This window comes from Paenibacillus foliorum (genome assembly GCF_013141765.1).
Taxonomy (GTDB): Bacteria; Bacillota; Bacilli; order Paenibacillales; family NBRC-103111; genus Paenibacillus_S; species Paenibacillus_S foliorum.
In genome coordinates this window covers 1-48,385 of the sequence record NZ_WHOD01000051.1, presented here as the reverse complement: position 1 = coordinate 48,385, position 48,385 = coordinate 1, and the positions used below count along the sequence as shown (strand labels likewise).

Here is a 48,385-nt window from a genome sequence, read left to right as displayed (position 1 = left end):
CCCAAATTTAAAGAGGCTCGGTAGCTCAGTCGGTAGAGCAGAGGACTGAAAATCCTCGTGTCGGCGGTTCGATTCCGTTCCGAGCCACCATTTTCACAATATGCCGTTGTAGCTCAACTGGTAGAGCAACTGACTTGTAATCAGTAGGTTGGGGGTTCAAGTCCTCTCGACGGCACCATGCTTTTGTTTAACTTAATATGGAGGCTTAGTGAAGTGGCTAAACACGGCAGACTGTAAATCTGCTCTCATCGAGTTCGGTGGTTCGAATCCATCAGCCTCCACCATATTTTTCCTAGGGGCATAGTTTAAAGGTAGAACAAAGGTCTCCAAAACCTTTGGTGTGGGTTCAATTCCTGCTGCCCCTGCCATTATTCAAACCGTGGCGGTCGTGGCGAAGGGGTTAACGCACTGGTCTGTGGCTCCAGCATTCGTGGGTTCAAGTCCCATCGATCGCCCCATTATTCTTTATGTAATGGGGATTAGCCAAGCGGTAAGGCAACGGACTTTGACTCCGTCATGCCTAGGTTCGAATCCTAGATCCCCAGTTATTACAATTATGCGGAAGTGGCTCAGCGGTAGAGCATCGCCTTGCCAAGGCGAGGGTCGCGGGTTCGATTCCCGTCTTCCGCTCCATAAATTACGGCGCCATAGCCAAGCGGTAAGGCAGAGCTCTGCAAAAGCTCTATCCCCAGTTCGATTCTGGGTGGTGCCTCCATTTTTATCTCACTCGCCGGAGTGGCGGAATCGGCAGACGCACAGGACTTAAAATCCTGCGGTAGGTGACTACCGTACCAGTTCAAGTCTGGTCTTCGGCACCAAGTTTTATTTCATAAATTGCGCCCTTAGCTCAGCTGGATAGAGCGTTTGACTACGAATCAAAAGGCCGGGAGTTCGAATCTCTCAGGGCGCGCCATTTATGCTTTAAGAAACACAATAATAAGCCGGTGTGGCGGAATGGCAGACGCGCGCGACTCAAAATCGCGAGGGAAACCGTGGGGGTTCGAGTCCCTTCACCGGCATCAAACAAAAAAGCTGTTTTTACAGAAGGAATTCTGTGAAGACAGTTTTTTTTTGCTTTTGAAAAAGTGGCTGATAAATCCGCTTTGTACGGAGAAACTTTTAAAAACCACTATCATACAAGGCAAGGGAAGCTTGTAGTCTTGATATAACAGCAAGCTGAAGTTCGTGAGGTTCTTCTACCTTTAAGTAAGGACTATAACTTAAGATGATGTCACAGGCCGATTCAATAGTATGGAAGTCTACAGCTGCGACTAACCATCCTGAATTAGCTGTAGGGGAGGTTGATTTTACCTTTACATATCTCGCTTGATGGAGTCGTGGCAGGAGCTGCTCTTGAATTTTGATTACAGCAGGATAGTAAGGTAATGTGGTTCGAAATGCTTGAGTGGATTGCTCCCAATAGGCGGCAAGCTGGAAGTCATTAGGACGCGTAAAAGAATCGTCTGTAAGCTGTGCTCTATGAATTCGAGATATCCGGTAGGAACGCATCTCGCCATTGGTAAGAGCGACTAAATACCAGATGGTTGCTTTTGCAACGAGTCCTAATGGATCAACTAGTCTTTCTGAGATTGTTGTATCCTTTGGATAATCGATAATAAGTTTCTTTTCGTTCCATATTGCTTCTTGAATAATACCTAGATAAGGAAACGCTTCTTGAGATTGATGCCAGCCAGCGCCATCCACGTGGATACGATCTCTCATAAACTCCGCATCCCGCTGTAAAGCAGGAGGCAATGAGGCGAATAGCTTAAGAAATGCATTGTCAAAATTGTTCTGTAATCCTAAATCGTTCATAATACCTGATGGATTCATAAGAAGTAAAGACTGTATTTCTTCTATTTTCAGGCCTGTTAGATTCGTACGGTAGCCTTCAGATAAACTCCAACCCCCAAGAGCTCCTCTAAATGCAAAAACAGGTATTCCTGCTGCGCTGAGAGCCTCCATATCTCTAGCAATCGTGCGTTCAGACACTTCAACCTTTTCAGCTAGCTGGCGGGTAGTCATTTTTCCATGATGCTGTAGGCATAATAAGAGAGTTAGCAGACGTTCTGCACGCATCTTGTCGTTCTCCTTCTTTGCAGGCTGGTTATTCTTTTAGTCTACCATATAAATAAGACAGTGGATGACATATATGCCTCTGTATAATTAAAATTGAAATGAGCACATAGCTACTACTAAGGAGAGATATCAACATCATGGGATCTTTAGTCGGAAAAGTTGCCGTTGTTGCAGGTGGAACAAGAGGTGCAGGTAGAGGGATTGCGATAATGTTAGGTGAAGCAGGCGCAACCGTATATGTGACAGGAAGAAGTGTAAGAGGTAATCCATCCAGTATGGGAAGAGGGGAAACTATTGAAGAAACCGCAGAGATGGTGACGGCACGAGGGGGAAAAGGTATTCCTGTTCGTGTGGATCATACAGTTGAGGATGAGGTGAAGCATTTTTTTGAACGCGTAAAGCAAGAACAAGACGGAAACCTGGATCTGCTAGTTAACGATATATGGGGTGGAGATTCGTTAACAGAGTGGGGGCAAACCTTCTGGGAGCATTCCTTGTCCGACGGACTTCTGATCCAGCAGCAGGCCGTTCAATCGCATATGATCACAAGTTATTATGGAGCCCCCTTGATGGTAGAGAAGAAAAAAGGATTGATTATTGAGATAACCGATGGCTTCGATTATCGGTACCGTGGAAATTTGTATTACAGCCTTGCCAAAATATCAGTGATACATCTTGCTGCGGCCATGTCTGAGGAGCTTCGGCCTTATAATGTTACTGCGCTCTCTTTGAGTCCCGGTTTTCTCCGATCAGAGGCCATGCTGGATTATTTTGGGGTAACAGAAGCTAACTGGCAGGATGCAGCGAAGAAAGATCCTCATTTTATAATGTCGGAGACTCCATTTTATATTGGTAAGGCAGTTGCTGCTTTGGCAGCTGATCCAGCAATAGGCAATAAAAACGGAATGATTACGACCACTTGGGGCTTATCGGACGAATATGGATTTAATGACGTGGATGGGAGACGTCCTCACTGGGGAAGGTATGCTGAGGAGCAAGGGTTTTATAAATAATTAAAATGGATAATAGCGCAGGATTCCCTAAGGGAAAACCTGCGCTATTTATTTTCTTATAGCCGAGCGTAGTATTGATTCAAAGTATTTAAGATTTCATCGCAATAGGCTTTTTCTTCTTGGGTATTGTCTTCAGATTCGTCGTCATTTTTTTGAATTTGTTCAAATCGCTGCACTAAGGCATCGGTAACGAATTCAGCGCTTACTCCATAATGCTTAACTATGGAAAATACGCCATCTAAATTATTGTGGTTGTCAATGATTTCTGTTAGATGACTCATAAAAGCGGGATCCTCCTCACGATGATTGATGGACAAGATTTAGTTTGAGCGATTTGGAACTATTTTATGTAACTGCTAAAGCTGCTTGGACACATGTAACAAATCTGGCAATGTAACCAGTTGATAGCCTTTGGATCGTAAGGACTCAATAATGGTGGGAAGTGCGTTAACGGTTCCTGATAAGTCTTGATTAGGACCGCCCCCGGAATGCTGAAGGATGATGGCTCCGGCTTTGGCATTTGTTAAAATATTAGTGGTTACTTGCTGCTGGCTCAACTGTTTCCAATCCAAAGAATCAACATTCCAGTTAACAACAGTCAAATGATGCTCGGAGGCCCACAGCAATTGGTTCTCTGAGATTTCTCCATAGGGAGGGCGAAGCAGTCTTGGAGTGTAACCGATTATGTTTTTTAGTATTTTTTGCGTTTTATTAATTTGAGAATGGAACTGATCATCTGAGAGCTTGGTAAGTAGTGAGTGATTGTAAGTGTGATTGCCAATAATATGGCCCTCTTTGACCATTCTTTTGACAATATCAGGATGCTTCTCGGCAAGACGACCTACGATAAAAAAAGTCGCTTTGACGTTATACTTTTTCAAAACATCTAATACCTGCGGAGTAAATTGTGTATCCGGTGCATCATCAAAGGTTAGCGCTATTTTTTTGGTATCTGAGGAGCCTTTGAGTAGAAGGAGGTCCGGATATTTTTTGATCAATTGAGATAAAGTTAGGCGCTTTCCACGGTTGTTTTGCTGGGAGTTGGCCGTATGAGCAGGTTTTTCTCGTTTGACGGATTGCTTCGCTTGAGGTGCAGGCGGTTGTACTGGTTCAGGCTGGGGTGCAGCTTGTTCGGGTTGAGCTTGAGCTCTCGATTGGTCATTATCAACAGGAGGGGTCCCAGGAATAGGCCATTCTGGAAATCGGACTAATGGAGGCGGGGCAGTTGACTTAGACTCGGTGGTTTCGAGAGTTGAATCGGAATTTTCCACCTGTAGGGAAGGTGTCTGATTGTGGAGTTGCTGCTGTTTCAATGGTGTCTGTGGTTGGTTAGAGCAGCCCATGAGGGCAAACCCTAGCATAATAAGCGAAAAAAATGCATGTAAACAGGAAAATGGTTTCATAAAAACGACTCCTCTTCTCACGATAGATGCTATTAGTCTTCGTGTACGGAGACGAGATTATCCGTTAAATCCGGAATTGGGTTTAGCTAATAGTTACTTAACATTTAAAGCCGAATTTCCTTAATACATTTGTTATATAATGAAATAGTATACATACAAGATACATCAGGTCGTTTTTCCCAATTCGTAGATCTATTTTGTTTGAAAGGAAGAGCTTTGTGGAATTAAAGAAAAAGGGTTGGAGTTCGTGGGAAGATGAGTTTATAAAGAAATATTATCCTTCAGGGGATATAGAAGAGATCCTTATGCACCTCCCGAATCGAAGTATTAAAACGATTAAAGATCGGGCATATAGACTAGAAGTTAAAAGGGAACGAGGAATAAAAAAAAGTATCGGGATGATCTCAATTTCTAAAGGAGAGGAATCTTCTCCCGTCATGGTGAGCTTCTACAAATACCTGCATTTGGTTAAAACTAAAGTAAATGAAACAGGCGCTAAGCCGGATATGGATCAGTTATTGAGGGCTTTTCGGGACGCGTATTGTAATTCTTGAAATTTAAAAGGTAAATTACCATCCCCATGATGACGTCAATGATGATAGTAGCCGACGGTTATCATGGGGATGCTTAAATTATAGATAGATGTACAATGAATGCTTAGGAAGTCCAATTTCGGGAACTGAAAAGATTGGACAAAATCCGATGAAAGCAGATCGAAGCCAAAAGCCTACAGATCACTTAGTAAAGGTTTGTTAGGAAGGTAATGAATCGTGCGTATGAAACGAACTGTTTTTGTTTTCGCTCTCATGACAATGGAATGTGTCTCTGCACGCTGATTTCCTAAATATTGAACCCCACCTAAAAATTCACCAGGTGTTATTCCTGTGGCTGCAAAAAATACATCTTGAGTACCTATCATATCTTCCATTGTTAGCAGTTTTAAGGGGTCGGTTAATCCCATTTGACGGCATCGTTCAAGCTCTTCTTCATTAGACGGCATCAGACGTCCAAGTAATTCGCCACCTAAGCAGCGCAAAGCTGCAGCGGCTAACACACCTTCCGGCGCTCCTCCTGATCCTACATATAGGTCAATACCTGATTCCGATAAAGCGGGGGCCATGGCTCCAGCTACATCTCCATCGCTTAGTAGTTTAATACGCACGCCTACACGTCGGAGTGTCTGGATATGCTCTTGATGACGTTCCCGATCTAGAATCATGACGGTTAAATTGCTTAAAGGCTTATCCAGATGCTGGGCAGCTTTCTGTAAAGTCACTTCGAGAGGGTCATCAAGCTGCAGTTTTCCAGTCAAGGCGGGACCTACAGCAAGCTTGGCCATATACATATCAGGGGCATGAAGGAGGCAGCCTTTATTCGCCATAGCGATGACGGCTAATGCGTTATTCAAACCCTTAGCAACGAGATCTGTACCCTCCAACGGGTCTACAGCAATGTCTACCTCCGGTCCTTGACCATTACCAACCTGTTCTCCGATATAAAGCATTGGAGCCTCATCCATCTCTCCTTCACCTATAACGACAGTACCTTGAACCGATACGGAATCAAACATAGTACGCATAGCTGTTGTTGCGGCTCCATCGGCTTGATTTTTATCTCCACGTCCCATCCATTGGGCTGCAGACAAAGCGGCTAATTCGGTGACTCTAACAAGCTCTAATGCTAATTCTCTTTCCATGATAAGTCCTCCCTGACCATTAATTAAAATATAAGTTACACATCATTTAAACTATAGTATAATTATTTCATATAAAGAGCGCAACAAATAGGGATTAAAGAAGGTATATTTGTGTATTTTTTAGATATATAGTGCCTCATATATCAATGTAACCTATTATTTATACAAATAAAACACTTTTTTTGATACAATATAGGTTATGAGTACAAATAAGTTAAGATTTGTGACAGGGAGGTTTCGGTCATCGAACTGACAACTCGTCAATTGCATATTGTAGAACTGGTTAAATTGCATGCGCCGATCACCGGAGAGCAGATTGCCGAGATGCTTGGTTTAAGTAGACCAACGCTGCGATCAGACCTCGCTTTGCTGGTTATGCTCGGATATGTGGATGCAAAGCCAAAGGTGGGATATACACCAGGCTCGGAAATATCATCGGGAAGTCAGGCATCCCGCAGACTTAAGGCGTTAAAAGTGAAAGAAGTTCAATCCATGCCAGTCATTGTCAAGGAAACATCTTCGGTTCATGATGCCGTTGTGTCCCTTTTTATGGAAGACGTAGGAAGTTTAATTGTAGTCGATGAAGAAAGCTGTTTGTCTGGTGTCATTTCCAGAAAAGATTTGCTGAAATTTACACTCGGTAACACTGCAGCAGCGGCAATGCCTGTCAGTATGGTTATGACACGGGAACCGAATGTGATTCATGTTGAGTCCGAGGAATTGGTTATAGATGCAGCCCGTAAAATGATGCACCATCAGGTAGATAGCTTGCCGGTTGTTATTCGTTCTCAAAGTGAGTCCAGTCCAGGCCGCAGCCGTTGGGAAGTAGTAGGGCGCGTGAGTAAGACGACAATGACACAAATATTGTTAGAGTTAGCTACAGAACCTTAAACACGGCAGCGTTTTTTTGCGAAATTAACAACCATGAAAGAAGGAGCATGAACGGATGAAAGATCAGCATTATGAGATTACCATTTGCTCAGATTCCGTAGGGGAAACTGCCGAGGCGGTTGTAAAAGCTACGATCCGGCAATTTGACGCACATCAGGTGAAAACAAAGCGTATCGGTCATATTAAGCACGAAGATGAAATTCGAACAATCATGGAATCAGCTGCGAGTCGTGGCGGCTTTGTTGCTTATACGCTTGTTCAGCCGGAGCTTCGCGAAATGATGCGTGAGGAAGCAATTCGTTTGGGAGTTCGGGCTGTGGACATCATGGGGCCTATGATGCAGGCATTTATCGACACATTCAATGATTCGCCTAAGCGTAAGCCTGGTCTGCAGCATGAGATGGATGAGGATTATTTTAAACGTGTTGAAGCCATTGAATTTGCGGTCAAGTGTGATGATGGACGTGATACTAGTGCATTGCTGAAAGCTGAAATTGTCCTGATTGGAGTATCTAGGACATCGAAGACTCCGCTTAGTATTTTTTTGGCCCATAAAGGGTTAAAAGTAACGAATCTGCCGCTTGTGCCTGAAGTGAAGCCGCCAAAGGAGCTTTTCTTGCTAGCGGGCTCGCGAATTGTCGGTCTTACTATGGATCCGGACAAGCTATTAAAAATTAGAACGGAACGGTTGAAGGCAGTTGGTTTACCGTTCGGTGCTAAGTATGCGGCTATGGAAAGGATTATGGAGGAACTGGACTACGCGCAAAAGCTGATGAATCAGGTGGGCTGTCCTGTTATTAATGTGACTGATAAAGCGATTGAGGAAACTGCTGGTATCATTATGGGTTATTTGTGACCCTTTCTTATATATAAGATAGAGCATGGGCTGCCGATAGGACGCCTCGTGCTTTTTTTTATAATATCAGAATTTATAAGTTTTCAGCGGAGTTGAGTAATTCTGATATTGCAAAACTTTTTTTGTGATAAGAAGATTTGAATGCAACCAAAGGGCTTGATTTATACGTATACTTAATAAAAGAGGGAACGAACACGGGTGAGAGTTAAAGGATAGAGACGTTTGTGTAATTAGAAGAACAAATAGGGTAGAGGCGGTGTGAGGATGGATTCATGGAGAGGCTGGCTGAAGGAATCGTACGGTAAAAAGCTATCTAAGCTGCATGCATGGAATGCTTGGATTATAGTTCTCCTTACAGTAACGGGAATTATCCTCTATATCCCTTCAATTCGGGGAGATTTGGGAGCGTTTCGTGTCATTATGAAGCAAGCGCATATTGTCATTGGTTTCGTGTCAATTCTGCTTATAGCTCTGTATGTACCACTAATACCCAAGCACTGGAAGCAAATTAGAAATAAGCTTAGCCAACGATGGAATTTGATCATTGTACTGGGACTGCTGGTTGGTTGGAGTATAACGGGGCTTATTTTATGGCAATTTCGCAGCCTTCCTCCCATTTGGAGCAACATATCGCTGATACTGCACGATTTGTTTACGTGGATTGGTATTCCTTATGCTGTATATCATTCGATCTCTCGCAGCAGGTGGTTGAAAGCCATGCGTTCTCAAGAGAAAAAGGCAGCAGCAGCTCAAGCGTCTGCGGAATTGGAAAAGCGGATTGCAGCAGCATCAGGGACCGAAGCTGAAGGGAAGATGGCTCCTCAAGCTTTTGTAGAGTACTTGAAAAAATCCCCTATTTCACGAGCAAATTTTCTGCGATTGATTGCTGGACTTGTGCTAGTATTTGGAGTGGGACCCGCATTTTACCGTTGGATGAAATCGGTCTCGGATACAGGCGGTGATGAGCTGGAGAAGCTGGTTGGAAATGATGGCAACCATATGGTTCCAGCACCTATAGCGCTTGCAGAATCTAATCCTCCTATTGGCGGTGGGGGTAAGGGTGAGTTTAGGATTTATACGGTAACTGATATTCCGTCATTTTCGAGCGAGAACTGGCAGTTCGTTATATCCGGTTTGGTTGATAAGCCGGTTTCGTGGAGCTGGGAGGAGCTATTGAAGCTGCCTCGTAAGGTCCAGGTAAGTGATTTTCACTGTGTAACTGGGTGGTCGGTTTATAGCTTGACCTGGGAAGGCATTCCGTTATCGGAGCTGCTCAAAATAGCCGGTGTAAAGAGCAAGGCTCGGTATGCGAAAATGTATTCCGGTGATAAGGTGTATACGGATTGCTTATCTTTGGAGCAGGCGCGGCTGGAGGATGTCATGGTTGCAGTGTTGATGGATGGCAAACCGCTTCCCCAGCAATTGGGTGGTCCGGTAAGGCTGGTCGTTCCGAAGATGTACGCTTATAAATCAGTTAAATGGTTGCAAGCGATAGAGTTAATAGAAGAAGAGCATATGGGTTATTGGGAAGTTCGAGGCTACGATAACGATGCGTGGGTTCCAGGGAAACGGCTTACTTAGCAGGGGGTGTCATATTGATAAATCTGCGAAATTATTGGAAGTGCAGCATTCAGCGTGCTACAGATGGCGATAACCCAAAGAAAGGACGATAAATTTTGAATTTGATTTCACTCAATATCAGTATGCCAGTTACGATAGATTACAAAGGAAAGCTTCTGGAGACCGGAATTTTTAAAGAGCCTGTAAACAGAAGTTTGATGTTGTCATTCTCTCAACTGGAAGGCGATGGGCAGGGAGATATGATCAACCACGGCGGAGAGGATAAAGCGGTCTGTGTGTATTGTGAAGAGCATTATTCGTATTGGGAAGATAAGCTGCAGCGCAAGCTTTCCTACGGAGCGTTTGGCGAAAACTTTACAGTTACTGGGCTATTGGAGTCGGATATCCATATTGGGGATATATTTGCGGTTGGGGAAGCGGTTGTTCAAGTCAGTCAGCCACGGCAGCCATGTTTTAAGCTGGGATGGAAGCACAAGATGCCGGAGCTACCAGAGCAAGTGCAGGATACTGGCTTTACCGGCTACTATTTCCGTGTACTGAAGGAAGGGACCGTTTCAGCAGGAGATGATATTCGGTTGATTGAGCGTCATGCTTTGGCGATTACCGCTGCGGAAGCTAATAGACTGAAGTATCATGATAAAACAGATCTAGCAGGCATTCACACCTTACTTGCTGTAGAAGCTTTGGCGGATAGCTGGAGAAAGTCGTTCGAGAAACGATTAAAGAGCGAGTAAAAGGCGTTAACGACGAATGGAGGTAACTTGGTGGATTATAGGGGGGGCCCGCCGATCACTGGTGTAATATTAGCCGGCGGTAGCAATCGGAGAATGGGCGGTAAGATGAAGGCATTGCTAAGCATAAATGGGGAGTTGTTCATAGAACGACAGTTGGCTGTGCTGAGCACAATTTGCAATGAAATTCTTATTATCACTAATGAACCCGCTATGTTTGAACAACAGCTATCATGGTCTCAGGCAAATGTGCGTATTATCCGCGATCATCAGCCAGGGAATGGGCCACTGGCGGGGGTGCAAGCGGCAATGGCAGCCGCCTATTATGATGAACTATGGGTGGTTGCATGCGATATGCCATTCATTTCCTCCGTCGCCGCTGAGATGCTGCTGAAGCTGAGGCGAAGCCGTGGCGAAGAAGGTTATGATGCTGCGATACCTCAGCTTAAGAGCAGACTACAGCCACTTCATGCTATCTACCATAGAAGATGTCAAAGTGCAATTGATGAACTACTGGCTGCAGAGCAGTACAGGGTGATGGGACTGTTGGAGCGTTTGGAATATATTAAGGCTGAGGATTCATTTTTCATGGAAAAGGGCGTACCATTGAACTTCGCTGAAAATGTGAATACTCCCGAGGAGTTCAATAGATTGGAGCGATCGTAAGTTTCGATTTGAAGAAAATTAATTTCTCTGAATTTTGAACAGAACATCTTCAAAATTTTATGTGAGGAATGTTGACATGCACCTATTTTTTTTCAGTGAAGTATGAAATAATAGAGAGATCTCAATGTGTGATTGCTGCAAAACAAACTAGAAGCGATTGAACAGGGAATCGGAGGTGTCGGTTATGTCAGCCATATTAACGGATCGATACGGAAGAGTTCATGATTATTTGAGGATATCCGTCACAGATCGCTGCAACCTGCGCTGTGTTTACTGCATGCCTGAAGAAGGTATGGAGTTCGAGCCTGAGGAGAACATGCTAAGCTTCGATGAGATCTATGAAGTAGTGCGAGTATTAGCAGGGCTTGGAGTTCGTAAGCTGCGTATTACCGGCGGTGAGCCACTCGTGAGAAAAAACTTGGAACAATTGATAGGTCGATTATCCTCCATTCCGGGTATTGAAGATATAGCTTTGACAACGAACGGAATATATTTTGCTGGGCGTGCTGAAAAGCTGCGTGCAGCCGGATTGACTCGGATTAATATTAGCTTGGATTCCCTGCGTGCTGACCGCTTCTCACTCATCACGCGAGGCGGAGACATTAAACGGGTTCTGGATAGTATAGAAGCAGCATATCGTGTCGGGTTAGATCCGATCAAGCTTAATGTGGTGCTGATGAAGGGCGTTAATGATGATGAGATCGATGATTTCTTACAAATGACTATTGACCGTAAGGTTCAGGTGCGGTTTATCGAATATATGCCAATCGGTCATGATGATGCTAGTTGGAAAAGCAAATATGTGCCATTAAGTACGGTAATGGACCGTTGTGTGGAGCGCAGCTGGTCGGTGAATCCATCAGGAGAGGTTTATGGCAACGGCCCATCGAAAAATTTCCGGATTGAAGGAGCACTTGGCTCATTTGGGCTGATTCATCCTGTCAGTGACCACTTTTGCCAAACCTGTAATCGCCTTCGATTGACAGCGGATGGGAACATTAAGCCGTGTCTTTATTGGTCGGATGAGTTTAATGTGAGGACTTATATCGGCAATGATCAGGCATTGGCCGATTTGTTTCTTAAAGCGCTGGACGTTAAACCAGAGAGCCATGAAATGGCCAAAGCATTGCTCAGTGAGCAGCAAAGCCATATGCCCACACTGCGGAGAATGTCACAGATCGGGGGATAAAGCAACGTGTCGGGTTATAGATTTCAGCGTAAGCTGGTTAAGGTAGAGGACGCGCAACAAGCGGTCCTTCATCATGTGCGTCTCCAAGAGCCAGAGGAAGTACCGCTTGAGGAAAGCTTTGGGCGAAGGTTAGCGGAGCCGGTATGCTCAAGTCATCCAGTTCCTCATTTTCGCCGTTCTGGAGTCGATGGCTATGCAATTCATGCAGAGGACAGCCATCTAGCATCGCCTGATCATGCAGTTACTTTGGAGGTAACCGAAACGATACCATGCGGGGTGATTCCTGCCATGCAGGTGGAGCGGGGACAAGCAGCGCGTATTATGACGGGAGCAGTTGTTCCAGCTGCTGCTAACGCTGTCATTATGTTGGAAATGACCGAAGCTTCAGCTAGGGAAGTATGTATTCGCAAGCGTATGGATAAGGGAGAGAATATTACTCCCATAGGTCATGAGATGCAGGAAAATGAACTGCTGCTGCAGTCGGGCCGGTTGATAGGCCCGGGAGAAGCTGCGCTGCTTGCTACCTTTGGATATGAGAGGGTGCGGGTGTTTCGAAAGCCGCGGGTTGCCATATTTTCCACCGGGTCGGAGCTGTTAGAGGTCGGACGACCACTGGAGAATGGGAAAATTCGCAACAGCAACAGCTATATGTTGGCCTGTCAGGTTCAAGAGGCTGGTGGTATTCCGCTCATAATGCCGGTGTTGCCGGATGAGCCTGAGTATGTAGAGGCAGCGCTGCTGAATATAATGGAGCAGGTAGACTTCATCATAACCACAGGCGGTGTTTCTGTCGGTGATAAGGATGTGTTGGTAGATCTGTTTGAGCGATGGGATGGCCGGCTGCTGTTTAACAAAGTGGCTATGCGGCCTGGCAGTCCTACTTCTGTCGGCATATGGAGGAATAAGCTGCTATTCGCCTTATCAGGCAATCCAGGGGCTAGTTATGTCGGGTTTGAGCTGTTCGTCCGTCCTTATATGCGGGCTCTACTCGGTTACTCAGCTATGATCCATAAGGAAATTAGCGGGTGTCTGCAGACGGATTATTCCAAAGGCTCCGCTTATCCTCGCTATGTAAGAGGTAAGGTTTCTATAAACGATGGTAAGGTTTTCGTAAAGCCTGCCGGTAAAGATAAATCGAGTGTCATGGTATCAATAAAGGATGCTGACTGCCTTATCTGCATTCCAGCAGGGGGCAGAGGAGCAGCTGAGGGAGAATCGGTTCGCGTTATTTTACTGAAGGAGCCGGAGCATTAAAGTGAGAAATGGAAAAACCCCCCGTTAAGCGAATACGCTTGACCGGGGGTTTTTGTTAGTTGAACAGGATACCAATTAGATGAAAGCACGAGAAACGATAACTAACAAGATAAATAATACAAGGATCACACCTGTAGATGTATGGAATCCGCCAACACAGCTCATTGTAAATCCCCCTTTCAGAAGGCATATCATACTATATGTGGAGAGGGTTAAAGCTGATTGGACTTATGCCTGTAGAGGGGTTAAACGGGCGGATGGCTGACTTGTTGATCGAAATAGCCGGGCTGCGGGCTTCAGTAAGTTTCTCCGATCGCTGTTGTCCATTTGTTGTTTTCATTAGTATGAAACCAAGGTAACAACAAATGGACAAAGGCGACCACTCCGTTTCTCCGAAACTCACTGAGCCCTTCGCCCGGCTGATCGATCAGCGGACTAAGACCAAGACCACTCCCCTTTAAGTGTGGGGAGTAGAGGGATGCGAGGCTCTAAATCGAGCCTCGACATTTAAGAGCAGGGGCTAGATCCAAGAGAGAACCACAAGAAAACCAAAAGAGAAAATTAAAAGAGTTTAATTAATAAGTGGAGCCGCCGTGAAGGAAACGGAGCTCCCACTGTGTGCCGGCTATGGAGTCGACACGGACACCGCCGGATTCTTGTGAGTACGTGTGAAGCATTTTACCATCCCCTAAATAGATGCCTACATGGGTGACGGTTTCTGTGGATTTGTTGATCCCGCTGTAGCTGGACGCTGAGTAACCTTTATAAGACATAAAGAACAGCAGATCACCCTTCTTTAATTTATTCCAATCGGAGCTAGTCTTGCCTACAGCTTTTACATAAGCGGATTGGCTTCGGGAGTCTCCAGGAAGCAGCTGTCCGATGCCATCCAAATAGGATTGCCGAACAAAGTCGGAGCAATCGAAGGTTGAGGTGTCACTGCGGCTGGAGCCGAATTCATAAGGCGTGCCCAAATATTTCATCCCTGCATCAATGGCCTTTTGAGCGGCAACAGTCGGATTCATTTGCTTATAGGGCTCCACGTAAGTAGTTGTAATGTATTTACTGCTAGTGCTGACGAACCCGGAGACGCCATTTTTGTCTTGAATGTTGTACCAGTATTCATTGGGCTTATCGAGTACAAGCACCTCTTCACCTTTCGGCAGATAACGGATTCGGCCTGCATTCGTATCAGGTCCTGTTCGGAAGGAAACGGAGCTGACGATTGTTGCATTAGGAGGTGACGGGAACAAGTCTTCTATTGGCTCTTCTATCACTCCATAGGTGGTGGCGATATATTGGGAGCCTGTGCTGACATAGCCGATCACATTATTTTTGTCACCAACTTTGTACCAGTAGCTGTTTACTTTTTCAAGTACCCAGACGGGTTCGCCCTTCTGTAGAAAACGGATGCGAGATGCATCGGTTGAAGGTCCTGTACGAAAGGAAACCGAGCTTAGAATTTCTCCATTTGGTTCTGGGGTTACGTTTACGGTTGTCAATTGTATGTAGGTGGGAGATGATGAGACATAGCCTACGGTTCCTTTGGAATCTCTTACTTGCAGCCAATTACTGCTCGGAGTGCTGACAATATCAAGCAGCTCACCTGGCTGTAAGTAGCGTATGCGTGCTCCTGATGTTGAGGGCTCAGCGCGGAAGTTAACGGATTGGACAATCTTAACTTTTTGTACGTCGACCGTATAGGCCAAAGCATGATAGGGAACGGTGGATAGAGTAATAGCAGAGCAGATAAGCAGGGCAAGCAGCTTCTTTTTCATAGGGTATTTCCTCCAAATCTAGGATGTATGCACGCTGTCTGAATAAGGTATAAAAACTTTCCTTTAATCTCACAATCTACCTCTTGTTCTGATCATAACATAGCTATTTTTAGAATTTTATAAGCAATTTTTTACAAATCCCAGATGCTAAGTTTGTTTTCTAGGTATTTTGGATTATATCCCTACTTTTGGTGGTATCACCATTGCTTACGAATCATGGAATTTTCCGTTAAACTGGGTTACAATGGCACCAGCGAAGATAGATCCGGTCATGAAACTAAGAGAAAAAACATGTGAGCTTTCTAACCTAAATGTATGTCCCCTTCGAGGCTCTAGTATTTTACAAATGGTAACGGTTTAGACTTGTGAAACGCGAGCCCTTGGTTTTGGATGTCTGAGCGGGAACCTATTTGTTATCAATCTAATCCGCAAGCGCCCGCTTTTGGCGAAGTTAGAACTGCAGGGAGCATACAGAAAGGAGATCCTTCATGAATGAAGTTTTATCTGATCAACAAGTAATGGCACTTATTCAGGCCCGAGATGAAGAAGCTTTAAAAAAGCTTTATAACGAGTACGAAAGGTCTGTATATGTTTTTGCTTACCGGATGGTCGGAGATGCTAGGATGGCAGAGGAAATTGTACTGGAATTATTTTTGAGAATTTGGAATGCGAACGAGCGATTTGATTGTAATGAGGGTAAGCTGACCAGTTGGATGCACATGCTGACACGTAATATATCTATTGATTTGCTGAGGAAGAAAAGATGCCGAACCCCGCTTACGGAGGATCCAGAGCTATGCCAAAATGTCGCGGCAGAGAAGGTTAATACGGAAGCGGGGTTTGCAGGGATCGGTGAGCAGATAAAAACAGCTGTAGAAGGATTAAACAAGGACCACAAGCAGGTTGTAGAGTGGATATATTATCAAGGCTATACACAGCATGAGGTCGCAGAACGGCATTCCATGCTGCTCGGAACGGTGAAAGCAAGGACGAGATTTGCAGTGAGGCAGCTCCAGCAGCGGTTGCGTAATGTGGGGAGGAGAGAGATTGGCGATGAGTAGCAGACCTGATGAAACGATGTGTGAGTGGCTGGAAATGCATGCCTTGGGTGGGTTGGAAGAGCATGAGAAGGTAGCGTTTGAGTATCATTTGACCCAATGTGCATTATGCCGCAATCAATTGATTGAGCTCAAGCAGGTTGTTGACTTACTGCCAATGGCTTCCGATCCTACTCCGATCCCGGAGGGGATGCGTGACAGAGTGCTTGGATCTTTATTAGGCGTAGGTGCTGTTAAAAAGCTGGGGGCTATGTCAGAGTTTGGTGTGGAAAACGAGTTGCCAGGCAGATTCGCTTCACCAGGTAGGAAGGTTGATCAAAGCGACAGGAATGCTGTGAAAAAGGCTTCAAACTCGACTGAGCTCAGCAGGCGTGCCGTACAAACCGAGCGATCTGCTCGTAGATCTGCTTACTGGCGTTGGGGGTGTGCAGGACTTGCGATTGTGATTATTGGCTTGGGGGTGTATGCCTATCAGCTTAATGAACGGGTGGGAAAGCTGCGGATGGAGCTGCACGATGCGCATGAGGAGCTTACTAGAACGGAATCAGAACTGTCCAAAGCAGCATCGGATTTAATTGCAATTAATAAACCGGCTGAAGCGTTAAAGGTGAACCAGATTGTGAGTCTGAATTCTACAGCGGAGGACTTGGTTTCTAAAGGTAAGGCGATTATGGCTATGGATGCCAAAGGAACGCATATGATCGTACAAGCTGAGGATCTGCCGCAACTCAAGCAGGAAGAAGCTTTTCAGGTGTGGTTAATAAAAGACAATCAGCCTATAAATGCGGGTACGTTCTACTCACAGAATGGAATAGGGGCTATTTACTGTACCTTCGAACCTAAGGATTATGATTCAGTAGCCGTTACACTTGAGCCGGATGCGCATGGTGAAAAGCCTAGAGGTACAATAGTGCTGACTGCCGGCTTGAAAAAATAATACTTACATATTGCTGTTGAATAAACACCAAAATTAACATACGTGAAGCTTCTGAATTTGATGTAAAATAGTGGGAGTGAGTTGTAGCTTATCCAAGTGTACAGCATGAGGAGAATTCGAAGGAAAATGACACTTTGTTTACTGCTATCCAATCATAATCACATAATGATGTCGGAGGGGAAACTATGAAAGAGCTCAATATTCAACGTATTCCAACAGAAAAACTATCTGACAGTCTTGCATTATCTCAATTTGCATTCCAGTATGAGCTTTCATTAGAAAAGCAGGAGGAAAGACGGTTACAATATAAAGAAACAGAAAATTGGGGCGCTTACGTTGATGGCAAGCTGGCTGCTCGTCTCACGATTCTCGACCTGCATACATGGTTGTACGGCAAGCGATGGGCAATGGGTGGGATTGCCGGTGTTGCTACTTGGCCGGAATACCGTCGAGGCGGGCTAGTATCAGGATTGCTGCAAAACGCACTGCATGTGATGAAAGAACAGGGACAGACGCTATCATTCTTGCATCCCTTTCAGTTCGCATTTTACCGTAGATTCGGTTGGGAAACTTATACGGAAACAAAGAAATATGAGATTCCTACAGCTCTTCTGCCCAAGCTGCCTCCACAACCGGGACATGTAGTTCGGGTTGGTGAGGATATTGAACTTTTAAACAGTATTTATAGCGAGTATGCATCGCAATACAATGGAACCCTTGATCGAGATGAGGTATGGTGGAAACAGCGTATTTTTGCCAATAGGAAAGGCTCTGCGGCTGTTTATTACGATACTGAGGGCAGGGCTAGCGGTTATGTTCACTATCAAGTGAAGGATAGTGTGTGTCAAATTCATGAGTTAGTTTCGTTAAATTGGGAAGCGACGAAAGGATTATGGCGTTTTATCGCCGATCATGATTCCATGATTGATAAGGTGACTTTAAAGGCACCAAGTGATGATAAGCTGCCATTTGTTCTAGATAATCCACGAATTAAGCAGGAGATTATTCCTTATTTTATGGCGCGTATTGTAGATGTAAAGCGATTTATGGAGCAGTTTCCTTTCGAGAAAGATGGAGCAGGGAACGGGGGTCGTTTGACATTGCGTGTGACCGATGCTCATGCAAGCTGGAACAATGGTTTGTTTGTCATTGAGGTAGCTGCTGATGGGAACGCCCGTGTTGAAGCTGCGGAGCTGCTAGCCAAAGATTCTAACGATGAGGCTGCTTGTGACCTAGCTTGTGATATTTCTACATTGACAGCCATGTTTATGGGCTACCAGCGTCCTTCCTTTATGAATCAGATTGAGCGGTTGAAAGGTAAAGAAGGGGCCAATTACTTGGAGGCACTTATTCCAGAGCGTGCAACTTATTTGCCTGATTTTTTCTAGGTAATAAAATGATTCCAAAATTCTCTTTCCGAGCTTTTGTATAGATTAGAGCTACCCTCACTGCTGATAAAGCAGATGGGGGTTTTTCTTTTTTATAGCTATTCCCTTCATATTATGACGATTTGAAACCAAGTTCATGCATTACCGCCGACGCTGCTGAGGGACTTGGGTGGTTCCGAAATGAAGAGTAGCCTTAGGTCGCATTTGTTCCCCGACTTTGGTCTAGGTGCAAAAACCGCCGCAGGTCCGTTTTGAAAAAGTCTCAAAAACCCTAGAATAAGAACATAAGCAAACGACATTACAACGAAAGGCGGTGAATACATAAATGAAAATGAATCGGCATATCGGCTTGGCGCTGCTACTCATTTTGTTAGGCGCATTGATACTGTTAAATAAATTTGGCGTCCATACCGGACACTTGATGGGTTATTTATTCCCGGTTGCTATGATCGGCCTTGGTTGGTTGGGATTGAAGAATGGTAAATCCTTTATCGGATTCATCTTAATAGCAATTGGTGGTTTGACCCTGATGGTTAAATTATCTGGCTTGATCGCGATTGTCTTAGCAATTGGGTTGATCATCTACGGATTTTCGCTACTTAAGAAAAAGTCAAACGTTTATTAATTTGAAAGTTACATGGTGAAAGAATATGGGCAAGAGTGTTAGAGGAAATTGGAGAAAAGGTGGTTAGAGCATGAGCTTAGGTAAGAGGTTTAGGGATATTACAGTAGCAAGCTTCAATGAGATGCTGGAGCAATCGGAAGATCCGGTTCGTTTGATAGATAAATACTTAGGAGCCCAAGCGGATCAAATCCGCGAATCAGAGCGGCTGTTGCAGCAATGCCTGTCACATGCAGCGACGCTGAGACAGACCTACATCTCCGCAACACAGCTCAAAGAGCGCCGCGAGCAGCAAGCGTTAGTTGCGTTAAAGGCTGGCGAGGAAGAGATGGCTCGCATCGCACTTCATGAGAAGCTGCAGCAGGAAGAACGCAGCGCCCAGTATAAGACGCTGTACGAGCAGAGCAAGCTTGGCATTGTCGAGCTTGAGCAGCAAGTGCAGCAGCTGAAGGCCGACTTCGATGAAGTCGCATCGAAGCGCAGCTACTACATTGCGCGGCTCGAAAGCTTGCGGCTGCAGCAGCGCATGAACGAGCGGATGCGCGGTATGGGCGGTGGTCCCGGCGGTACTCCGCCGCGGATGTTCGACCGACTCGAGGAGCGGGTCGCTGACATGGAGCTATCGGCACGCACTCTGCGTGAAGTCCGTTCGTATGGTAAAGAAGCTGTAGTATCGGCAGGTAATGCCGCTGCGCAGATTCTGGATCATGAGATGGCAAAGCTTAAATCAAAACTAGAACAGGAAGGCTGGATGCGATAATGAAGAAGTTATACCGTTCACGCAGTGACCGTATGATAACCGGCCTAAGTGGCGGATTGGCCGAGGTATTTGGCATCGATTCAACATGGATTCGCTTGCTGCTTGTAATCTCGGCATTCTTCTCCGGAGGCGTTGTTATCCCTCTTTACTTCTTAGCAGTAATTGTTATTCCTAAAGAGCCTTTTACAGGTGGGCCCTTTGGTCCGGGCTACGGCTTCGAAGGAGGCCACGGGCAAGGCGCATGGAATGGTGATGGAGCTTGGCAGCAATGGGGAAAACAATGGGGCGGCAAAAAGCGTCACTGCGGCTCGCAAAAATACCAATACGGTGATCGCCGCGAATATGAGGCTCAGTATAATCCCTTCGAAGGACAGCAAAGACAAGGGCAAGGACAAGCAGATACCGACTTTGACGATAAAATGAAAGATATAGAGAAAAAAGCTATGTGGAGAGAAATAGAAGAGCTTCGCGCAAAAGTAGCTAGTTATGAAAAAAACCAACAAACAAAAGGAGAAGTGTAAACCATGGGCGTATTTTCCAGAATTAAAGATATGACTAAAGCATCGATTCACGAGGTATTGGATAAAGTTGAGGACCCTATCGTTATGCTGAACCAATATTTGCGCGATATGGAGGAAGAGATTGCGCAAGCAGAGGTTACAGTTGCCCGTCAGATTGCTAATGAGCGCAAGGTGAAGGAGCGTCTTGAAGAAGCGATTCGTTTGACCGCACAACGTGAGGAGCAGGCTAAACAAGCGTTGAAGAATGGACAAGAGGCAACGGCACGCCAAGCATTGGAGCAAAAGCTTCATTACGAAGCCAAAATCGCAGAGTATACAGAAGCACATGAGCAATCCAAGATACAGGCTGAAGGATTGGTTGAGCAGCTGCATGAGATGAAGGATGCGTTCTATCAAATGCGCAATAAGCGCAGTGAGCTTATCTCTCGTGCACAATTGGCAAGAGCAAAACGTCAAATGGCTGAGGTGACAGCCAGCAATGTTATCGAAGGTGGCAATGCAGCTAAAGGCTTCCGTCGCATGGAAGAAAAAATTGTAACGCTGGAGGTTGAAGCCGAAATCGCAGGTAAGCCTTATGTGAGTGGCTCCTATCCAACAGGCGGCTATACAGCGACAACAGGTTACCAAGCAGCTGATGCGGCGAAACAGCAAAAGGTCGATGATCAATTGCAATTGCTGAAGGAGAAAATGAGCGCTGAGCAATCTCAATAATAAGCAGTTCGTTTAGAGAGCAGTCTCATTTGGGAGAGGGAAAATCCTCTTTGAGGAAGATTCAAATTGTGATATGCTAGTTAAGGCTTAAAGCCATAGGGCCGTTTCTTCGCCGCTATGGCTTTTCTCTCTAACTACAACAACTATCTGGAGATTGTTTGATTGCCTTTGTTTTTGTGAATTTTTATTCATCCGGTTACGGAGGGATAAGGGAATGATACGGAAAGTTTACGTCCGCCTTTGAAATTAAGTTGCTACCGCAAGGTCAATTAAATGGCAACTTGAATTTCAACAGCGGTGTAGTATCATCCCTTACCAGAAGAAACTATTAGATGAATAACAATTCACAGGGCTTCCTATCAAACATTCTTCCAGCCACACCACCAGAATTCGCACAAGAAAGGAGGCAGCACGGATGAAAAAGTTTTATGGGAACCGTAACCGTAATCGAAACCACAACCGCAATGTGGCGCTCATTTTGATAGGAGTAGGCATTTTCTTGCTTGCGAACAATCATTGGGGCTTTTTTACCGTGCTGGCCCTTGTGCTTATTTTTGTAGGAATAAATAAACTGCGTTCAGCCTCTCCGCGTAAAGGCTATGTCTTAATCGGCATAGGGGCTGTTATTTTGATGGGCGGTAACATTTCACTGCTAATTGCCGTCATACTTATATCGCTTGGATTTTTCTATATTCGCTCGAAACAACTGCACCGCAATGAAAGCTATGTTAAGAAAAGTCTTATTGAAAGCATCAAGTGGGGCAAGGAACCATGGATCCTGAGGAACAGCTCAATATGGAATGTCATTGGGGAGCTGCAGATTGACCTAACCTACGCAATTCCGGAGCAGAGGGAAACGACACTCGTGCTGCAGGGCGTAATCGCTGATGTAGATATTATTGTACCCGAGGATATGGGGGTGTCTGTCGTTTCTTCGGTTGTGTTTGGTGAATCGGATGTGGGTCCGAATAAAGAATCAGGCATTTTGAACAAAACGATATGGCAGTCAGCCAACTATGAAACTGCGGACAATCAAGTAAAGCTTATGATTTCTTACATCATAGCAGATATTGATATAAAAATTGTGTAGCTTGTTTAACCTATAAGTGCGTGTTCAATAGGGTGACTATTTGGAACAACCTCTATAAGTAGGGTGGCGGGAGGTACGGAGTCAATGGAAAGGCATGATAAACGTCTGACCAATATGATATGGCAGAGCATGGTTGAGTCGATGGGGCTCAGCCTTGTTTTGTTTGGCGTTATTGTGTACTTCTTGCACTCCAATGGCTATATTAAGCAATTCGATTCTTGGCAGGAAGGCGTAAAGCTAAGTCTGACCTTGATAATTATAGTGGTGATAATGGGTGGTACATATGGTCTATGGTACAGTAGCAAAATAAGACGGAGGCTGGAGCAGCTTCGAGAGGCCATGCTTTCTCTGGAAAAAGGGAATCTGAGCCGCACGGTACCGCCTCTGGGCGAAGACGAGATAGGCCGGCTTGGTGAACAGCTCAACGGCATTACGAAGAAATGGGAAGAGCAGGTTACATCATTGCAGCGATTGTCCAGTAATAACGCACAATTAGCGCAAAAAGCTAAATATTCAGCGATTGTGGAGGAGCGGCAGCGTCTGGCTAGAGAACTGCATGATGCGGTGAGTCAGCAGTTGTTCGCTATTTCAATGACAGCAACGGCCGTCGGTCGGACTCTCGATAAGGATTTTGATAAAGCCCAGCGGCAGATTCATCTCATTGAGGAAATGGCATCTGTAGCCCAGTCGGAAATGCGTGCGTTATTGCTGCATTTGAGACCTGTCCATCTTGAGGGTAAGCGGTTATCTGAAGGCTTGGTGGAGCTGCTGCAAGAATTAATGGCTAAGGTACCGATGGAAATTACATGGGAGCTCGCTGAAGATATTCAACTGCCCAAGGGGATTGAGGATCATTTATTCCGTATTGTACAGGAAGCAATGTCTAATGCTCTCCGTCATTCCAAGGCGACTAAATTAGAAGTTAAGCTGCTGCAGCCGTCTGCGGATTCCATTCGATTGCTCATTCGTGATGATGGGGTGGGCTTCGAACTGGATGTCAAAAAACACTCTTCCTATGGCATAGTCACAATGAAAGAGCGGGTCAACGAGATTGGCGGATCGTTAAACCTAATTACTGCTCCAGGTAAAGGCACACGGATTGATATACGCGTACCTATTATGACAAAAGGGGGAGATGAAGTTGGAGAACGAGACAGCGATTAAAGTGCTGCTGGTGGATGATCATGAGATGGTGCGGATTGGTTTGGCTGCTGTATTGAGTACGGAAGACGATATTGAGGTAGTGGGCGAGGCTAGTAATGGAGTCGATGGCATACGCCTTGCACAGGAATATAAGCCGCATGTTGTATTGATGGACCTGGTTATGGAAGGGATGGACGGGATTGAAACAACACGCCGTCTGCTGCAGCTGTACCCGGATTGTAAGGTTATTGTGCTAACCAGCTTTTTGGATGATGAAAAAATGTATCCGGTCATTGAAGCGGGGGCTTTCAGTTATTTGCTCAAAACTTCACGTGCCGCAGAAATTGCATCGGCTATTCGTGCAGCGGTAAAAGGGCAGTCGATCCTCGAGTCGCAGGTTGCTTCGAAAATTATGAACCGTTTCCGTCAACCCAAGCTTGTAGCTCCGGCGCATGAGGATTTGACGGATCGTGAGATGGAGGTACTGCGACTGATTGCTTCTGGTAAATCGAACCAAGATGTTGCGGACGATTTGTTTATTGGAATAAAAACGGTGAAATTTCATGTGACCAACATCTTGGCTAAGCTGGGTGTAGAGGATCGCACACAGGCGGCAATTTACGCATTTAAGAATGGCTTGGTCGAGTAACAGAAGCAGTAGCAACGGCGGTGATGCCGTCCCAGTAGATCCGCCAAATGCTCTGCAATCGGCTCTCAAAATACTCCTTACCGTAATAAAATAATTGTAGAAAGCTTCCGTCCATCAAGCATAAATAGGACGCAACCAAATCCTCGATAGGCTCTTCTTTAATAGTTCCTTTACGAATCCCTTCTGTAAAAATCTTTTGTAGTGAATCAGTTAGAGTACTCTCGGTTTCAAGAAATTTTCGGTGGATTTGCTCCTGTAAGAAAGCGGGCGGAAACAGCATAACTCTCTTTATGAACGTAATTTTCTCTTCACTTAATAAGTAATTGTCACAGGAATCCTGCAATATTCGGAACAGTGTTTGTTCCACTGAGTAATTGTTTAAGGAATCGATCAGCTGCTGAGTTCGGCATGACTGCTCCAGCAGGACATCCTCGAATAGCTTCATGAACAGCTCCTCTTTGCTTCTGAAGTGAGCATAGAGTGACGGGGTTTTGATGCCTACTTCTTTGGCAATGTCGGATAAAGGAGTACCTTCGTAACCGTTTCGTGCAAAATGATTCAATGCTGCTGCCTTTATAGCTGCTGCTGTCATGGTAGAGTGCCTCCCCCAATGATTTCAGATATAACAAATGTTAGTTAATGTTATATATGATAACATTAATGACGTGTTTTACAATATATTTTTAGGTAAATTTATTTAATTATATGAATCGTGTAATATAACATGACGTGTTGAAAGAGCAAAAATATTCCGCTGAAGGCTGTATTGGTGAACGATAACTCATTTGGAGGCGACGGTATTGTCGTGAAGCCAGGGATTCAGTCTTTGCAGGATTTAAAGGGGAAGAAAGTGGCGACGGAGCTAGGAACTGTCGATCATTTATTGATGTTGACTGCTCTAAGCAAGTCTGGATTGAAAGAGAAGGATGTTAACTATGTGAACATGACGGTGAATGACGCAGATCCTGCTTTTATTGCCGGTAATTTGGATGCTGCTTTGCTTTGGGAGCCATTCTTGAGTAAAGCGATTGAAGAAGGTAAAGGAAAGCTGCTGTTTTCATCTAAAGATACACCGGGACTCATACCCGATTTATTAGTTTTTAAAGTAGAATTTACTAAGAGCCGTCCTGAGGATGTAAAAAAGATTATGAATGCATGGTTCGATGCGTTGGACTATTGGAAAAAGAATCTGGAGGAATCATTAAAAATTATGGCCAAGGCGGCAGAAGCTCGGCTAGTAAACCAGAAATGTGGCGAAAATAAGACGTTGTTCCCAGTATTGGGGCGGCGTTTTTTTATTTTTTTTTGAAAAAGTGAAAGAAAATAAGGGGTTGTATCGTCTATATAGTAGGGAGAAAAGATGTGCTGTAAATTTACCCCTGAAAAGCTTACGTTTACGATGCAAAATTTCTTCACGGAATGTACTTAGGAGGTGGCGTGATGGCCGCAAGTGCCGAAGCCGTTAAATGCACGGAGTCTAATCCGTTAACGCCTGATGAAAAGGTGGAGTTCCTCCGCCAATATGAAAGCTATTGCTATCAAGTTGCTTTTTATTTGTTGATGGATGGCAATCAGGCCAAGAGGGCTGCTGAACAAGCACTTTTGGCTCTATATATGCAGAATGACTGGTTTAATGCCTCAGATGATGTGAGGAGAGCTAAGGCTAAGCATGCTGCGCTACAGCAAGCACTGGAATTACGTAAGAGTGAGTTGGAAAGACTTGTCTAGAGCATAAAATGCCCAAAAAGACGCGCCGGTGTTCGTTAAACGAAACGGGGCGTCTTTTTAAGTGCGACGATAATTCAGCCTAAGTAGCTGTTCAGCAGCATGCCTGTCAGGGGAACTGGCAAGTAGGTTCGGATTGAATTGCCACCCCAGGCTTGAAATCTATAGTTGGTAAAGGCTTGGAATAAGCCTTGCTGCTTATCAAGCAGCTGCTCGGAAGGCTGAGTGAGAAGATGCTGTGCAGCATTTGTCAGTGCATGGGCGAGGCCGTCCGGTCCACGCAGATTAAGCTGATACCGATTGAAGTTCCCGGTCGCTTGCTCTTCGAAAGCATCGGTGTCGAGCGTCAGTGTACCATCGGTATTTGGCTGAATCCCAAGATCCTTTAATGAAATATCAGCAAGCTTGCTCATCAAAGGATCGGCTGTGCCATTCTTTAGTGGCGGTGTTGTATCGTAAATGGCTGCATGAAGTCCGTTATAATGGTCTACCAGCTCTTGGACCTCATGTTTGAGGGATTGGATTTCTGTGCTGTTGTTAGGTGTGCCAGGTTCGGGAAGACCCACATCTAAGTCAGCGGATGGGCTGGTTTGCTCCAAGCCGAATTCTTCCGAAGGCGTAACATGCTTTGCCGAAGATGAGGAGGAGCTGGAGATCAGCTTGTCATTCGTCTGCTTCAGCTGATGAGCTGCTGTTATTACGGTAGAGACGCTGCGAGCTGTGGAAAGCGCAAAACGAATGTAACTATTCCCTTCCTTGTAGGGGGTGGCGGTGCCAGGGACTCTGGATGATAAAGAGCCGGGTTGTTTAAACGCCCGCTTCCAAGCATCCTCGGTAGCATTCCAAAGCGCTTGAGTCCGATAGGTTCGCGATACTTGCGTCACAATATTAACCATAGCCTGCACCTCATGTTCTTAAAAAGAGTACATTTTCCTTAATTATACAACAGTTAGTTGATTTCCGTAAATTGCTTCTTGACATCAAATATTAGTTTCCTGTATGATGACTAATTAACTCATTCAAAGGAGCTTTAAACATGGATTGGGTACAAACGGTGGTTATTATTCTTGTTGTTGTTGTTTGCGTATTGTTTTTGGCATTTGTGGGTAAAAAATATTTGAAGTAATAGCATAGCTTTCCTCGGCTTCATAGGATAGAGTACATCTTTATCCATGGAGGCGATTTCAATTGATTCGCAAACGCATCCCCAAGCAGGATGATAAAGCAATTTGGAATTTGGTTGTTTTGCTGCTAGTTCCCTTTGCGCGTAAAACACAGCCGAATGTGCGGGTGGATTTGGCATCTGTCCGTGCTAGGCTTCGCCGCTGCACTACGTTTATTGCTATGAACGGGGGACGCGCACCCTCCGGGTTTGTTTCCCTAAAGTTTGAGAAACACACTATGTTCGTCGACATGCTGGCGGTGCACCCTCGCTCTCAAGGAAAAGGGCTTGGTTCCAGACTCTTGGAGCATGCGGAACGTGTCGCCCAGCAATCTGGCTACAATGAGGTGTGTCTTTGGGTGGATGAAGCAAACCGGTCGGCTCAACAGTTCTACGCCTCGAAGCATTATGAACCAACACATTACGATGCCACAATAAAATGCTACTTATTAATTAAGCGGCTGCAGCAGCATCATTTTCAAACTATGTAATCGCTGATTTCAAAAAGCTGACCTTTCGAACGGAGGCGCTCTTCTTTAGAGGGATGTCTCTTTTTTGTTGATCAAATATTAATACTTACTGGGAGACAGGGCTCAATAGCCTTGTCTCCTTGTCTTTGACGGCTTGCACAAAGGCGAGCTCGACTGGTTTGTGAAGTTTCCGTCTAAATAAACGCGAAGAGCAGTGCAACAAATGCCAAATCCAGAACCAAAGCTCCACCGAAAGGGTTTGAAGTATTCGGGAAAGGGGAGAAGGAAACCTTGGCCTTATTTTTATTTTTATTGCCTTTGACTGATGATTTCTTAGCAGATTTGCCTCTGTTTGTGACAACTGCGGTATCATCACCGTTAAGAATAATTTGCCCATTCCCGAATTTAGTTAAAATACCTACGACCTCTCCGCCATTCCTCAAAATAATAAGTACGGGCTTGCCGTAATGCTCCTTGCAGTTTTCCTCGTTAATTGGATGTATGTGCCTCATTTTTCTCACCTCCAGGCCCTTATACTTATAGAGTATGCATCATGGAATCGGGCGATTGGACAATTGCCTAGGAGACGGGTGACTATTTATAAGAACATTTTATAGGGAATAGCATTGAATCCGACGACTAATTTCGCTATGCTTAACTTGTTTGGTATAGTAGATGACAAGGATTTAAAAATACATAATGAAAGAATGATGAAAATAATGACCAATACCGTATTTTTGCTTTTCGGGGCAACGGGAGACTTGGCTCGCCGCAAGCTATACCCCGCGATTTACAGCTTGTATCGTGAACGTAAGCTAGGAGACCGTTTTGCTGTAGTCGGATTAGCGCGGCGGTCACGCACGAACGAGCAGTTCAGACAGGACGTTCTGGATTCGATCAAGGAATTCGCGCGTTACAATGTGACGAAGGACGAACAATGGGAATCGTTCGCGGAGCATTTCGAGTATATGTCGCTTGATATCAATGACGTTGAAGGCTTCAAGGAGCTGAGTAAGGTAACCGATCGTTTGGATGCCAAGTTTGAGGTGGGCGGCAACCGTCTGTTTTACTTAGCGCTTGCGCCTGAGTTGTTCGGTAATGTTTCGCATAATTTAAAAGAAGGCGGCTTACTTGAAACACAGGGTTGGGCCCGTCTTGTTATTGAAAAGCCTTTTGGCTATGACTTGCCATCGGCTGAAAAGCTGAACGCGGAAATCCGTCAAGTGTTTGATGAAAAGGATGTTTATCGCATCGACCATTACTTAGGTAAAGAAATGGTGCAAAACATCAATGTACTGCGATTTGCGAATGCGATCTTCGAGCCGCTGTGGAATAACAAGTACATTTCCAATATTCAAATTACACTTAGCGAAACTGTAGGTGTAGAGGACCGCGGCGGTTATTACGATCATTCAGGTGCGCTCCGTGACATGGGCCAGAATCATATGCTGCAAATGCTGGCGATGATGGCTATGGAACCGCCGAGTCGTCTATCCCCAGAGGATATCCGAGATGAGAAGGTTAAAGTATTCCGCTCGCTGCGCGGCTTCCAATCCGCTGAAGAGGTACGTGCCAATACGGTTCGAGGCCAATACGCAGCAGGGAATATGAAAGGTAAGCATGTCCCAGGCTATCGCCAAGAGGATAAGGTTAATCCAGAATCAACGACAGAGACGTATTTCTCAGCTCGTGTATTCGTAGATAATTTCCGCTGGGCGGGAGTTCCTTTCTACATTCGTACTGGAAAAAGGCTTCCAGTAAAGACAACGGAAGTTGTAGTTGAGTTTAAAAATGTACCAAACAACGTGTACCTCTCCAAGAAGCATAAGCTGGAACCAAACCTTCTGGTATTCCGAGTTAACCCGATGGAGGGCATTTACTTCAAAATGAATGCCAAGCAGCCGGGTTCCGAAGGAACAATCGTACCTGTGGCGATGGATTTCTGCCAAAGCTGTCAGGTTGGCTTGAACACACCAGAAGCGTATGAGCGTCTGCTGCATGATGCGGCCCGCGGTGATTCCACTTACTTCACTCGGTGGGATGAGGTAGCTTTAGCTTGGCAGTACGTGGATAAAATTGCGGCTGCTTGGCGCGAGAACTCGGATAATTTGCGTCCATACCCAGCGGGTACCTGGGGGCCAGAAGAGAGCTACAAGCTGCTTGAAGAAGACGGCTTCCGTTGGTGGCCTGTTAATGGGCAAGACGAGGGCGAAGTAGCATGGGAATTCATCCAACGTTAGTAGCCTAGCTGGTGGAGATAGAACTGCGCCTGCCGGGGTCTAATTGTGCGGCTAATAGAGACTGTAACCGGTAGCAGAATATAAATAACAACAAAACCTCCAATTCCACTTCAATGGGATAGGAGGTTTTGTTGTTATTTGGTGAGGACGGAGATATGTATTGAAGTTCAGCTTGATTGGATAGACAGGCCGTCTATGAATTAATAGGCGTCCGATTCTGACTTTGAAAATAGCTGCGATTGGACAAGATGCGTTTGTCATCAGGGATATAGGCCGCTGCCAATTCGTTATGCTCATTCGCAAGCTCATTGAGTCCGAGCTTGTTATAGCAGACGCAGAGCTGGAGATGGGGGAGCCAGGACCAGCAAGCGTGATTCAATAAAGCCTGTGTATGCTGAGGTTTTTCTAGAGCAGCAGCCGTCTTGTACCAGTAGACAGCAGCTTCATAGTTGGATTCTTCCATATGATAATAACCAAGCCGGCAGCAGCTCTCTGCTCTAGGTAATGTGTGAGCGAAGGCTTGCAGAACCTTTACTTTGGCTTCGAACGTTCTCCCTAGATTATGCAGACAATCCCCAGCCTTGCCATAAGAGGAAATAACATCCTCGATCCAACCGTCTCCACGTTCCAGAAAACGTTCATATTGATTCAAAGCCCGCTCCCACAGTCCATGATCTAACAGCTCATTGGCATAATAATAGAAGTCGCGTGAAGAGAAAGACAAGCCCTCAGCTTCCTTATTTTCGTAAATGTGAAGATTACGGGAGGATTGAGTATGCTTGCGGTCATGTGTAATGCAAATTTCAGCATAATGAGTATTTCCATAAACCTCAAGGTACTCATGTACAGCACCAATCCATTTGAAGTTGTTTGCCCTCTTTACCAACCGATTTCTTCTGAGACTGGAGGTTACGTTCCCATGCTCATCGAATGCCAGATTATAGATCATGGAAACGGCATCCGTATCTGAAGGAAGACTATTCTTTAATTTCAGTAATTTATTAGCATCCTCTTCAAGTAGAATGTCATCGGCATCCAGCCATAAGATGTATTCTTGTGTTGCTTGCTGGAATGCAAAATTTCTGGCTTCGGCGAAGTCATTAATCCATTCAAAATCAAAGATGCGATCCGTAAATTGCTTAGCTATTTCTTTGGTCCTGTCATTCGATCCGGTATCTACTAGGATGATCTCGTCGACAATCCCCTTCACGCTGGACAAACAGCGCTCCAGAACCTGCTCCTCGTTCTTCACGATCATGCACAAACTGATTGTAATAGGTTGTCTCCAATTGAGAAGCGCGGCAGAAAGGTCAAATCCCCATTTTTCAAAGGCTTTGTCCCGATTGCTGGCTAATTGATTCATATACAATAGTGATTCTTTCGAATTTGGCTTCAATTGGCGTTCATACCGTACATAGCAATCCTTGGCAATATGCAGTTCATATCCGTCTAGTAAGGCGCGATAGCAGAAGTCATCATCTTCATAGCCTTCCTGCTCGAAACGTTCGTCAAATTCTCCAAGCTGATCGAATGCGCTCTTGCGCATCATCAGGAATTGGCCCAGAAGACGGTTTACTTGTATGCTCTGCCCATCAAATGCGGATGCCAGGCCGTTGGCGAGATAATTGAAGTTTCCTCCGTGTCCATTGCTGACAGGGATATTCTGCGCTCCACTAACGCCACTGCTTAGAGGAGCCGCTGCAGCCGCACGTTCATGGCGGAGCAGGCAATCGCGCAGCCGTGCAAGCCAGCCGTCGGTAACGTACATGAAATCACGCATAAAGACGATCAAGGGTGATGAGGAGGCGGAAGCGCCTAGATTATAGCCGGCTGCTACACTTTGTCCTTTTCTGCCAATAAGGAGACGAGCTTGTTTGTTTTGTTGATGCCAGTCTGCTAATTCACGAGTGTTTTCTTCGGCTACGACTATCAAATTAAAGGGCTCTTCTGTTGAGAGTCTTAAATTGGAGACAGATTCCCTCAGGTCTTGCATGTCATGCGTCAGAAATACGATGTCCATTGTCATATATTCACGCTCCAAGTTATTAAGTGAACAGGGTTTCTAATTGTATGCCCACCATATTACAGGAAAAGTTCTGAAAATTGTCATTTAAAATGACGGTTTTTGGAGTGCAAGCGAAAATTTAGTCGAAACTTGACTTTTTGAAATTTAGTTATATGTTACTGTTTTATAGAGATATTAGCTAGTTTTTTGTACTTAAGAGGTTAGTCTACCAAGGGAATTGAGAGTTTTAAAGAGATGAGTGTAGAAGGAGGGTAATTGAATATTATAAATTCGAATCATTGATTGTTTGAACAAGTAGGGTATTAAAATTATTATACATTTTGGGAGGTGCGGCGTCTGAATCTACCGCTGGGATCTACCTCTTTGAGCAAGCCTCGTCAGACATTTTACTAAGATTCAGCCTTCGTTCTAGGCCCCACTACCAATACCTTGCGAAAACGGCAGAGATGCCTTTTTTTTGTTTATTTTGGGGTGAGCGCATCGCTGATAGTGTGGGGATTACAAGTGAACTTGGGATATTCAACAAAATTCGTGGTTTTGTGAGAATTTTGAGAGAACGGTTTGATAGTATGAATATAGAACGATAGGTGGGAATTCAATATGTTTCGGTTCATCCCATCTAGTGAGTAATTGAGGAGGAAATAAAAAATGAAATTACGAATGAAGCAGATCATTTCGTTTTTCCTTGCGGCAGTTCTGCTTTTATCCGGATTATTCCCGGCAGGAACGGGAACCGGAAACGCTGCTCCGCAAGCGGACTGGGAACCTGTAGACATTCGTGGGTTTACCCTTGGTGAAGCAAACTTGCTAGGTTTTCAAATCAATCAGGACATTCCTTATGTGGCTTACATGGTTAGGAAATTTATATGGCAAATGGGCTCGTATACCTACAAGCTTATGGTCTTGAAGTATGAAAATGGTGGCTGGCTTGAAGTAGGAAACACAGAATCGCTGGAAGCGGGGGGCCAGAGCTGATTGTCTTTTGATTTCGACCAGGGAGTTCCGTATTTATTGTATGGGAATAAGGCGTAGGAAAATAAAAATACGCTCGTAAAATTTAACAAGACGAGCGACGAATGGAAATCGTAGTTAAAATTAGTGGAGGTTATCATTAATGAAAAACAAAATGCAAAAATTATCGCTTGGTATAGCTCTTGTATCTGCTATTACACCAACAACTCAAATCGTTTCGGCAGCTGCTACGACATTCAAGGATATTGACTCCGCGCCTTGGGCACAAAAGTATATGACAAAGCTGGCATTGATGGATATTATTGTCGGCGATAATGTAGGAATGTTTAATCCGCAAAGTAATGTAACTCATCAGGAATCGGTTCTTATGGCCATTCGTTTGATGGGATTAGAGGGCGAAGTGGCTGCAGAAGCTTCAGCTAATCCTGTATTGGGGGCAGATAACTGGGCAAAACCTTTCGTATCGTTGGCGTTGAAAAAAGGCTTGTTGATTGCAGCTGAAGAAACAAACTCAGGCGGAAAGTCGTGGGGACAAGAGACAGCTTCTCGTGAATGGGCTACGAAATTAATTATTCGCGCTATTGGACATCAGTCGGATGCGGAACGGTTAGCTGGGTCAGCTGTTTCTTTCAGTGATGCAAGTGATGTTAATTCCTCTTTACGCGGATTTGTGAATGCGGCAGTTAGCTTGAAAATTGTTGAAGGTGTAGGGGAGAACCGTTTTAAACCTAAGGATTCAGTAACTCGGGCTCAGATGGCTGCATTATTTAGCAATTCTCTTCCTTATTTGTCGAAAACGGGCGATGTCGCGGTATCGGCAAATGCGGTTACTAATGGAGTCGTGTCGGATCTAACTTCTAATTCTATAACCGTTACTATTGCAGGAAAGTCTGAAAAATTCGCATTAGCTTCGGAAATTCAATATTTTGATAAAAATTCAGCGCAGCAGTATAGCTTCAGCGCGTTAGCTGTGGGTCAGCTTGTATCCATTGTACATAAAGAAGGCAAAGCCTATTTAATTGAATTGCCAGGAAACGCTCAAGCGCCTGCAACGCCGTCTACGCCTACATCACCAATTAAAGGAGAAACAGGAGCAATAGGACCTCAAGGACCTCAAGGTGTTGTAGGACCGCAAGGACCGCAGGGAGAAAAAGGTGAAAAAGGCGATCAAGGTGCTAAAGGTGACCCAGGCTCCTCAGGTGGTCGTGGACCAATCGGTAGCGATGGAGCAGTAGGGCCACAGGGTGCTACTGGGGCAACGGGGGCGACTGGTGCACAAGGAAACGTAGGTGCAACAGGTGCAACTGGTGCAATAGGTGCAACAGGAGTAACGGGAGCGACAGGTGCAATAGGAGCAACTGGGGTAACAGGAGCGACAGGTGCAATAGGAGCAACCGGGGTAACAGGAGCGACAGGTGCAATAGGAGCAACTGGGGTAACAGGAGCAACAGGTGCACAAGGAGCAACCGGGGTAACAGGAGCGACAGGTGCAATAGGAGCAACCGGGGTAACAGGAGCGACTGGAGCAATAGGAGCAACCGGGGTAACAGGAGCGACAGGTGCAAACGGAGTAACGGGAGCAACTGGGGTAACAGGAGCGACAGGTGCAATAGGAGCAACCGGGGTAACGGGAGCGACAGGTGCAAACGGATTAACGGGAGTAACAGGAGCGACTGGTCCACAAGGAATACAGGGAATACAAGGAATAACAGGAGCAACAGGAGTAACGGGGGCGACAGGAGCGACCGGAGTAACGGGAGCAACGGGGGCGACTGGTCCACAAGGAGTACAAGGAATACAAGGAATAACAGGAGCAACGGGTCTACAAGGAGCAACAGGAGCAACAGGGAATGTTGGAGCGACAGGTCCACAAGGAATAGGTGCACAAGGAAATACAGGACCACAAGGACCACAAGGACCAGCAGGACCAGCAGGAGCAACAGGCACTGCAAGTATTTCTACAGGAATTTATACCTATCATTTGGCTGAACCTTGGAATTCAAACATAATAGGCGGATCTGATGTTCCATTTTCGAATAACTTAATGATTGGTGGGACTAGTCATACAGGAGGGACTTCCACCATCATTGTTTCCTCCAACGGCCTTTACGAAATAAGCTATCAGGTGTCTGTAACTTCAGGAGCGGGAGCACAAGTAGCCGTATTTGTTAATGGAATGGTCAATGACAGTACACGAATCTCGGTGTTGTCAAATGATAGCCAAGTTAAAAATACAGCCATTGTGCTCTTGAACGCAGGGGATGTTGTAACGCTACGAAATAATTCAATGACTGGTCTTACATTAACACCGGCACCTGCTGTAGGTGCTTCGATGTTGCTAATTAAACTTAACTAAACCTGATTTTCAAGAATAACAAAACCGGCAAAAGCTTGTTATGTCGAGTTTCTATGGAGGGCGAAATTATTGTTGTATAATAAACGATCGGCAGTCAAGGTCGGAGTTTTAGCTTGCATTCTTATGCTCTCACTTTACTCGAACATGGGTTTACTTTCAGCTGAGACTCAGGCTCTGGAAGCATCGGATCATTTGAGTAATGCATCTGTGAAACAAGAAGCCATAAATAATTCGGTCATAGGGTCAAGCAGTTTAGTTAGTGTTGCTCAGAATGTTTACAACCCAAAAGCTAATTCTGAAGTAACTGTTCCTGTTAGTGCAGCGACTTATGGTGATAAGATCGTAAAGCCTGCACCCGTATCGCCTCCAGCAGTTACGTCTTCGGTCACGAGTGTCACCTATGCAACCTATGGAATAATTGAAGTGATCCCTGTTGTCCCTCAGACAGTACATAAACAAATTATTATGGGGTATGACCATAGCCTTGCTATTGATGATGAAGGAGCGGTGTGGCAATGGGGACATTCAATCGGAAAGTCCAAAAGCTTGCCAAAACGCATTTCTGGAATGGATAAGGCTATTGCAGGCGCTGTAGGCGGACATTCTGTTATCCTAACAGAAAAAGGCGAGGTTTGGGTGTGGGGGGATAACCGTTATGGACAGCTAGGTAACGGTACTACTGTATCAAGCGAAACGCCTGTTCGAGTTGCTGCATTAAGCAATATAGTTGGAGTGTCTGCCGGTGCAACCCATACATTAGCTCTCGGAAAAGACGGTACCGTATGGTCATGGGGGACCAATTTCTTTGGTGAACTGGGTGATGGATTCAAAGCCCATCGAAGCACTCCAATTCAAGTTAACGGGTTACATGATATTGTAGCAATTTCTTCGGCAGGCTGGCACAACCTAGCACTTAAGCGTGATGGTACTGTATGGTCCTGGGGAGCGAATGAAAATGGCCAGATAGGGGATGGAACATCAACATCACGTAATCAGCCCGTCCAGATTAATGTTGGCTATACTATTAAAGCAGTATCGGCAGGATACAGCCACTCATTAGCGTTAACGGAAAATGGTAGAGTGTTGGCTTGGGGACATAATGAATTAGGTGAGCTTGGGGACAAAACCAATATACAAAGAAGCATCCCCGTACAAATAAAAGATTTAGTTGATGTAACAGCATTGTCTGCGGGTAATGGGTTCAGTCTAGCTATAAAAAAAGATGGCAATGTGCTCGCTTGGGGAGCGAATAATTATTGGCAGCTCGGAAATCAAGAGAATAAAAACCAGAATCAACCGATGAATATAACGGGTGGCTTCAAAGCGAACCAAATTTCTGCTGGTTTTTATGCAATAGGGGCCGTAGGAACGACTGGAGAGTTCTTCGCTTGGGGGTCTGATGTCTTTGGTCAGCTTAGAAAAGGCTCTGCCGCGGTAGAGTGGAAGCCCCAACCATTGACGGAATTGAACAATCAATAGTTGTGTTTAAGTATTTTTGATAATGAGTGTACATAATGCCAAAAAAAATCGTAATTTTCCCTTAGTGGAAGGTTGCGGTTTTTTTATGCAACTGCTAGATAATGCGATAGCAATGCTGGAGCATCAGCAGGTGGAGTTAGTAGAAAATTGCACCTAAACCAAATGTATTACCTTTTTCATAGATTTCTGTGTGCCCTCAAAAATAGACCATGTAAAAAAGATGCAGTCGAGGGCGTAACAGGATATAATAAAGAGAATGTGTCACAACCAGTTTCGACCATAAACAGAGATCCAAGAGCGTAGGGGGTTATTTTTTTATGTCCAGACGGGCTTTTATCCGATGGATGCTCGGTTTGATCGTTATGATTAGTGCAGCGACAACAGGTTTAGTAAAATTGCTTCAAAGGTCCATTGAATCGCAAAATGTAGTTAAAGCTAAGTCCGATCCGGAGGCAGCGTTACCTCAACAGGAGCCACCTGCGAATAAAGCAACGACTGTGGATGACAAATCTCCACTATTTTCGTTTATGCTGCTAAGCGATCTTCATATTTCGGTCTATGATCCGAATACAATCAAGCATATGAAGGAAGCGCTGGAGGATATAAAGAAGTTTGAATCCCCTATTGATGCGATTGTGCTAACAGGCGATTTAACGGACTATGGTGGAGATGACGGTTACGCAGAGCTCAAAAAGCTGTTATCTGCCTACAAGCTGCCTCCGTTATATGCTAACATGGGCAATCACGATTATTATGATATTTGGATCGATAAGAAGGGAGCCTTCAACAAGGATACCGTTCCTAATGGAAAGACCGATTGGCAAGCTCGCGAACGTTTTCAGAAGTTTTTCAAGGTGGATAAGACGTATCAAACTGCCGTAACCAAAGGATTCCCGCTTATTATGCTTTCTCAGGAAGCCTATGTACAAGAAAAACCAGAGGTTTTAGAAGGCGCGTGGTATTCTGATGAGCAAATGGATTGGTTTAAGGAGCAGCTGGCCAAATATAACGGCAAACCGATGTTTGTTATGACTCATCAGCCGTTGCCTCCAATTGGTTCCGATGGCGGTACACACCAGTTGATAAGGGCGAAGAAGTTCCGCGAGCTGCTGAAGCATTATAAAAATGTGTTTGTCTTTTGTGGTCATCGGCATCAGGATTTTCAGAACGGCACCGAGCATTATGTGAAGGAAACATTCCACTATTTCCATAACTCATCGGTGGGTCGGGTGCTTGGCCGTAACTTTCAGAGCGATGCTACTAAGGATAAGTCGCAGGGCCTGTACGTACAGGTGTTCAATGATCATGTATTAGTGCGGGGACGCGAATTCAGTAATCGCAGTTGGTTAAAAGAAGCGGATTGGAATATTAAGCTAACTTATTGATAAGGAAGGAAAGTCAATCAAATGAGTATGGATACACAACAAAAGATGCAAGAAGAGGTACTTAAACGCCGTACCTTCGCAATCATTTCCCACCCCGATGCAGGGAAAACAACTCTGACCGAGAAGCTGCTGTTGTTTGGAGGCGCAATTCGCCTTGCAGGTACGGTCAAAGGCCGGAAGGCTAGCAAGCACGCCACTTCGGACTGGATGGAAATCGAGAAGCAGAGAGGGATCTCGGTAACTTCAAGCGTTATGCAGTTTGATTACGAAGGGCATCGGGTAAATATTCTGGATACCCCAGGTCACCAAGACTTTTCTGAGGACACCTACCGGACCTTGACTGCCGCGGATAGCGCAGTGATGCTGATCGATTCAGCCAAAGGGGTAGAGGCGCAGACCAAGAAGCTGTTCCAGGTATGCCGCAGACGGGGAATTCCGATTTTTACTTTCATTAATAAGCTCGACCGTGAAGGTCAAAATCCATTTGATTTACTGGAGGAGCTAGAGCAGGTACTGGGCATTCGCTCTTATCCTATGAACTGGCCCATCGGCTCAGGTAAGCAGTTCCGTGGCGTATATGACCGGATGCAAACACAAGTGGAGCTGTTCCAAGGTGACGATCACAAGGAAATTCAAGTGCAAAAGGTGAGCGGCTACGAGGATGATATCGTTAAAGGAATTGCAGGCGAATTTTTCTACGATCAGTTAGTTCAGGATTTAGAGCTTCTTGATGTTGCGGGAGATGAGTTTGATTTTGAAAAAGTGCGCTCAGGTGAGCTGACTCCTGTATTCTTTGGCAGTGCGATCAACAATTTCGGTGTGCAGACGTTTCTGGAGAACTTCTTGAAGCTAGCACCGACACCAACCCCGCGGCGGAGCAATGAGGGCGATATCGATCCTCTTAGCGAGAAATTTACGGGTTATGTCTTTAAGATTCAAGCCAACATGAACCCTGCTCACCGTGACCGAATCGCGTTCTTACGTATTTGCTCAGGCAAATTCGAGCGTGGAATGTCTGTCAAGCATGTACGTGTAGGCAAGGATATTAAGCTGGCCCAGCCACAACAATTCCTTGCGCAGGACCGCGATATTGTCGAGGAAGCATATCCAGGCGATATTATCGGGTTGTTTGACCCAGGCATATTCCGTCTCGGTGATTCATTATCCCAAGCGGGAAATGTGCAATTCGACGAGCTGCCGACCTTTTCACCAGAGCTATTCTCCAAGGTTACTGTGAAAAATGCTCTAAGGCATAAGCAGTTCCAAAAAGGCGTTGACCAACTAACGGAGGAAGGCACTATTCAGGTGTTCAAAACAGTTGGTTTTGAGGATATGATTCTTGGTGTCGTCGGTCAGCTTCAGTTTGAAGTATTTGAGTACCGGATGAAGGGCGAATATGGTGTAGATGTAATGCTGCAGCGGACTAACTTCCAGTTTGCCCGTTGGTTGATAGATGATAAAGATAAAATTGATCCAGGTAAATTCCGTATTAATTCGCAGCTTGTGAAGGATAAGGATGACAACTTTGTAGTGCTATTCGAAAGTGAGTATGCGATGCGCTCAGCGATGGAGAAAAACCCGACCGCGAAGTTCTTGGAAAACGCGCCCTGAGTTGTTTTAGGCAACGCTTGGTTAACTTCATATGAAGGTAGTTTCGTCCTTAGGAGGGGAACCCATGGATGTTCGGCATATTGCAATAACAGCGGGCTTCACGGTGCTGATCGCTTTTATGTTGTATCGAAGGTTTAAGCGTTCGGTTGGTTTTCAAAAATTGACCCGATCCCGTCTAATCTTCCGTTCTGTATTGTTTGGAGTGCTGGGCTGTGTATTCCTCTATTTGGGGATGATGCATCCTATCAATTTTGTCGCTGATGCGGTTGGTATGGCTGGCGGATTACTGCTGAGCTATTATGCTGTTAAGCATCTTCGTTTCGAAAAAAGGCAGGATGGCTGGTATTATTGCACCCATATTGGAATAGAGGTTACGGTGCTTGTTTTATTCATGAGCAGGATCGGATACAGGTTAATTGGGGTTTATTTGCAAGATCCGGCGGCTCAGGCTGCTGCGGCTAATTCTATGCAGGATTTTACTAAGGATCCCTTGACGGTAGGTATTTTCTTCGTGCTGATTGCTTACTATCTGCGTTATTTTATTCATTTGCTTCGCAAGGAAAAACAGCTGGACCTGGATACAAAATCAGCATAAGATATTCAGTCCAAAGCTTGGATTTCCTACTTACTCGACATTGAAAAATCGGTACTAATTCGCAGCGGTTTGCGATTAGGCCGATTTTTTGTTTTTTTAGTGGGTTACAGCTTTTAAGCTTTTATAGGGGCATATTTAAATTAGGCATTAGCCTCTGACCAGGAACATTTGTACCGCATACAATAAGTTGGTTAGATTTTCGCAAAGGCAGGGGTCTACAGTGAATCTGGATCCTTGCACCTGAGTAAATAACGGCGTTTACAGAAATGGATGTGGCAGCTAGACAGGGGCTGATTCTTCATCATGTGACGGAGTTAAGTAATTAGAGAAAGGTGGATATTATGCGCAGAATCAAGGGCAAGGCCTTTATCAAGAGCAAGGGCAAGGTTAAGGGAAAGGTCTTAGGTAAATTCCTAGGTAAAGGAATAGGCAGAGCTCAAGGCTACGTCCTAAGCAAATGGAAAAAAACAAAAGTGTTATTAAAAAAGCCTGAGATGAGAATGTATATTCCGGATACGATGAAATTGACGAGGTCATCGCTTCGCGAGCTGCTAGGAAAATATAAAATGGTATATATTAAGCCGGATAAAGGGACCTACGGGAATGGTGTTATGAGAGTGGAAATGACTTCTATAGGTTCAGAGGGAGACGGAGAGAGCTTCCGCTATCAAAATGGGCTGGATATCCGGAGCTTTACCAATTTTGAGGAGCTGTACAATTCAATTATTAAACGTACAAAGAATAGACTCTACTTAGTACAAAAGGGCATCAATTTGACCAAATACCGCAACCGTCGTTTTGATATCCGTGTTATGGTGCAGCAAACGCCGCAAAAAAAATGGGAAGCTACTGGTGTAATCGGACGTGTCGGTGATCCCAAAAAAGTCGTCACGAACGTTCATAATGGAGGAAAGCTCAAGCCCATTGAGACCTTGTTATCACCATATCTGTCGGGAGATGAGAAGCGTAAATACATTGCTCGGCTTAACACGCTTGGCTTGAAAACAGCCCAACAGCTGCATACCAGATTTCGTGGAATTAAAGAAATAGGCTTGGATGTTGCGCTGGATGAAAAACTGCATCCGTGGGTGCTGGAGGTTAACACTTGCCCGGATCCCTATATATTTTGCAAGCTGAAGGATAAAAGCATATTTAGAAAAATTCACCGTTACGCTAAGGCTTATGGTCGATTCTGAACGATATGTAAATGAACGGATTATCGGCTGGCCCCTGACGGCCGGCCTTTCGGAATTGTAAATAAAGTGAGACTAACGACTAAGAAACTACAAGAAGAGCATTGACAACATACTCACTCCATGAGAAAATGTACGCGTGTACATAAATCGTTATTTTAACTAGAAGGAGGACATCCCTATTGTAACCAGAAAGGAAGTTGCTGAGTTAGCGGGAGTATCCGAAGCAACTGTTTCGAGGGTATTCAACGGCTTAGGTCCGATGAAAGAAGAAACGAAGCAACGGGTGCTGGAAGCAGCGAAGACCTTAAACTATCATCCCAATGCGATTGCTCAGAGCTTTGCCCGCCGTAGAAGCGGTAACTTGGGCGTTGTGCTTCCTTATGTTCCAAAGGTTCATCTGTTTTCGACCTACTATTTCTCAGAGGTGTTAAGTGGAATTGGCGCGAAAGTAAAGGAAATGGGTTACGACCTGCTCTTGATGTTCCGTTCACAGGATGAAGAGAGCGATTACAATGATGTTTTTCGTTCGCAGAAGGTGGACGCTTGTATTATTCTGGGTGCCGCTGATACGCCACGTGAGAGGCAGCAGCTGAAGAAGCTGGAGGAGGGCGGGCATCCGTTCTGCTTGGTTAACCAGCATTTCACAGGTGAGCGGTTCAATGAGGTGGACGCGGACCATACGGCTGGCAGCTACAGTGCTGTGAAGCATTTGTTGGAAAAGGGGTATAGCCGGGTAGCTTTTTTAAACGGCTCTTCGCAGTTTTCCAACAGTGGTGACCGTCGGCAAGGCTATATCCAAGCAATGCGAGAAGCGGGAATGGAGCCGGAAAATCTGGCGCATTTGTACTATGAAGGCAATTATAGCCGCACTAGTGGGTATCGTGCGGCGGCGGCTGTATATGAGCGGCGGAGAGAGATCGACGCTGTGTTCGCAGCGAACGATCGAATGGCGATCGGGCTGATGCAAGGGCTGCGCGAGCTAGGCTGGGAAGCCGGTCGCGATGTAGCTGTAATCGGCTGCGATAATTCAGATGCAGCCCGAGTGACCGACCCGCCGCTAACTAGTGTGGCGGTACCGTTCTATGAGATGGGCAGCTTGGCAGCGCAGCGGCTGCTGGAGCAGGTAAACGGCGAGCCGGGGGGATTTCAGCTAAAGCTGGATACTGAGCTCATCATTCGGCAATCTTGTCGCAAAGCCTAGAAAAGGTTCATCTATTTAGCTCAATTTGATTGGAGGAGAAACGGGATGAAGCAGATCAATGTTGGGATGGTAGGCTATAAGTTTATGGGTAAGGCTCACAGCCATGCGTACCGCGATTTACATATGTTTTTCCCTAAATCAGTGCGTCCTGTGATGAAGCTGATATGCGGCCGCGATGAAGCGGGAGTGGCCCAAGCCGCTGAGCAGTTCGGCTGGGAAGGGTACGTAACCGATTGGCGCGAGCTGCTGAAGCGGGATGATATCGATCTGATTGATATCAACGCTCCAAGCGATGCGCACAAGGAGATTGCGCTTGCTGCTGCCAAAGCAGGCAAGCACCTGTTCTGCGAGAAGCCGCTTGCGCTTACGCTTCCCGATTCGAGGGAGATGCTGAGAGCTGCCGAGGAAGCGGGCGTCAAGCACATGGTCGGGTTCAACTACCGATTTGCACCAGCGGTGCAGCTCGCTAAGAAGTTGATTGACGAGGGGCGCCTCGGTCAAATCTATCATTTCCGCGCATGGTTTCTGCAGGATTGGATCGTAGATCCGAGCTTCCCTCTTGTATGGAGGCTTCAAAAGGAAATTGCAGGCTCAGGCTCGCATGGAGATCTGGGCGCACATTTGATCGACTTGTCGCATTATTTGATCGGCGGCATGACAGAGGTAATCGGTATGAGTGAAACGTTCATCAAGGAACGTCCATTGCCGACATCGATGACAGGATTAAGCGCCAAAGGCAGCAAGGATGCAGATGCGCCCAAAGGGCCTGTAACGGTCGATGACGCGACGCTGTTTATGAGCCGTTTTGAGAATGGCGCGTTGGGGAGCTTCGAAGCGACTCGATTCGCTCCAGGGCATCGCTGCACGAATTCTTTTGAAATTAATGGAAGTAGGGGCAGTGTGAAGTTCGACTTCGAGCGGATGAATGAGCTTCAGGTGTATTTTACGGATGATGCTGAGGATGTTCAGGGCTTCCGTAGAGTGCTTGCAACTGATCCGGCTCATGCTTACATGGATGCTTGGTGGCCGGCCGGTCATACCATAGGGTACGAGCACACTTTTGTACATGAAGTTGTTGAACTTATGCAAGCTCTGGAGGAAGATCGCCAGCCTGTACCTAATTTTGTGGATGGAGTTAAGTGTCAGGAAGTATTAGAAGCCGTCGACCGTTCGATTGCTGAACGCCGTTGGGTCAAAATAGACGAAGTATAAGGGAGCGTGCAGCATGAAAAGAGCATTGATCGTGCAGGGCGGATGGCAGGGCCATGAGCCAAAGGAAGTATCGGAGATTTTTGAACGTATTCTAGTTGAAGAAGGCTTTGAAGTTGAGGTATCCGATACCTTGGAATCTTTTGCTGACGCAGATAAGCTATTGGGGCTTGATCTGATTGTGCCTTCATGGACGATGGGTGAAATCGATAAGCAGTGGGCTAAGAATGTAACCGCTGCTGTACAAAGCGGTGTTGGTATAGCGGGTCTCCATGGCGGCATGTGCGATTCGTTCCGAAATAATGTCGATTGGCAGTTTATGACCGGCGGTCAATGGGTGGCGCACCCTGGCAATGACGGTGTTGAATATGTGGTGAATATTAAGCAATCATCCAGTACGATTCTTGCAGGAATTAAAGATTTTACAGTAAAAAGCGAGCAGTATTATTTACATATTGATCCGGCGGTAGAAGTGCTGGCTACAACCCGGTTTCCTATCGTAGAAGGCCCTCACTCAACGAATGGTGCTGTCGATATGCCAGTAGTATGGACGAAACGCTGGGGTGCGGGACGCGTCTATTATTGCTCGCTTGGCCATAAAGCTAACATTGTGGAAATGCCAGAGGTTACGCTGATGATGCGCCGTGGGTTCTTGTGGGCAGCTGAAGGTAAGACTGTCGCTAGTGGCACCGCCAAAGACATTAATTATTCGGGTATGGGTGATAGCAACTAATTTATTAGGTTGACTGAGCTTACAGGAATAACACCAGTAGGATAAACGGGAGGAACAAGTCGTTATGGAGAGAGTAAGAATTGGTATAATCGGCTGCGGTAAAATCAGCAGTATTTATTTTAAGAATTGCAAAGCCTTCTCCTCAGCTTTGGAGGTTGTGGCTTGCGCGGACTTGAATGTGGCTCGTGCACAAGCGAGCGCAGAGGAGCATGGAATTTCCAAGGCCTATTCGGTTGAAGAGCTGTTGGCTGATCCGGACATTGATTTGGTGATTAATTTGACGATTCCAGCAGCGCATTCCAGTGTCTGCATTCAGGCGTTGGAAGCCGGCAAGCATGTATATGTGGAGAAGCCTCTTGCTGTTACTCGAGAGGAAGGTCAGGAGATTTTGGCAGCTGCCAAACGCAAAGGCCTGCTGGTAGGAAGTGCGCCTGACACCTTCTTGGGCGGCGGCATTCAAACGTGCATCAAGCTGATTCAAGACGGCTGGATTGGAACTCCGGTAGCGGCTTCCGCATTCATGATTGGTAAGGGACATGAGCACTGGCATCCGGATCCTGAGTTTTATTATGCCCTCGGTGGTGGTCCTATGTTCGATATGGGACCTTATTATTTGACGGCTTTAGTTGCTTTGTTGGGACCTATTCAACGTGTTACCGGATCGGCTAAAATTTCTTACCCTGAACGTACCATCACAAGCGAACCGAAATTCGGAAGCAAAATTAATGTGGAAACTCCAACACATATTGCCGGTGTGCTTGATTTTCATAGCGGAGCAATCGGCACGATTATTACAAGCTTCGATGCTTTTGGCGGGTCTCAGCTGCCTCGTATCGAAATATACGGCAGTGAGGGCACACTCAGCGTTCCCGACCCGAATACATTCGGGGGTCCTGTAAGCGTTCGCCGCCACGATGCCAAGGAATTCAGCGAAATTCCTTTGACACATGGCTATGCGGATAACAGCCGCGGCTTAGGCGTACTGGATATGGCTTTCGCTATTCGTAATGGTCGCATGAATAGAGCGAATGGTGACCTGGCGTATCATATATTGGAAGCCATGCATGGATTCCATGATGCGTCGAAGGAAGGCAAGCATTATATTATGCAAAGCAGCTGCGAGAAACCGAAGCCGATGCCGGGTAATTTAGTTAAAGGTATTTTGGACTAATAATTGTATATCGGAATTGATCGAAAGTAAGAAAAGCCACAGCAAGCCGAGGAAGATCCAAATTGGATTTTGCCTAGGACTCTGCGTGGCTTTTTTTGAATGGCAAGTATTGTGGCGTTTCCTCAAAAATGTGGGATTAGGCTGAAGTGGTTACATCACTTTTTTACTCAACCAGGTGTCTCGATCGTTGCCAGATGGTCTTTTAAAGAGGAGATCATTTGAGTGTGCAGTTCTTCCCCGCTGTGCTGCCAGATCATTTCAAACAAAACGCCCAATCCAGGTAGAACCTGCTCCTGTCCTCCAATGGAATCCTCGACTACTCCAATTAGTTCTTCATCGTTTTTGTCAGAAATACGCTGAACGATTGCCTGTCTTAGGTTTAAATTCATGGAAGTTTCCTCGCTTTATCGTCTCATGGTTTATGGTTATTGAAAGTGCTGAAATCAGAAGCTATTCTACTTAATCTAATATGCACCAAACGTTGGAGCTTCATGCTGCGTAATGATGGATTCATTTTGTGGTATAATAGTAATTATGTTGTATAGTCGTAACGAAGCTTTTGTAATGAAGGGATGATGTTCATGAAAAAGCAGTTTGCAGTTATTGGGATGGGTCGTTTCGGGAGTAGTGTTGCGAAGACTTTGTATAGCCTAGGCTTTGAAGTGCTTGCTATTGACAGCAATGAGCAGCGGACACAAGAGGTCTCCCATATTGTTACACATGTGGTGCAAGCAGACTCAACTGACGAGGAAGCGCTACGCGCATTAGGATTGCGTAATTTTGACGTAGTTGTAGTAGCTATAGGTGACGATATCCAGTCGAGTATTTTAACAACCATTATTTTAAAAGAATTGGGCGTACCTAAAGTTGTGGTTAAGGCTCAAAATGAGCTTCACGGCAAAGTAGTCAAGAAGATCGGTGCGGATAAAGTGATTTATCCAGAGCGAGATATGGGGCAGCGGGTTGCCCATCATTTAATTTCTTCTAACATCATTGATTATATTGAGCTTTCAGAGGATCATAGTATAGCTGAGATTCGGGCATCGCGCTCGATGGTTGGCAAAAACTTAAGTCAATTGGATATTCGCGCCAAATATGGATGCAATGTGATGGGGATTAAAACCGGCACTCATATTAATATAGCCCCCAATGCAGCAGATTCGATCAAGGAAAATGATATTTTAATTGTTGTTGGTAAAAACGAAGATTTGAAAAATTTCGAAATCACATTTACGGAGTAGCTAATAGATATGACAAAGCAGGAAATTTCAATCATCACCTCCGTCCAAAATCCCCGAGTGAAGGGATGGACACAGCTGCTGGATAAGAAGGGCAGAGAAAAGCAAGGGCAGTTTATCATCGAGGGTGTACATCTTGTGCAGGAAGCATTAACTTCTGGAGCTGCTATAGATACATTGGTTTACGCGGGAGAGCGACAGTATGAGCTGCCTGCCGGTATGCTGGAGCAGGCAGCTGCACTCGGGATCGAATGCTTGGCCGTAACAGAATCGGTACTGAGCAAATGTACGGATACATTAACACCGCAGGCGGTATTTGCTGTGCTTCGCAAGCTCCATTGGGAACCGGCAAATTTACTAGAGTCAGCAGCATCTCCAGGACTTGTAGTCGTCATTGACGGGATGCAGGACCCGGGAAATCTGGGCACGATTATCCGCAGCGCAGATGCGGTTGGAGCAACCGGCATCCTGCTGGGCAAAGGTACCGTCGACTTGTACAACCCTAAGACGGTGCGTTCCACGATGGGCTCTATGTTTCATCTGCCTATCGCGCAAGGCGATTTGCAGTTGGTTCTTCCTGAAGCAGCTGCACAAGGAGTTGCCGTCATAACGACCAGCCTGCAGGGCGAATCGGATTGCTACGCGTTCGACTTCCGGCAGCCTGTATGGTTCGTAATCGGCAACGAAGGGCAGGGCGTCTCGCCGCAGGTGTCGGCATTAACGACGGAGCATATCCGCATCCCGATGCAGGGCAGGGCGGAGTCGCTTAATGCGGCGATGGCGGCGACTGTGGTGTTGTTTGAGGCTATGCGGCAGCGGATGTAACCTACCGAAATTTAACTCACATTTGTGGGTTATAACATCAAATGAGACTAATTATAACTCAATTTGAGACTAATTATAAGATAAGCAAGAGCCCTAGACTGCCCATAGATAAAGGCTTTATGGGGAGAAAGCTGAGAAATGTAAGTTTCAGGATTTGATTTTTTACTCATTTTTTAAAGGCTAATTTTCTATAACGAATGTTGAGACATTCCACATGTTTACACTGCGTTGTCAAGTCCTGATATTCAAGAAACCCTTGATTTATCGGGACTTTTTATTTGGAGGTGATTAGTGTGAATGACATCGGGGGAAATATTAAACGGTTAAGAAAGTTACATATGCTAAATCAGATCGAGTTCGCTAAAAGAATAGGAATATCACAAGGGAGCTTGAGTGATATTGAGTCCGGAAAGTGCAGCCCTTCTATTGAGACTGTGGTCTCAATATATCGATCGTTTAATTGTTCATTAGAGATACTTCTTCTTGGAGAAGAAAAATTCAGAGATAGAACTATATCTGAATTAGAATCAAAACTTTTATGCGTCTTTAATGAACTAGACCATTAAGATCAGACTGAATTGTTGGAGATAGCTTCACTTAAAAGAGGACTGCAAAGATAATTGAGTTTAAGTGTCTATAATAATTATGAGGACGAAGCCCAATTGGAATCGTCCTTTTTTATTAAACTAACGGGCAGTTTAGCGGAGGAAACGAGATTTAACGAATTCTAAACCCAATAAATGTTGTATTATAGACTTATGCCAAAAAATTGGGG

The 48,385-nt window shown here is 45.4% G+C and carries 48 protein-coding genes and 11 tRNA genes; 48 read left to right on the top strand and 11 right to left on the bottom strand.

Annotation, left to right across the window (positions count from 1 at the left end):
• Positions 1–14 precede the first annotated feature (14 nt).
• The 11 genes from GC093_RS11980 to GC093_RS11930 all read left to right on the top strand — a co-directional run bounded on the left by GC093_RS11980 (position 15) and on the right by GC093_RS11930 (position 1,019).
• A tRNA-Phe gene (locus tag GC093_RS11980) sits at positions 15–90 on the top strand.
• 12 nt (positions 91–102) lie between these two features.
• Positions 103–178: transfer RNA gene (locus tag GC093_RS11975), tRNA-Thr, on the top strand.
• Between the two features lie 21 nt (positions 179–199).
• Positions 200–284: transfer RNA gene (locus GC093_RS11970), tRNA-Tyr, on the top strand.
• Between the two features lie 10 nt (positions 285–294).
• Positions 295–368: transfer RNA gene (locus GC093_RS11965), tRNA-Trp, on the top strand.
• A 14-nt stretch (positions 369–382) separates the two neighbouring features.
• Positions 383–458 (top strand) — tRNA-His (locus tag GC093_RS11960).
• 15 nt (positions 459–473) lie between these two features.
• A tRNA-Gln gene (locus GC093_RS11955) sits at positions 474–545 on the top strand.
• A gap of 13 nt (positions 546–558) precedes the next feature.
• Positions 559–633, top strand: a tRNA-Gly gene (locus GC093_RS11950).
• Positions 634–641: 8 nt separating this feature from the next.
• Positions 642–715 (top strand) — tRNA-Cys (locus GC093_RS11945).
• A gap of 14 nt (positions 716–729) precedes the next feature.
• A tRNA-Leu gene (locus tag GC093_RS11940) sits at positions 730–818 on the top strand.
• 18 nt (positions 819–836) lie between these two features.
• A tRNA-Arg gene (locus GC093_RS11935) sits at positions 837–913 on the top strand.
• A gap of 27 nt (positions 914–940) precedes the next feature.
• Positions 941–1,019: transfer RNA gene (locus GC093_RS11930), tRNA-Leu, on the top strand.
• 100 nt (positions 1,020–1,119) lie between these two features.
• Here GC093_RS11930 and GC093_RS11925 read toward each other — a convergent pair.
• On the bottom strand, positions 1,120–2,079 hold the full coding sequence (locus GC093_RS11925) for a helix-turn-helix transcriptional regulator (RefSeq protein ID WP_171652105.1): 960 nt from the start codon (positions 2,077–2,079) through the stop codon (positions 1,120–1,122).
• A gap of 137 nt (positions 2,080–2,216) precedes the next feature.
• On the opposite strand from GC093_RS11925, the gene GC093_RS11920 reads away from it, so the two are divergent.
• Positions 2,217–3,092 (top strand): SDR family oxidoreductase, encoded by an 876-nt coding sequence (locus tag GC093_RS11920; protein ID WP_171652104.1) that lies wholly within the window; start codon positions 2,217–2,219, stop codon positions 3,090–3,092.
• Positions 3,093–3,148: 56 nt separating this feature from the next.
• Here GC093_RS11920 and GC093_RS11915 read toward each other — a convergent pair whose 3' ends face one another.
• Both GC093_RS11915 and GC093_RS11910 read right to left on the bottom strand, forming a co-directional pair.
• Positions 3,149–3,373: a hypothetical protein gene (locus GC093_RS11915; RefSeq protein WP_171652103.1), complete on the bottom strand. Its 225-nt coding sequence runs from the start codon at positions 3,371–3,373 to the stop codon at positions 3,149–3,151.
• A gap of 75 nt (positions 3,374–3,448) precedes the next feature.
• Positions 3,449–4,495, bottom strand: a complete 1,047-nt coding sequence (locus GC093_RS11910) for a polysaccharide deacetylase family protein (RefSeq protein ID WP_246314081.1) — start codon at positions 4,493–4,495, stop codon at positions 3,449–3,451.
• Positions 4,496–4,713: 218 nt separating this feature from the next.
• On the opposite strand from GC093_RS11910, the gene GC093_RS11905 reads away from it, so the two are divergent.
• Complete coding sequence (locus GC093_RS11905; RefSeq protein ID WP_171652102.1) at positions 4,714–5,049, top strand: SANT/Myb-like DNA-binding domain-containing protein; 336 nt, start codon at positions 4,714–4,716, stop codon at positions 5,047–5,049.
• Between the two features lie 173 nt (positions 5,050–5,222).
• On the opposite strand, the gene glpX is transcribed toward GC093_RS11905, so the two are convergent.
• Complete coding sequence (gene glpX / locus GC093_RS11900) at positions 5,223–6,191, bottom strand: class II fructose-bisphosphatase (protein WP_171652101.1); 969 nt, start codon at positions 6,189–6,191, stop codon at positions 5,223–5,225.
• A gap of 264 nt (positions 6,192–6,455) precedes the next feature.
• Here glpX and GC093_RS11895 point away from each other — a divergent pair, with 264 nt between their 5' ends.
• The 7 genes from GC093_RS11895 (at position 6,456) to GC093_RS11865 (ending at position 13,359) form a co-directional block, all read left to right on the top strand.
• The gene (locus GC093_RS11895) at positions 6,456–7,082 is read left to right on the top strand and encodes a helix-turn-helix transcriptional regulator (RefSeq protein WP_171652100.1); all 627 of its coding nucleotides are present in this window, start codon (positions 6,456–6,458) and stop codon (positions 7,080–7,082) included.
• Positions 7,083–7,137: 55 nt separating this feature from the next.
• Positions 7,138–7,938 carry a pyruvate, water dikinase regulatory protein gene (locus GC093_RS11890; protein ID WP_171652099.1) on the top strand — a complete coding sequence of 267 codons (801 nt, stop codon included), beginning with the start codon at positions 7,138–7,140 and terminating at the stop codon, positions 7,936–7,938.
• Between the two features lie 264 nt (positions 7,939–8,202).
• On the top strand, positions 8,203–9,519 hold the full coding sequence (locus tag GC093_RS11885) for a molybdopterin-dependent oxidoreductase (RefSeq protein ID WP_171652098.1): 1,317 nt from the start codon (positions 8,203–8,205) through the stop codon (positions 9,517–9,519).
• A gap of 122 nt (positions 9,520–9,641) precedes the next feature.
• Positions 9,642–10,253 carry an MOSC domain-containing protein gene (locus GC093_RS11880; RefSeq protein WP_171652109.1) on the top strand — a complete coding sequence of 204 codons (612 nt, stop codon included), beginning with the start codon at positions 9,642–9,644 and terminating at the stop codon, positions 10,251–10,253.
• A 30-nt stretch (positions 10,254–10,283) separates the two neighbouring features.
• Positions 10,284–10,916, top strand: a complete 633-nt coding sequence (gene mobA / locus GC093_RS11875) for a molybdenum cofactor guanylyltransferase (protein WP_171652097.1) — start codon at positions 10,284–10,286, stop codon at positions 10,914–10,916.
• A 184-nt stretch (positions 10,917–11,100) separates the two neighbouring features.
• Positions 11,101–12,105: a GTP 3',8-cyclase MoaA gene (gene moaA, locus GC093_RS11870; protein ID WP_171652096.1), complete on the top strand. Its 1,005-nt coding sequence runs from the start codon at positions 11,101–11,103 to the stop codon at positions 12,103–12,105.
• Positions 12,106–12,111: 6 nt separating this feature from the next.
• On the top strand, positions 12,112–13,359 hold the full coding sequence (locus GC093_RS11865) for a molybdopterin molybdotransferase MoeA (RefSeq protein ID WP_171652095.1): 1,248 nt from the start codon (positions 12,112–12,114) through the stop codon (positions 13,357–13,359).
• A gap of 75 nt (positions 13,360–13,434) precedes the next feature.
• On the opposite strand, the gene GC093_RS35895 is transcribed toward GC093_RS11865, so the two are convergent.
• Together GC093_RS35895 and GC093_RS11860 are read right to left on the bottom strand one after the other, a co-directional pair.
• A complete protein-coding gene (locus GC093_RS35895; protein WP_246314073.1) occupies positions 13,435–13,524 on the bottom strand; it encodes a YjcZ family sporulation protein in 90 nt (29 codons plus the stop codon).
• A gap of 410 nt (positions 13,525–13,934) precedes the next feature.
• Positions 13,935–15,137 (bottom strand): C40 family peptidase, encoded by a 1,203-nt coding sequence (locus GC093_RS11860; RefSeq protein ID WP_171652094.1) that lies wholly within the window; start codon positions 15,135–15,137, stop codon positions 13,935–13,937.
• A gap of 488 nt (positions 15,138–15,625) precedes the next feature.
• Between GC093_RS11860 and GC093_RS11855 the strand changes: the two genes are divergently transcribed.
• The 10 genes from GC093_RS11855 to GC093_RS11810 all read left to right on the top strand — a co-directional run bounded on the left by GC093_RS11855 (position 15,626) and on the right by GC093_RS11810 (position 24,016).
• Positions 15,626–16,198 (top strand): RNA polymerase sigma factor, encoded by a 573-nt coding sequence (locus GC093_RS11855; RefSeq protein ID WP_171652093.1) that lies wholly within the window; start codon positions 15,626–15,628, stop codon positions 16,196–16,198.
• Positions 16,191–17,132, top strand: coding sequence for an anti-sigma factor (locus GC093_RS11850; protein WP_171652092.1), 942 nt, complete (start codon positions 16,191–16,193; stop codon positions 17,130–17,132). Before GC093_RS11855 ends, GC093_RS11850 begins: the two co-directional genes overlap by 8 nt.
• A gap of 185 nt (positions 17,133–17,317) precedes the next feature.
• Positions 17,318–18,520: a GNAT family N-acetyltransferase gene (locus GC093_RS11845; protein ID WP_171652091.1), complete on the top strand. Its 1,203-nt coding sequence runs from the start codon at positions 17,318–17,320 to the stop codon at positions 18,518–18,520.
• Between the two features lie 325 nt (positions 18,521–18,845).
• A complete protein-coding gene (locus tag GC093_RS11840) occupies positions 18,846–19,145 on the top strand; it encodes a LiaF transmembrane domain-containing protein (RefSeq protein ID WP_171652090.1) in 300 nt (99 codons plus the stop codon).
• A 70-nt stretch (positions 19,146–19,215) separates the two neighbouring features.
• Positions 19,216–19,902: a PspA/IM30 family protein gene (locus tag GC093_RS11835; RefSeq protein WP_171652089.1), complete on the top strand. Its 687-nt coding sequence runs from the start codon at positions 19,216–19,218 to the stop codon at positions 19,900–19,902.
• A complete protein-coding gene (locus GC093_RS11830; RefSeq protein WP_171652088.1) occupies positions 19,902–20,423 on the top strand; it encodes a PspC domain-containing protein in 522 nt (173 codons plus the stop codon). The genes GC093_RS11835 and GC093_RS11830 overlap by 1 nt, the downstream gene beginning before the upstream one ends.
• Before the next feature lie 3 nt (positions 20,424–20,426).
• The gene (locus GC093_RS11825; RefSeq protein WP_171652087.1) at positions 20,427–21,134 is read left to right on the top strand and encodes a PspA/IM30 family protein; all 708 of its coding nucleotides are present in this window, start codon (positions 20,427–20,429) and stop codon (positions 21,132–21,134) included.
• A gap of 415 nt (positions 21,135–21,549) precedes the next feature.
• Positions 21,550–22,224, top strand: a complete 675-nt coding sequence (gene liaF, locus GC093_RS11820) for a cell wall-active antibiotics response protein LiaF (protein ID WP_171652086.1) — start codon at positions 21,550–21,552, stop codon at positions 22,222–22,224.
• A gap of 84 nt (positions 22,225–22,308) precedes the next feature.
• Entirely contained in the window at positions 22,309–23,388 is a 1,080-nt protein-coding gene (locus GC093_RS11815) for a HAMP domain-containing sensor histidine kinase (protein WP_171652085.1), read from the top strand.
• A complete protein-coding gene (locus tag GC093_RS11810) occupies positions 23,360–24,016 on the top strand; it encodes a response regulator transcription factor (protein WP_171652084.1) in 657 nt (218 codons plus the stop codon). Before GC093_RS11815 ends, GC093_RS11810 begins: the two co-directional genes overlap by 29 nt.
• Here the strand turns inward: GC093_RS11810 and GC093_RS11805 are convergent.
• Entirely contained in the window at positions 23,994–24,608 is a 615-nt protein-coding gene (locus tag GC093_RS11805; RefSeq protein ID WP_171652083.1) for a TetR/AcrR family transcriptional regulator, read from the bottom strand. The two genes, GC093_RS11810 and GC093_RS11805, sit on opposite strands and share 23 nt — an antisense overlap.
• Positions 24,609–24,785: 177 nt before the next feature.
• Between GC093_RS11805 and GC093_RS11800 the strand changes: the two genes are divergently transcribed.
• A complete protein-coding gene (locus tag GC093_RS11800; RefSeq protein ID WP_312886509.1) occupies positions 24,786–25,325 on the top strand; it encodes an ABC transporter substrate-binding protein in 540 nt (179 codons plus the stop codon).
• A 131-nt stretch (positions 25,326–25,456) separates the two neighbouring features.
• Entirely contained in the window at positions 25,457–25,744 is a 288-nt protein-coding gene (locus tag GC093_RS11795; protein ID WP_171652082.1) for a hypothetical protein, read from the top strand.
• A gap of 74 nt (positions 25,745–25,818) precedes the next feature.
• Here GC093_RS11795 and GC093_RS11790 read toward each other — a convergent pair whose 3' ends face one another.
• Entirely contained in the window at positions 25,819–26,637 is an 819-nt protein-coding gene (locus tag GC093_RS11790) for a hypothetical protein (RefSeq protein WP_171652081.1), read from the bottom strand.
• Between the two features lie 292 nt (positions 26,638–26,929).
• Between GC093_RS11790 and GC093_RS11785 the strand changes: the two genes are divergently transcribed.
• Positions 26,930–27,394, top strand: a complete 465-nt coding sequence (locus GC093_RS11785; protein ID WP_171652080.1) for a GNAT family N-acetyltransferase — start codon at positions 26,930–26,932, stop codon at positions 27,392–27,394.
• Between the two features lie 173 nt (positions 27,395–27,567).
• On the opposite strand, the gene GC093_RS11780 is transcribed toward GC093_RS11785, so the two are convergent.
• On the bottom strand, positions 27,568–27,885 hold the full coding sequence (locus GC093_RS11780) for a hypothetical protein (protein ID WP_171652079.1): 318 nt from the start codon (positions 27,883–27,885) through the stop codon (positions 27,568–27,570).
• 207 nt (positions 27,886–28,092) lie between these two features.
• On the opposite strand from GC093_RS11780, the gene zwf reads away from it, so the two are divergent.
• The gene (gene zwf / locus GC093_RS11775) at positions 28,093–29,613 is read left to right on the top strand and encodes a glucose-6-phosphate dehydrogenase (RefSeq protein ID WP_171652107.1); all 1,521 of its coding nucleotides are present in this window, start codon (positions 28,093–28,095) and stop codon (positions 29,611–29,613) included.
• Between the two features lie 193 nt (positions 29,614–29,806).
• Here zwf and GC093_RS36630 read toward each other — a convergent pair whose 3' ends face one another.
• The gene (locus GC093_RS36630) at positions 29,807–31,639 is read right to left on the bottom strand and encodes a glycosyltransferase (protein WP_171652078.1); all 1,833 of its coding nucleotides are present in this window, start codon (positions 31,637–31,639) and stop codon (positions 29,807–29,809) included.
• 648 nt (positions 31,640–32,287) lie between these two features.
• On the opposite strand from GC093_RS36630, the gene GC093_RS11765 reads away from it, so the two are divergent.
• The 11 genes from GC093_RS11765 to GC093_RS11715 all read left to right on the top strand — a co-directional run bounded on the left by GC093_RS11765 (position 32,288) and on the right by GC093_RS11715 (position 45,547).
• Complete coding sequence (locus GC093_RS11765) at positions 32,288–32,614, top strand: hypothetical protein (RefSeq protein WP_171652077.1); 327 nt, start codon at positions 32,288–32,290, stop codon at positions 32,612–32,614.
• A 139-nt stretch (positions 32,615–32,753) separates the two neighbouring features.
• Positions 32,754–34,967, top strand: a complete 2,214-nt coding sequence (locus GC093_RS36365; RefSeq protein WP_171652076.1) for an S-layer homology domain-containing protein — start codon at positions 32,754–32,756, stop codon at positions 34,965–34,967.
• Positions 34,968–35,039: 72 nt separating this feature from the next.
• On the top strand, positions 35,040–36,446 hold the full coding sequence (locus GC093_RS11755) for an RCC1 domain-containing protein (RefSeq protein ID WP_171652075.1): 1,407 nt from the start codon (positions 35,040–35,042) through the stop codon (positions 36,444–36,446).
• Positions 36,447–36,763: 317 nt separating this feature from the next.
• Entirely contained in the window at positions 36,764–37,831 is a 1,068-nt protein-coding gene (locus tag GC093_RS11750) for a metallophosphoesterase family protein (RefSeq protein ID WP_171652074.1), read from the top strand.
• Between the two features lie 27 nt (positions 37,832–37,858).
• Entirely contained in the window at positions 37,859–39,442 is a 1,584-nt protein-coding gene (locus GC093_RS11745) for a peptide chain release factor 3 (RefSeq protein WP_376768646.1), read from the top strand.
• A 64-nt stretch (positions 39,443–39,506) separates the two neighbouring features.
• Entirely contained in the window at positions 39,507–40,037 is a 531-nt protein-coding gene (locus GC093_RS11740) for a CcdC protein domain-containing protein (protein ID WP_171652072.1), read from the top strand.
• Between the two features lie 341 nt (positions 40,038–40,378).
• Positions 40,379–41,233, top strand: coding sequence for a YheC/YheD family protein (locus tag GC093_RS11735; RefSeq protein ID WP_171652071.1), 855 nt, complete (start codon positions 40,379–40,381; stop codon positions 41,231–41,233).
• Between the two features lie 172 nt (positions 41,234–41,405).
• Positions 41,406–42,434 carry a LacI family DNA-binding transcriptional regulator gene (locus GC093_RS11730; RefSeq protein WP_312886510.1) on the top strand — a complete coding sequence of 343 codons (1,029 nt, stop codon included), beginning with the start codon at positions 41,406–41,408 and terminating at the stop codon, positions 42,432–42,434.
• 45 nt (positions 42,435–42,479) lie between these two features.
• Positions 42,480–43,646 (top strand): Gfo/Idh/MocA family protein, encoded by a 1,167-nt coding sequence (locus GC093_RS11725; RefSeq protein WP_171652070.1) that lies wholly within the window; start codon positions 42,480–42,482, stop codon positions 43,644–43,646.
• Between the two features lie 13 nt (positions 43,647–43,659).
• Positions 43,660–44,376: a ThuA domain-containing protein gene (locus GC093_RS11720; RefSeq protein ID WP_171652069.1), complete on the top strand. Its 717-nt coding sequence runs from the start codon at positions 43,660–43,662 to the stop codon at positions 44,374–44,376.
• 64 nt (positions 44,377–44,440) lie between these two features.
• Positions 44,441–45,547, top strand: coding sequence for a Gfo/Idh/MocA family protein (locus GC093_RS11715; RefSeq protein WP_171652068.1), 1,107 nt, complete (start codon positions 44,441–44,443; stop codon positions 45,545–45,547).
• A 167-nt stretch (positions 45,548–45,714) separates the two neighbouring features.
• Here GC093_RS11715 and sspI read toward each other — a convergent pair whose 3' ends face one another.
• A complete protein-coding gene (gene sspI / locus GC093_RS11710; RefSeq protein ID WP_171652067.1) occupies positions 45,715–45,936 on the bottom strand; it encodes a small acid-soluble spore protein SspI in 222 nt (73 codons plus the stop codon).
• 192 nt (positions 45,937–46,128) lie between these two features.
• Between sspI and GC093_RS11705 the strand changes: the two genes are divergently transcribed.
• The 3 genes from GC093_RS11705 to GC093_RS36890 all read left to right on the top strand — a co-directional run bounded on the left by GC093_RS11705 (position 46,129) and on the right by GC093_RS36890 (position 48,176).
• Positions 46,129–46,788 (top strand): potassium channel family protein, encoded by a 660-nt coding sequence (locus GC093_RS11705; protein ID WP_171652066.1) that lies wholly within the window; start codon positions 46,129–46,131, stop codon positions 46,786–46,788.
• Positions 46,789–46,797: 9 nt separating this feature from the next.
• Positions 46,798–47,610: a TrmH family RNA methyltransferase gene (locus tag GC093_RS11700; protein WP_171652065.1), complete on the top strand. Its 813-nt coding sequence runs from the start codon at positions 46,798–46,800 to the stop codon at positions 47,608–47,610.
• A gap of 284 nt (positions 47,611–47,894) precedes the next feature.
• Complete coding sequence (locus GC093_RS36890; RefSeq protein ID WP_376768645.1) at positions 47,895–48,176, top strand: helix-turn-helix domain-containing protein; 282 nt, start codon at positions 47,895–47,897, stop codon at positions 48,174–48,176.
• Positions 48,177–48,385: the final 209 nt, after the last annotated feature.

What these genes read in the sequence shown, in the direction of transcription:
- GC093_RS11735 (WP_171652071.1), top strand. Translation starts at nt 40,379, where the DNA reads ATGCGCAGAATCAAGGGCAAGGCCTTTATCAAGAGCAAGGGCAAGGTT.
- GC093_RS11880 (WP_171652109.1), top strand. Translation starts at nt 9,642, where the DNA reads ATGCCAGTTACGATAGATTACAAAGGAAAGCTTCTGGAGACCGGAATT.
- GC093_RS11840 (WP_171652090.1), top strand. Translation starts at nt 18,846, where the DNA reads ATGAAAATGAATCGGCATATCGGCTTGGCGCTGCTACTCATTTTGTTA.
- GC093_RS11845 (WP_171652091.1), top strand. Translation starts at nt 17,318, where the DNA reads ATGAAAGAGCTCAATATTCAACGTATTCCAACAGAAAAACTATCTGAC.
- GC093_RS11720 (WP_171652069.1), top strand. Translation starts at nt 43,660, where the DNA reads ATGAAAAGAGCATTGATCGTGCAGGGCGGATGGCAGGGCCATGAGCCA.
- GC093_RS11855 (WP_171652093.1), top strand. Translation starts at nt 15,626, where the DNA reads ATGAATGAAGTTTTATCTGATCAACAAGTAATGGCACTTATTCAGGCC.
- sspI (WP_171652067.1), bottom strand. Translation starts at nt 45,936, where the DNA reads ATGAATTTAAACCTAAGACAGGCAATCGTTCAGCGTATTTCTGACAAA.
- glpX (WP_171652101.1), bottom strand. Translation starts at nt 6,191, where the DNA reads ATGGAAAGAGAATTAGCATTAGAGCTTGTTAGAGTCACCGAATTAGCC.
- GC093_RS11810 (WP_171652084.1), top strand. Translation starts at nt 23,360, where the DNA reads ATGAAGTTGGAGAACGAGACAGCGATTAAAGTGCTGCTGGTGGATGAT.
- GC093_RS11815 (WP_171652085.1), top strand. Translation starts at nt 22,309, where the DNA reads ATGGAAAGGCATGATAAACGTCTGACCAATATGATATGGCAGAGCATG.
- GC093_RS11745 (WP_376768646.1), top strand. Translation starts at nt 37,859, where the DNA reads ATGGATACACAACAAAAGATGCAAGAAGAGGTACTTAAACGCCGTACC.
- GC093_RS11765 (WP_171652077.1), top strand. Translation starts at nt 32,288, where the DNA reads ATGAAATTACGAATGAAGCAGATCATTTCGTTTTTCCTTGCGGCAGTT.
- GC093_RS36365 (WP_171652076.1), top strand. Translation starts at nt 32,754, where the DNA reads ATGAAAAACAAAATGCAAAAATTATCGCTTGGTATAGCTCTTGTATCT.
- GC093_RS11890 (WP_171652099.1), top strand. Translation starts at nt 7,138, where the DNA reads ATGAAAGATCAGCATTATGAGATTACCATTTGCTCAGATTCCGTAGGG.
- GC093_RS11850 (WP_171652092.1), top strand. Translation starts at nt 16,191, where the DNA reads ATGAGTAGCAGACCTGATGAAACGATGTGTGAGTGGCTGGAAATGCAT.
- GC093_RS11885 (WP_171652098.1), top strand. Translation starts at nt 8,203, where the DNA reads ATGGATTCATGGAGAGGCTGGCTGAAGGAATCGTACGGTAAAAAGCTA.
- GC093_RS11700 (WP_171652065.1), top strand. Translation starts at nt 46,798, where the DNA reads ATGACAAAGCAGGAAATTTCAATCATCACCTCCGTCCAAAATCCCCGA.
- GC093_RS11715 (WP_171652068.1), top strand. Translation starts at nt 44,441, where the DNA reads ATGGAGAGAGTAAGAATTGGTATAATCGGCTGCGGTAAAATCAGCAGT.
- GC093_RS11835 (WP_171652089.1), top strand. Translation starts at nt 19,216, where the DNA reads ATGAGCTTAGGTAAGAGGTTTAGGGATATTACAGTAGCAAGCTTCAAT.
- GC093_RS11830 (WP_171652088.1), top strand. Translation starts at nt 19,902, where the DNA reads ATGAAGAAGTTATACCGTTCACGCAGTGACCGTATGATAACCGGCCTA.
- GC093_RS11860 (WP_171652094.1), bottom strand. Translation starts at nt 15,137, where the DNA reads ATGAAAAAGAAGCTGCTTGCCCTGCTTATCTGCTCTGCTATTACTCTA.
- GC093_RS11740 (WP_171652072.1), top strand. Translation starts at nt 39,507, where the DNA reads ATGGATGTTCGGCATATTGCAATAACAGCGGGCTTCACGGTGCTGATC.
- GC093_RS11750 (WP_171652074.1), top strand. Translation starts at nt 36,764, where the DNA reads ATGTCCAGACGGGCTTTTATCCGATGGATGCTCGGTTTGATCGTTATG.
- GC093_RS35895 (WP_246314073.1), bottom strand. Translation starts at nt 13,524, where the DNA reads ATGAGCTGTGTTGGCGGATTCCATACATCTACAGGTGTGATCCTTGTA.
- liaF (WP_171652086.1), top strand. Translation starts at nt 21,550, where the DNA reads ATGAAAAAGTTTTATGGGAACCGTAACCGTAATCGAAACCACAACCGC.
- GC093_RS36630 (WP_171652078.1), bottom strand. Translation starts at nt 31,639, where the DNA reads ATGACAATGGACATCGTATTTCTGACGCATGACATGCAAGACCTGAGG.
- GC093_RS11920 (WP_171652104.1), top strand. Translation starts at nt 2,217, where the DNA reads ATGGGATCTTTAGTCGGAAAAGTTGCCGTTGTTGCAGGTGGAACAAGA.
- GC093_RS11915 (WP_171652103.1), bottom strand. Translation starts at nt 3,373, where the DNA reads ATGAGTCATCTAACAGAAATCATTGACAACCACAATAATTTAGATGGC.
- GC093_RS11780 (WP_171652079.1), bottom strand. Translation starts at nt 27,885, where the DNA reads ATGAGGCACATACATCCAATTAACGAGGAAAACTGCAAGGAGCATTAC.
- zwf (WP_171652107.1), top strand. Translation starts at nt 28,093, where the DNA reads ATGACCAATACCGTATTTTTGCTTTTCGGGGCAACGGGAGACTTGGCT.
- GC093_RS11825 (WP_171652087.1), top strand. Translation starts at nt 20,427, where the DNA reads ATGGGCGTATTTTCCAGAATTAAAGATATGACTAAAGCATCGATTCAC.
- GC093_RS11795 (WP_171652082.1), top strand. Translation starts at nt 25,457, where the DNA reads ATGGCCGCAAGTGCCGAAGCCGTTAAATGCACGGAGTCTAATCCGTTA.
- moaA (WP_171652096.1), top strand. Translation starts at nt 11,101, where the DNA reads ATGTCAGCCATATTAACGGATCGATACGGAAGAGTTCATGATTATTTG.
- GC093_RS11705 (WP_171652066.1), top strand. Translation starts at nt 46,129, where the DNA reads ATGAAAAAGCAGTTTGCAGTTATTGGGATGGGTCGTTTCGGGAGTAGT.
- GC093_RS11910 (WP_246314081.1), bottom strand. Translation starts at nt 4,495, where the DNA reads ATGAAACCATTTTCCTGTTTACATGCATTTTTTTCGCTTATTATGCTA.
- GC093_RS11790 (WP_171652081.1), bottom strand. Translation starts at nt 26,637, where the DNA reads ATGGTTAATATTGTGACGCAAGTATCGCGAACCTATCGGACTCAAGCG.
- GC093_RS11925 (WP_171652105.1), bottom strand. Translation starts at nt 2,079, where the DNA reads ATGCGTGCAGAACGTCTGCTAACTCTCTTATTATGCCTACAGCATCAT.
- GC093_RS11805 (WP_171652083.1), bottom strand. Translation starts at nt 24,608, where the DNA reads ATGACAGCAGCAGCTATAAAGGCAGCAGCATTGAATCATTTTGCACGA.
- GC093_RS11725 (WP_171652070.1), top strand. Translation starts at nt 42,480, where the DNA reads ATGAAGCAGATCAATGTTGGGATGGTAGGCTATAAGTTTATGGGTAAG.